Below are 57671 nucleotides of genomic sequence, written 5' to 3'. Positions count from 1 at the left end.
AACACTGGCTTATGGTTTGCACGCCTGGAAACAGGATGGATGCATACATAAAGGAATTGAAGGATTTTTAAAAGAGAAGGAGCCTGTTCGATTGACCCTGCGTACCCTTGGAGAACTGGGTAAAGTTACTGCACAGAAGCGGGAAGTATATGTGGTAGAAAATCCGGCCGTATTTTCCATTTTGACAAGCCGGAATCCATCTTGTGCGGCGGTCTGCATCAATGGACAGCCAAGACTGGCATCCTTCCTGCTGTTAGATTTTCTGAGGGAAACGCATCAATTCTTGTATGCAGGAGATTTTGATCCGGAGGGACTTCTGATTGCCCAGAGATTAAAAGAACGGTATGAAGATTCGCTGTATTTATGGAAATATGAGGCAGAGTGGTATAAAAAGTATCTGTCCGGTGTAAGGTTAAGCGGCAGCCGGATCAAAAAGCTGGATCATGTATACAGACCCGAACTGCTGGAAATAAAAAAATGGATGCAGAAAGAGCAAAAAGCCGCTTATCAGGAGGCTATGATCGAGATTTATCTGGATTAGGAATAAACGGTAAGGCCGAAAATGCGGATATACATTTTCGGCCTTATGTTTTTCCTATGGAAGCTGCATAATATTGATTAAAATAATCCAGGACAATCCATAGTAGGAAATGACGGCCACCAGATCGTTTACCGTTGTGATAAGTGGGCCGGATGCTACTGCCGGATCCACTCCTATTTTCTGGAAGAAAATAGGAATGATTGTACCGGATAAAGAAGAGATAAGCATGGCAAGTACCATAGCTGTGCCAAGGCATCCGGAAACCGCAAAGGCAAAGGAGACGGTATTTCCCTTTAGAACCAGATAACCTCCGATTATGAGAAATGACAGGGCACCAAGGATTAAACCGTTGGTCAGTCCTACCCGTGATTCTTTTATGATCAGCGCCAGTTTCTGTTTTCCTGAAAGCTGCTTATCCATAAGTACACGGATCGCAACAGCAAGAGACTGGGTTCCTACATTACCTGCCATGTCCAGAATCAAGGACTGAAAACACATAATAACAGGAAGCTGTGCGACGATGGATTCAAAGAGGCCTACGGTTGCCGATACGCCAAGCCCCATTCCAAGCAGGATAAAAAGCCAGGGAAGGCGTTTTTTTACGCTGAGAAAAATGGGTTCCTCCAGATCCTCTTCAGCAGAAAGACCGGCAAACTTTGCGTAATCCTCATTTAATTCGTCTCCAACGACTTCTACCAGATCGCTGGCAGTGATAACACCGATTAGTTTGTTGTCATTATCCAGTACCGGGATAGAATCTTCAGAGTAATCTCTAAGCTGAGGGATACAGTCTTCGATGGATGCACGCGCATAAATGTATGGATAGGAACAGGTCATGATACCTTTCAGATCCGTTCCTTCTCTGGCTATGATCAGATCCTTTAAATCAATAGCTCCATAAAATATATTATATTGATCGACAACATAGATGGTGCTGATATTGTCATTTTCCGCTGCCTGACGAACCAGCTCAGACATGGCTTCTTTGACAGAGGCGTGATCGGAAACAACGATGTAATTAGTAGACATAACGCTTCCGATTTCATCCTCATCAAAGGAACTCAGTAATTTTACGTCGGAGCGTACCTCAGGATCCAGTAAGTCGATGAGCGTTTCCCGTTCCCCTTTTTCCAGGTGCCGGAGTACATCCACTACATCAGAGGTTTCCATACGGGAAAATACATCGACTTTTTTTCGGATGCTTAATTCCTGGACGTATTCTGCAATATGGTCGGAATATTCTAATATATCCGCCAGTGCTTCTGAATCCAGGATCTGATATAATTTTGTGCGTTCTGTTTTATTTAAAAGATCCAGAGCCAATGCGATATCATTTTCATGGTAGGAAGATAATTGTTCCTGCATTCTCTTTGGAGTCAGATTGCTGCGGATCAGCTCTGCGATTTCCAGGCTGTATCCTGCTGCTGTTGTGTTTGCTGCCATTTCATTGTCCTCCTTTACAAGCTGATTTGGGCAAAGGCGGGTACAGAAATTCTGTTCGCAGCAAAAAGGGCATAAAAAAACCACTGCCGGCTGCAAACAAAACAGACTGCAATCGCTTTTGCTTATGTAGTGCTGTGTTGGAACAGACAATGGTATTCACTCATATATACAGACGAAATCAGGCCATGGACAGTCGGAAGCTGTCTGTGTATGTAAATGGTTGGAATACCTTATCCGTACTTCGACTATCACTACCGTCCATGATCTCACCTCACTTTTAATTGTTTTATTATATGACTAAAATGACCTGTATATTATAACCTATTTTTCCGGGAAGCACAACCTTTTTTCTGTTAAATCAGAAACGCTGCATGGAATCGTGATCATGGTGATGTAATCTGCCTGATTTTTAAGTGCCATTTCATTTAGCCCCTCTTCATAGGCATAGCCGGTAAGAAGCAGATGATGCTCTTTGGCATAGGAAAGGATTGACCGGTATACCTGAGGAAGCTTATCCCATGTCCCAATACAGAAGGAGCGCAGATAGGTTCCCGCCGGCAGTATTTCGTCGTATGCCTCGGAGGTATGAGGGCAGTAAGCAAAAAAGGAACTGTAGCTGTTAAAATGCTTTCTTCGGATAGAATCCATAGAAATACGGCTTCCGAAGCTGTCATAAAGATGAAATGTCTCTTTCAGCCTGAGAGAAAAATCAGCAGCAACTGAAAAATCCGCCTCATCATATTTTCCCGTAATGGCAGAAGAAATAAGAATTTTTTGCTGAGGAAGCGAGCACAGCTGAATGGAGCCGTGTTTTGCGTTCATAGCAATTTTAAGACGTTCCGCTTTTTGTTCTAAAAATGACTGTTCAGATAAAAGCTGCTGAATGGATTCTTCAATCCATAATTTCCTTTTCTCCATTATCCGGGAAAAGGAATCGTCCGATGGACTGGAAGCATATTCCCGGATTTCTTCAATGGACAGGCCGATTTTTCGCAGTGTCAGGATCATTTCCAGCTGTGCGAACTGAAAGCAGGTGTAATAGTGATAGCCATTTTCTTCAATGAACTCAGGACAGAATAAGCCGATATCGTTGTAGTAATGAAGAGTTCGTTTGTTGACTCCGGCACGTTTGGCAAATTCTCCGGAGGAGTATAGATAGTGTTTTTGCCCCATAAAAACTCCTTGACTGTACACTTACTGTACATTATATGATAGGGCATATAAGAATAATGTCAATAGGAAGAAGGAGATTGTATGGAATTTACATCAGTTAAAAAGCAGCAGTGGTCGGAAATAAAAGAAATTTATATGGAAGCATTTCCAAAATGCGAAAGAAAGCCCTTTTTTTTACTGCGCCAGTCAATTAAGAGAAAAAAAGCCGTGCTGGCGGTGGCAGCAGAGGGAAATCAGCTTCTGGGATTTACAGTTTTTGTTGTATATAAAGATATGGTTATGATAGATTATCTGGCAGTGTCATCGAAAATACGGAGCAGAGGAACGGGAAGCCGGATTCTGGAACATATATGCGGGCAGTTTCCGGATAAAAAAATCGTGCTGTTAATTGAACGTGTGGACGATATGGCAGAGAATTGTCAGCAGCGGACTGCCCGCCGGAGGTTTTATCTGAAAAATGGTTTCACTTCTTCCGGCATTTTTATAACGGGTGCAGGCGGAGACATGGAAGTTTTAAATTACGGAGGAACTGTTTCGCAGGAGGAATATATGGATTTACAAAGATATGCGCTTGGGAAGCTGTTTTTCCGTTTGTCGCGGATTCAGCTGGCAGAGGTGTGAGTATTTATTTATGATGCAGGAAGGGTGCTTTTAACAAATAAAATATATCAAAAATCTGCAATTCAGTGTTATAATAGGGATACTGAACTCATTTGACAGGCCGTACGGTAAAATAAGCGGCAAAGGGCTGCAGACCGGTGATGTCATGTCGGCCTGATTCCCCGGCAGGGGGATGACGTTGGACCATTATAAGAACAGAAAGGCCATATAAAACTCGAAAATGGAACCATATTACTACACAAAACTACCCAAACACCATCAGTCCGTCTACCATGCCATTTTCCAGGGGCTTATGAATCTGGAGGATTCCTTTTTAGTCCCCAGAATTGACGGCAGGGAGCTGACAGACCTGTTTTTCCGTCTGCGTCTGGATCATCCGGAGATATTCTGGGCCAGTGGATTTCATTATAAATATTATCAGGATTCGCCCAATCTGATTTTTGAACCGGAGTATCTGTTTGAAAAGGGAAAGATAAAGGAGCATAAAAAGGCACTGGCGTCCCGGGTGGAGAAGCTGATCCGGCCGGCGGCAAAGCTTTCCGAGTGGGAGAAGGAGAAGTATATTCACGATTTTATCTGTGAAAATGTCCGCTACGATAAGCTGAAAAAGGCCTATTCCCATGAGATCATCGGTCCTTTGGGCCAGGGTGTGGGAGTATGTGAGGGGATTGCAAAGGCAGTGAAGGTGCTCTGCGATGGCCTTGGGATCTGGTGCATGATTGCAATCTGCGGAAATAATCCGGAAAAAGGCATCAAGTACCGTCATACCTGGAATATTGTGCAGATCGGAGGCGTGTATTATCATCTGGACACTACCTTTGACAATACGCTGGGAAAGCATAACTGCGCAGAAGGCGGGATCCGGTATGACTATTTTAATCTGGATGACAAGGCAGTATTTCGAGATCATGAGCCGTTAATCGCTCCGGCGCCGTCCTGTACAGACGGGGATCATTTTTATTATAAAGAAAAGAAGCTGTCATTTACAAAGGCAGAGGATGTCTATAAGAGAGCCTGTCAGGCAGCGAAAAAGGGAAAGCCCCTTACTTTTCACTGGAGAGGCGGTTATCTTACCAGGGCTGTGCTGGAGGAACTTTTAGATTTAATGAAAAAAGCAGGAGAAGAACGGGAAAAGACAGCGCGGATTGCGCTTAACTGGCCTCAGGCGGTGATTCGCCTGACCTATGCGGACGGCAGGGCGGAGAGCAGTGTTTCCGTAGACGAGGCTAATGAGGGAGAGCAGGAAGGTACATAACATAAATGACACAACAGGAAATTTTAAAGCATTATTTTGGCTACGACAGCTTCAGGGAAGGGCAGGAGCGTTTAATTGAAGCAATCTTAGAAGGCAGGGACGTATTGGGAATCATGCCTACGGGGGCCGGAAAGTCTCTTTGCTACCAGATTCCTGCCCTTATGATGGACGGGATTACCCTGGTGATCTCGCCTCTTATTTCTCTGATGAAGGATCAGGTGAGCAACTTAAATCAGGCGGGAATCCTGGCAGCTTACTTAAACAGTTCCTTAACCTACGGCCAGTACAGAAAAGCGCTGGAGTTTGCCAGAGCAGGGCGGTATCCTATTATCTATGTGGCTCCGGAGCGGCTGATGACAGAGGAATTTTTACAGTTTGCACTGGATCCTCAGGTAAAGATTGCCATGGTGGCTGTGGATGAAGCCCACTGCGTATCCCAGTGGGGACAGGATTTCAGGCCAAGCTATTTAAAAATAGTGGATTTTATCCGGCAGCTTCCGGTGCGCCCGGTGGTCAGCGCTTTTACAGCTACGGCTACGGCGGAGGTACGGGATGACATCATGGATATTCTGATGCTTCGCCAGCCGGAGATCCTTACCACAGGCTTTGACCGCGGGAACCTGTATTTTGGCGTGCTGTCCCCTAAGGACAAGTATGCGGCTCTGGTGAATTATCTGGAGCGCCATAAGGGGGAAAGCGGTATTATTTACTGTATTACCCGCAAGGTAGTGGAGGAAGTCTGCGCCAACCTGATCCGGGAGGGCTTTCCTGTGACACGGTATCACGCAGGGCTTGGCGATGAAGAGCGCAGGCACAATCAGGAGGAGTTTATTTACGATCATTCCCCTATTATGGTGGCGACGAATGCCTTTGGAATGGGCATTGATAAGTCCAATGTGCGCTTTGTGGTTCACTATAATATGCCGAAAAATATGGAATCCTATTATCAGGAGGCGGGACGCGCGGGCCGTGACGGAGAACCGGCGGAGTGTATCCTTCTCTATGGAGGTCAGGATGTGATTACCAATCAGTTTTTTATTGACCATAATCAGGAAAATGATGCCTTAGATCCCATGACGCGGCAGATCGTGATGGAGAGAGACCGGGAGCGCCTGCGGAAAATGACATTTTACTGCTTTACAAATGATTGTCTCAGGGATTATATCCTGCGGTATTTTGGAGAATACGGCAGCAATTACTGTGGAAACTGTTCCAACTGCCTGACTCAGTTTGAAACTGTAGATGTGACGGAGATTGCAGAGACGCTCATCCGCTGTGTGCAGACCAGCGGACAGCGCTATGGGACCAATGTGATTATAGATACGGTTCACGGAGCCAACACGGCAAAGATCCGCAATTACCGCATGGATGGAAATATCTGCTACGGAAAGCTGGCAAAAGTTCCCGTATACAGGCTGCGTCAAGTGATGAACCATCTGCAGCTGTCCGGTTTTCTCACCGTTACCAATGATGAATATGCCATTGTGCATCTTACAGAAAGCTCTGGAAGGATTCTTGCAGGAGAAGAGACGGTTATGATGAAGATGGCAAAGGAGCAGGAGCACACAAAGACCGATACGGGAAGCAGAAAGAAGAAGGCAAAAGGTGTTTCGGCAGGTATGGCAGAGGCAGATATGCCCTTATTTGAGCGGCTCAGGGAGCTCCGCGCCCAGACGGCAAGGGAGGAAAAGGTACCGCCCTATATTGTATTTTCCGATAAGACTCTGGCTCATATGTGCGTTTTAAAGCCTGAGGACAGGGAGAAAATGCTGTCTGTTTCCGGCGTGGGCGAATTTAAGTATGAAAAGTATGGAGAGCGTTTTCTGGCCTGCATCAGAGAATGGAAGGAGAAAGAAGCATAAAATGGATCAGGATAAGAGAAAAGAGATCATAAACAGTTCAGAGACACAGGAGGATTTGGGTGTACGGGAGGATGGCGTACAGGTGACAGGTGTACAGGAGTCCGGTATACAGAGTGAATCCGCCGTTCCTCACAAACGCCGTGTCCGCTACAAGGGTACCCACCCGAGGAAATTTGAGGAAAAGTATAAGGAACATCAGCCGGAAAAGTACCGGGATACCATTGAAAAGGTCATCAGTAAGGGCAGCACTCCTGCAGGTATGCACATTTCCATTATGGTAAATGAAATCCTGGATTTCCTTCAGATCCAGCCGGGACAGACCGGTCTGGATGCTACCTTAGGCTACGGAGGCCACACAGGCCATATGCTGGAGCAGTTAAAGGGACAGGGCCATATGTGGGCTCTGGATGTAGATACCATCGAGATGGAAAAAACCAGAAAGCGGCTGGCAGAAAGGGGATTCGGGCCGGATATTTTAACCATAAAGCATTTAAACTTTGCAAATATTGACCAGGTGGCAGAGGAAGCAGGAGGCTTTGATTTTATACTGGCAGATCTGGGAGTTTCTTCCATGCAGATTGACAACCCGGAGCGGGGCTTTTCCTATAAAACAGACGGTCCTCTGGATCTGCGCCTGGATTCTTCCAGAGGGATGACGGCAGCGGAACGGTTAAAGGAGCTGGACGAGGAGGAGCTTGTGGGGATGCTTGTGGAAAACTCGGATGAACCTTATGCGAAAGAAATTGCCAGAAGGGTGATGCGCGAGCTGAGAAATGGAAATGCCGTTGACACAACTACCCGCCTTCGGGAACTGATTGAGGAAGCCCTGGTATTTCTTCCTGTGGCTGATCGGAAGGAGGCTGTGAAAAAGTCCTGCCAGAGATGCTTTCAGGCACTGCGTATTGACATTAACAGCGAATTTGAGGTGCTGTATTCCTTTTTGGATAAACTGCCGGGAGCCTTAAAGCCCGGAGGAAGGGCTGCGATTTTAACCTTCCATTCCGGAGAAGACAGACTGGTAAAAAGGGCATTTAAAGACGGAAAGAAGGCAGGGCTTTACAGTGAGATTTCCGCTGATGTGATCCGTCCCTCGGCAGAGGAGTGCATAAAGAACGGACGTGCCCGTTCTACCAAGCTTCGATGGGCGATCCGGGGATAAGGTTTTATACGGACCAATTGACTGCAGGAGGTTTTTGCAGAAGGAGAAGGGAGGCATGCAAAATGGACATGGAACAGCTGTCGCTGTTTGATACGGAAGCAGTTTACGATCCGCTGGCAAGCCGGATGCGTCCGGAGGATCTGGATGAGTTTGCAGGCCAGACGAATCTTTTGGGAAAGGGGAAGCTTTTGCGCCAGCTCATTGAGCAGGACCGCATCCCGTCTATGATTTTCTGGGGGCCTCCGGGGGTGGGAAAAACCACGCTGGCAGGGATTATTGCAAAGAGAACCCATGCAGAATTTGTGAATTTCAGCGCTGTCACCAGTGGAATCAAGGAAATCCGCGAGGTGATGGCCCAGGCAGAGGGCAGACGGCGCATGGGCGGAAAAACCGTGCTTTTCGTAGACGAGATCCACCGCTTCAACAAGGCACAGCAGGATGCCTTTCTTCCTTTTGTGGAGAAGGGAAGTATTATCCTGATCGGGGCAACCACGGAAAATCCTTCCTTTGAGATCAACAGCGCTCTTTTGTCACGGTGCCGTGTATTTGTCCTTCACAGCCTTTCAAATGAAGAACTGGTGCAGCTGATCCGAAGGGCGCTCACATCCCCAAAGGGGCTTGGGTACCTGAAGGTGGATATAAGCAGTGAGATGATTGAGAAAATTGCTGCCTTTGCAAACGGAGATGCCAGAACTGCCTTAAATGTTCTGGAGATGGCAGTGGCAAATGGGGAAATTACCGGGGAAAAGACCATTGTGACCATGGATACTCTGATGCAGTGTATCGGGAAAAAGAGCCTGCTTTATGATAAAAAGGGAGAAGAGCATTATAATCTGATCTCGGCTCTTCACAAATCCATGCGCAATTCTGACCCGGATGCTGCGGTATACTGGCTGGCTCGGATGCTGGAGGCAGGAGAGGATCCCCTTTACGTGGCAAGAAGGCTGGTTCGGTTTGCCAGCGAGGATATCGGGATGGCAGACAGCAGCGCCCTTCCTCTGGCAGTGGCTGCTTATCAGGCCTGCCATTTTCTGGGAATGCCGGAGTGCAATGTCCATTTAAGTCATGCGGTCATCTACCTGTCCACCGCGCCCAAGAGCAATTCTTCCTATATGGCCTATGAGGCAGCCAAAGAGGATGCAAAGGAGATGCTGGCAGAGCCGGTTCCTCTTGTGATCCGCAATGCGCCTACAGACCTGATGAAGGAGCTGCATTACGGAGACGGCTATGTGTATGCCCATGATACAAAGGAAAAAATCGTGCGGATGCAGTGCCTGCCAGACAGCGTAAAGAACCGTGTCTATTACAGGCCGGGAATTCAGGGGGATGAAAAGGTCATAAAGGACAGAATGGAACGGATCAAACAGTGGAGAAATAAAGGAGTGTCGGAGCATTAAAGCCCCGGACACTCCTTTAAATTTTTCAGGATACGTTCCAGATTTTTTTTAAGAAGCTCTTGTTCTTCCGGATCCATTCCCTCACAGATTACATCATTAAGACGGTCAAAGCCCTGATGGACCTGGGCCGCCTCTTCACGTCCTGCCTTGGTGAGGCAGATGAGAAAGGATCTTCGGCAGTCCGGATCACGTTCCCGTACCAAATATCCGGATTTTTCCAGCTTATCCAGACTTCGGGACATGGTGGTTGTATCCATACGGCAGCGCCCCGCCAGCTCTGTCTGGGTCAGATGGTCTTCCTCCAGAAGGCAGTTTAAAATCCTGGCATGTCCCTGGCCCAGAGTAAGTCCCAGATTCTGTAAAAATGGCTGTACCAGCCGTTTTCGGGCCTTTTCAATCTGTATCATCAGATCTCTTATATCTGTATTTCCATTCATAATAGAGGGTCCTTTCTGTCAATCCAATTCAAATTGTCCGGTATAAAGCTGATAGTACCGTCCCTTCTGTTCCAGCAGCTCGTCGTGATCTCCCCGTTCCATGATTTCCCCGTGCTCTAATACTATGATCGCCTCGCTGCGGCGCACCGTTGAGAGACGATGGGCGATTACAAATACAGTTCTGCCCTCCATCAGGGCGTCCATACCCTGCTCGATGAGCTTTTCTGTACGGGTGTCAATGGAGCTGGTAGCTTCATCCAGAATCAGAACCGGAGGCCGTGAGATGGCGGCCCTGGCAATGGCTAAGAGCTGTCTCTGCCCCTGAGACAGATTGGCACCGTCGCTGTGGAGCACCGTGTCATAGCCCTGGGGCAGACGGCGGATAAAGGAGTGGGCGTTCGCCACCTGGGCAGCGGCCCGTACATCCTCGTCGCTGGCATCCAGACGTCCGTAGCGGATGTTGTCGGCGATGGTGCCTGTAAATAAATGGGTATCCTGAATGACCATGGACATGGAACGGCGCAGATCATCCTTTCGGATTTCCCTTATATCAATGCCGTCATAGGTGATAGAACCGCCATTTACTTCATAAAAACGGTTTACCAGGTTAATAATGGTAGTTTTTCCTGCTCCTGTAGATCCCACAAAGGCGATTTTCTGTCCGGGCTTGGCATACAGGCTGATGCCGTTTAAGATGGTCTTTTCAGGCACATATCCAAAGACAACATCATTGAAACGGACATCTCCTTTCAGGGGAATAAAGGCAAAGCCATCGGAAACAGGAGCATCCAGTCTGGTTCGTTTTACCGTTTCCTCAGGAACCTTCCAGGCAAAGCGGCCGGTAAATTCGCTGCATTCCTTAAGCTGTCCCATCGGATTTTCCCGAACCTGGCATAAGCGTACGTTTCCCTCGTCGATTTCCGGTATTTCATCCATCATGTCAAAAATTCGTTCTGCACCCGAAAGGGCAGACAAAAGAAAGTTAATCTGCTGGGTAAACTGGTTCATGGGCATGGCGCTTTGGCGCACATAGACCAGATAGGAGGCCAGTGTTCCCAGATCCGTCAGGCCGGCCAGTGCAAAGAGGCCTCCCACACAGGCAGAAACGGCGTAGTTAAAATAGGAAAGGGAAACAATGGTGGGGATCGTCATGCCGGAATAGGCTAAAGCTTTTGTTCCGGCATCCCGGAGGGCTTCATTTCTGCGGCAGAATTCTTCAAAATCCTGCGGTTCATGGTTAAAGACCTTTTCCACCTTCTGTCCTGCCACCATTTCCTCTACAAAGCCGTTAATGCTTCCAAGACACTGCTGCTGCCGGATAAAATATTTCCGGTTGCGGCGGCTGTTGTATCGGATGAACAGGGTCATGCAGGCAAGGAAGAAAATGACGATCAAAGAAAGACGCCAGCTTAAAATAAGGAGCATGGTAATGGTACCGGTAATGGTAATAAAGCTCTGGATCATCATGGCAAAGCTGCCGTTTAAGGCCTCTGTCAGAGTGTCCACGTCATTGGTAAAGCGGCTCATGAGCTCGCCGTGGGTATGGGCGTCAAAGTAGGATAGGGGAAGCTTTTGGGTATGCTCAAACAGATCAGAACGGATTTCGCTTACTACCTGCTGGGACATATGGACCATGAGCTGGTTATAGGCCAGACAGGCTGAGGCGCCGAGTGCATACATAAGCCCCATGAGGGCGATCATGCGGATGAGTCCCGGAATATCTCCGGGGAGAATGTAGTTGTTGATCACAGGCTTTAGAAGGTAGGTACCCATGATATTTGCCATGGCGCTTGCAGCTACTAAAAGGGCAATGGCAAACATATACCATTTATGCCGTCCTAGATACCCAAACATCTGCTTGATTGCCCGTCTGGTGTTTTTTGGACGGCTGAAATTTGCTATTCTTGCCATTACAGATTCGCTCCTTCCTGCTGTGAATAATAGATTTCCTGATAAATGGAGTTGTGTTTCAAAAGCTCCTCATGGGTTCCGCACCCGGCCAGCCGGCCGTCCTCCAGGATAAAAATCTGGTCTGCGTGGAGTACCGAGGAGATGCGCTGGGCAATGATGATCTTGGTGGTGTCCGGAAGGCTTTTTGCCAGCCCTTCCCGGATCTTTGCCTCAGTGGCAGTATCCAAAGCGCTGGTGGAATCGTCCAGGATCAGAACTTTGGGGGCTTTTAAAATAGCTCTGGCAATGCACAAGCGCTGTTTCTGTCCGCCGGACACATTGACGCCTCCCTGGCCCAGCTCGGTTTCGTAGCCCTTTGCCAGTCGTCCGATAAATTCATCCGCACAGGCGATCCGGCAGGCGGCATCAATTTCTTCATCTGTGGCTGTTTCCTTTCCCCATCGCAGGTTATCCTTTACGGTGCCGGAAAAAAGCGTGTTTTTCTGCAGCACCACAGCAATGGAGTCACGCAGCTCTCTGAGAGGATATTCCCATACGGGATGGCCGTCTACCAGCACCGTTCCTTTTGTAGCCTCATAAAGCCTTGGGATCAGCTGTACCAGTGTGCTTTTGGCAGCTCCGGTCTGTCCGATGATGCCTACGGTCTGTCCCGCCTTAATATGCAGGGAAATGTCAGAAAGCACATCCTCAGAGCTTTCCTTATTGTATTTAAATGACACATGGTTAAATTCAATTTCTCCCCGTTCTACCCAGATGTCTGTTGCCCGGTCTTCTTTGATATCAATGTCTTCATGCATCACTTCCATGATCCGGTGCCAGGACGCCATGGCTCTCGTAATCATTAAAAACACATTGGAAAACATCATCAGGGAATTTAAAACCTGAAGCACGTAGCTTAAAAACCCGGTCAGTTCGCCAACGCCGATGCCTCCGATGGTAAGGATATTTCCACCGAACCACAGGATGGAAAGAATGGTGCCGTACATTACAAACTGCATGGCAGGCATATTTAAGGCTGCCAGCCGGAAGGCCTGTTCAGAGGCGGTCCGGAGCTCGGTGTTTACCTGCTCGAATTTGGCGGTTTCGTAATCTCCGCGTACATAGGATTTTACTACCCGGATGGCAGTCAGATTTTCCTGGATGATCCGGTTGACCTGATCCATGGCACCCTGCATCCGGGAGTAGAGCGGCCGTACATGGCTGATGATGAAAAACAGCATAATGCCCAAAATAGGGGCAGCCACTAAAAAGACCATAGCCAGCCTGGGATTGATCAGAAAGGAAGCGGTCATGGCTGTGAGCATCATGATAGGGGAGCGCAGTCCCGGCCTCAGTCCTGTAGCGACCGAGTTCTGGATGGCAGTCACATCGCCCGTAAGGCGGGTCACCAGAGAAGAGGTGGTAAAATGGTCGGTGTTTGCAAAGGAAAATTCCTGCAGACGGGCAAACTCCGCCCGGCGCAGTTCGGCTCCCAGCCCATGGCCGAACCGGGCGGAAAAAATGGCAGAACCCTGGCCCAGGATCAGGGCGATCAGAGCAAAAAGGATCATCTGTGCGCCTTTTGCCAGAATATAACGCCGGTCTCCGTTCGCTACGCCTACATCCACGATCGAAGCCATTACAAGAGGGATCACCAGCTCAAAAATGGTTTCTGTGACAATGCAGAACGCAGCCAGAATCCCATCCCGGCGGTAAGGGCGCAGATAAGACATAAATTCTTTCATAAATCGTAAGCCTCCTGTTTATGGGTAATGGCAATAGTTGCATATACAACTATTGTAAGGCTGAGGATGGGAAAGGTCAAGATTATTTGGGAAAGTAAGGAAATATATGAAAGCATAAATGAAATCTAATGTGAAAAAGACCGGGGATATGGTATACTTTTATAAAAGACAGGCGTACAAAGGGCGATAGTGACAGCATAAATTACAGAAGTGGAGAGTTCCAATATGAAAGACAAGATCATTCATCTGATTGCATCAGAAGACAGCAGAAATCCCATGACAGATGAGGAAATAGCGGAGACTTTGGGAATTTTTAGAGAAACAGTTACAAATATAAGAAAAGAGGCAGGACTGGGAGATTCAAGGGAACGAAGAAAAGCGGCAGTGTTTCAGGATATGAAGGAGCTTCTCAATATGGATCCGGATCTTACAGAGCGGGGATTAACACGATGTTTGGCTGAACGGGGGTATGTAATTGGAAAATACGCAGTGGGAAAATTAAAGGAAGAGCTTTTAAAGGAGTGGCAGCCTGAACCGGAATATGGGAAAACAGGAGAAGAAATTCAGGATGGGAGCCGCTTTTTTTCAAAGGTGATCGGTTATGCGGGAAGTATGAAAAGCCAGATCAAGCAGGTACAGGCAGCAATCTTGTATCCGCCTAAAGGTCTTCATTGTCTTCTTTACGGTCCTTCCGGCGTAGGAAAGAGCTATCTGGCAGAAATCATGCATGAATATGCAGTGACAACGGACAATTTTGCTTCGGATGCCCCATATTTTGCATTTAACTGTGCAGATTATGCAGACAATCCCCAGCTTCTTTTGTCACAGCTGTTCGGTTATTCCAAAGGTGCCTTTACAGGTGCATCTGAGAATAAAAAAGGAATCGTGGAACAGTGTGACGGGGGAATCCTCTTTTTGGATGAGGTTCACCGGCTTCCACCAGAAGGACAGGAAATTTTGTTTTATTTGATGGATAAGGGGAAATTCCGCCGCCTGGGAGAGACAGAGGCACAGCGGGAAAGTCATCTGATGATTATTGCAGCAACAACGGAAGATCCAAGAAGCTCCCTGCTTCTTACATTCAGGAGACGTATTCCCATGATGATTGAAATTCCATCCCTGAAAGAACGGCCATTAAAGGAAAAGCTGCAGTTTATCCGTCTGTTTTTCTGGATAGAATCGAGACGTTTGAATGCGCCTGTGCTGGTTCGGGCAGAAGTGATCCGCTATATGGCAGATGAGGAATACCAGGGAAATGTGGGGCAGTTAAAGGCAGATATACAAGTCTGCTGTGCAAGAGCCTTTCTGGACGGTAGAACAAAAAGAAGATCAAAGATGATTGTGGGAATGGAGGCTCTTTCTGGAAACAAAACGGAGCCTATATCTTCTGGAGAACATTCCCGTCTGGCGGAGCTGGTACCGGAAGATGAGATATTTACACCGGATATGCCGGCAGTTACGACAGCTGAAACGGATAATGGCTGGGATATTTACCGTGATCTGGAGGAACGCTACAGTGCTTTGACAAAAGAGGGATTAAAAGAAAATGAAATTGAAGAAAAGCTTTTGAGAGAAATTGAGAGCAGTTTTCAGCTCCATATCCGCCAGGTGGAGGAAGCGAGCTTAAGCCTGGAAGAACTTTCTCACATTACAGGAAGCGACGTAATGGAGATGGCAAAAGAAGTGTATGAACTGGCCAGTCAAAGGCTTCCGTATCTGAAGCGGGAGATGATTATTCCGCTGGCAATCCATCTGAAAATGGCCTGTGAACGGTTAAAACAGCAGGAGCGGATCGTAGAGAAGGGAATTAAGAATCTGGGAGAACTTTACAGGGATGAATATGAGGCTGCAAAAGAAATCCTGAATTATATCTGCAAAAAATACTATGTTTGTTTTTACAAAGAAGAAGCCGGATTTTTAGCAATGTATTTTCACCGCTTTCAGGAAAAGCACAGGAAGGAAGGCTGTGTGGGTGTTGCGGTAGTTTCCCATGGGCCTGTAGCCAGCGCCATGGCAGAGGTAGCCAACTCTATTATGGGAGTCAGTCATGCGGTAGGAGTGGATATGGGGATCAAAGATACGCCGGTTCAGATGGCGGAACGAACAATGGAAGCCGTGCGCCGGATCGACCAGGGAAAAGGCGTTTTGATTCTGGCGGATATGGGTTCCCTTTTAGATATGGAAGAAAAGGTGAAAAAGGAAACAGGAATTACTGTAAAAATTGTAGGAAGAACGGATACAATGATGGTTATTGAAGCAATCCGAAGAACCTACTGGACAGATGAAAGCCTGGAAACAATTGCAAAGGTACTTGACTGGAAGCAGTTCTCACCTGCAAAGCGTCAGACGCGTAAACCCAGAGAAAAAGCAGTTCTCTGTTTGTGTATTACGGGCGAGGGAGCTGCCAGAATGTTAAAGAGCTATCTGGAAGAGCGTTTAAAAAGCACTCTGGGGAACGTGAGGATCATTACAAAAGGATATATTGAAAATACGGATATTACAGAGCTGATCCGCGCATCCGAAGAAGAATATGAAATTTTAGCTATTGCGGGAACCATTGACCCAAAGCAGACGCAGTACCCGTTTTTATCGGTTTCAGAAATTTATGCAAAAGAGGGAATCAGGACACTGCGTCAGATTTTGAAACGCCATTTCTTCAAAGAGCAGAATTGCCTTCAGGATGTGATTTTTAGAGATCTCATTTTTATACAGGAAGATTTTGCTTACAAGGAGCAGATTTTAGATCAGTGTGTGGAAGCAATGGCTGAAAAGGGATTGGTTCAGTCGGAGTTTCTTTTAAGCGTTTATAAAAGAGAGGGCATGATGCCTACATTTTTGAAGGGAGGGATCGCAATTCCCCACGGTGCGGAAAATCTGGTTACAAAACCAGTCATATGCATTACAAAATTGGACAAACCCATTGTCTGGGATGGATTTAATACGGTAGATCTTGTATGTGTTCTGGCTTTAAATGAAAAATCGACAAAATATTTTGAGCAGTTTTATCAGGTTATTTCTGATGAAATCATGGTTTCCAGAATACGCTCATGCCATACCCCAGATGAGATATATGGAATTTTGTGTAATTATACAAAAACAGTCAAATAAGTTGGCATCATTCTTGCTCATATATAAGGTATAACGAGCAGGAAAGGAGCTGATTAAATGAAAGTAAATGATTTTCCCAAAGTAACTGTTATCTTAAGAGGCTATACCTACGATCAAATACATACCGTTGTAAAAAATCTGATAGGGACAGAGCTTAAGGCGGTTGAAATTACCATGAACACGCCTGGAGCTTTGGAAACGATTCGGAAAATCCGTGAGGAATTTGGAGATTCCATTCTGGTAGGAGCTGGAACGGTTCTTACATACACGGAAGCGCAGCAGGCAATTGATGCAGGTGCAGCCTTTTTACTTTCTCCAACTGTATTTGATAAGGAAATACTGGATTTGTGCAGAGAAAGAGGTGTTATATCAGTTCCGGGAGCATTCTCACCATCGGAAATATGGAAAAGCATTCAGGATGGAGCAGATATCGTAAAGGTATTCCCGGCAGGACGACTGGGAAGCAGGTTCTTTTCAGATATCCAGGCGCCTCTTGGCAGACTGCCTCTGATGGCAGTAGGAGGAGTAAATGTGGAAAATCTGGAAGAATTTTTTAATGCAGGAGCATTATTTGCGGGAATCGCTTCCGGTATTTTTAACCGTCAGGATATCATTGAGCAGAGAGAAGAACACTTAAGAACATCAATCAGGGAAGCAGAAAAGAAAATCAGGCAGTTAAGGGAAGCACAGGAGGAATGAAATGAGTGCAATTATATTTGATGAATCGTTTATTTTAAGATTCGACACCCATTTAACGAATACAGAGGTATTATCGGCTATGGCCGATAATCTCTGCAAAAGGGGAATTGTAAAAGAAACATATAAAAAGGCAATTTTAGACCGGGAACAGGAGTTTCCAACAGGGCTTAATACAGGGGGAATTAACGTGGCAATTCCTCATGCAGATATCAGCCATGTAAATAAAGCGGCAATCTGCGTCGGTATTTTAAAGGAGCCCGCAGCCTTTCATGCAATGGATGAGCCGGATTATGATGTTCCGGTAAAGCTGGTTATTATGCTGGCTCTTACAGAAGCTCACGGACATATTGAAATGCTTCAGAAGATCGTTGGCCTGATTCAGGATCAGGCAGCAGTAAAAGAGATTACAGAAACAGATGATTCAGAAAAAGCAGGAGAGTTGATCAGCAGATTTTTATTAGAGGAAAAGGAGAATTAAGAGATGAAGAGAATATTAGTGGCATGTGGAAATGGGATCGCAACATCAACCGTAGTAGCAACAAAGATCCGTGAGAAATGTGAGGAAAACGGCATTGCTGTTACAGTCACACAGTGTAAGCTTTTAGAGGTAAATGCCAAGGCAGATAATTTTGACCTTTTAGTAACAACAGGAAAGTTCACAGGAGGAAATGTAAATATTCCCGTTGTAGGCGCTATTTCTTTATTAACGGGAATCGGAGAAGAGGAAACTCTGGATCAAATTCTTGACTATGTTCGATAAAAAACATACTGGGGAGTATTACAGATAGAAAAAGAGGAATGCAGTTATGCAGATTATTTACAATATATTTAATGTGATTCTGGATGCAGGGGCGGTTGTAATGCTGCCGATTATCATCACAATCGTAGGACTGATTTTTCAGGTAAAATTATCAAAAGCGTTCCGTTCCGGTCTGACAATCGGAATTGGTTTTGCAGGCATCAATCTGGTTATCAATATGCTAAAAAGCAATCTGGGCCCTGCTGCTCAGGCAATGGTAGAAAATTTCGGCATTAAGCTGGATATCCTGGATGTGGGATGGGGAGCGATCGCGGCAGTTACATGGTCTTCTCCGATTATTGCAATTTTAATTTTCTGTATTCTGGCTACCAATATCATTATGCTGGCATTAAAGGCTACAGATACGTTGGATGTAGATATCTGGAACTACCACCACATGGCGATTGTGGGAATCATGGTTTATTTTGTGACAAAAAATGTGGCTTTGGGAATTGCTGCTACCGTTGTAATGGCTATCGTCACATTTAAAATGTCCGACTGGACTGCACCTTTAGTAGAAGAATATTTCGGGATTCCCGGAGTGTCCCTTCCAACTATGTCTGCATTGTCATCCATCGTAATTGCAGCACCGTTAAACTGGATTTTAGACCGGATTCCCGGAATCAATAAAATTGATTTTGAGATTAAGGACGCCCAGAAATACCTTGGCTTTTTCGGTGAGCCAACCATGATGGGCCTGATTTTAGGCTGTATCATCGGTGTACTTGCAAAATATAATCTTGCCTCCATCCTTTCTCTGGGCGTAAATATGGCGGCTGTTATGGTTCTCATTCCAAAGATGACTTCTCTGTTTATGGAAGGACTTATGCCGATTTCAGCGGCAGCCAAAAACTTTACGCAGAAGAAATTTAAGGGAAGAAAGTTCCTCATTGGTCTGGATGCTGCTGTTGTAGTAGGAAATCCGGATGTAATTACAACTTCCTTAATCGTGATTCCGATGACTATTTTAATGGCAGCCGTTCTTCCGGGCAACCGTGTTCTTCCTTTTGCGGATCTGGCTGTGGTGACATTCCGTGTAGCCCTTGTTGTAGCTGTCACAAGAGGAAATCTTTTCAAAAATATCATTATGGGCCTTGTCTGTACGGGAGCTATCCTGCTTGCAGGAACAGCAACTGCACCGGTTTTAACTGAGCTGGCTCTCAGCGTGGGACTTGATCTTGGAGAAGGACTGATTACGTCCTTTGCTGCAACCAGCCTGACTGTAAGCTTTCTTGTCTACAAAGCATTTATCAGCAATTTGTATATCAGTGTTCCTCTTCTTGTGCTTGTTGTGGGAGGTACCTGGATGGTTATGAGCCGTATCAATAAAAAGAAAGCAGAGATGGCAGCACAGGGAGAACAGGCCTGAATATCACAATAAAAACAGGGAGGAAATAAGTAATGCAGAGAGCCATTGACCGATTAGAGCCATTTCAGCGGGCCATATCAAAAGCACATTTAGCAGCAGCCGGTGTTTCTGTTGATGCGCTGGAAAAGAAACCGCTGATTGCCATTGCAAACAGCTGGAATGAGATCTGTCCGGGACATGAACCATTAAAGAAGCTGGCAGAAGAGGTAAAAAAAGGGATTTTAGAGGCTGGGGGAGAGCCTGTAGAATTTAATACAATTGCGATGTGCGACGGGATTGCGCAGGGACATTCAGGGATGCGTTACTGTCTGCCCCACAGAGAGATTGTTACAGATTCCATTGAAGCAATGGTAGTAGGAGAAGGAGTGTTTGACGGTGTTGTTTACATGGCGTCCTGTGACAAAATCATACCAGCCATGCTGAATGCAGCGGCACGTATTGATCTTCCGTCCGTGATCGTTACCGCAGGCCCCTGTTTTGCTCAAATAAAACCCAATGAGTCAAAGGAATTAAGACAGCGCTTCTTAAGGGGAGAGATTACGGAACGCCAGCTCATCGAGGGAACGCTGAAATATTATACAGGGCCGGGAGTCTGCCCATTCCTGGGAACTGCCAATACAATGGGGGCTCTGTGTGAATCTCTGGGAATGATGCTTCCCGGAAGCAGCCTGATTCCATCCAGTACCAGCATGAGAAGATTTTCAGCCAGAGAATCAGGAAGTACGGTTATGAAGCTGGTAGAACAGCAGATACGTCCTTCACAGATTATAACAAAAGAAGCTCTGGAAAACACCGTGACGCTTTTAAGCGCAATCGGCGGATCCTTAAATGCCATGATTCATCTTCCGGCTCTGGCAGCAGAACTGGGGCTGGAGCTGGATTGGGATGATATAGCAAAGATCACTTCCAAAACACCGGTGCTTTGCGGAATCGTCCCAAATGGGAATCTGACAGCTGTAGATCTTCACTATGCAGGAGGAATACCAGCTGTTATGAAGGAACTGCGGGACAAACTTCACGGGGAGTGCCTGAATGTGTGCGGCCTGTCCTTAGGAGAGATTCTGGAGCAGACCAAGGACGGAGACAGAACCGTGATCCATACGGCCGGAGAACCCTTGGAAAAGGCAAATGGAATCCAGGTTTTATATGGAAATCTGGCGCCTCAGGGAGCTTTGGTAAAAACATCGGCTGTGCCTGAAAATGTAAGGGTATTTGAAGGCACTGCGAAGGTCTTTGATGGAGAGGATGCCTGTTATGCTGCATTCAGAGATCATGCTATCCATGAGGGAGATGCGGTGATCGTGCGTTATGAGGGCCCCAAGGGAGGCCCTGGAATGAAGGAACTGCATCGAATTACGGAGATTATAAAGGGAATCCCCCGGACAGCTGTGATCACGGACGGACGTTTTTCCGGAGCGAGCGGAGGCTTAAGCATCGGCTATCTCTGTCCGGAGGCAGAGGAAGGAGGTCCAATCGCTCTTGTAAAGAATGGTGACAGGATTCAGGTGGATTTATATAAGGGAATGATTCATTTGGATGTTTCTGACGAAGAGCTGATTTCGCGCCGCAATGCATGGGAGCATGGCGAAAAGAAAAAAGAAAAGGGCCTTCTTGGAAGATATGCAGCAATGGTGGGAAATGCAAGGCAGGGAGCCACATTTCATATTTAAAAACTAGCTGTTTCGAGCAGAGACTTATAAAAAATGCCGCAGCCTGTAAGCGATTCCGATGGGAATCCTACAGGCTGCGGCTCTTTTGTATCTCACCTTTCCCCTCTGCCATCCCCGTGGCCCCGCAGGGCCTGTATGTGTGATGGAGTGTAATGCAATCAGGGAATTTCATACTTTGTTTTGTGATTTCTCTGCCGGGTAACGCAGCAGGGGAATGGTTTTTCTTCTGTTTCATCCGTTCATAAGGTTAATGCACAGGCAGCCTGTTTTATTGCAAAAAAAATTTGCCTCTTATTGCCAGTCCTATGTTTCTGTGCTAATATATAGGTTGCTTTATTGCAGGAAAAGAGGAATAAAAACGTGATGCAGTATTTAATTGTCTGCCCCCTGGTATTTTTAGCAGGTCTGGTAGACTCCATTGCAGGGGGAGGCGGACTGATCTCCCTGCCCGGCTATATGATCGCAGGGGTGCCGGCCCACATGGCTCTGGGAACGAATAAGATGAGCTCTACCATTGGTACTCTGGTTTCCACAGCCCGTCTTTTAAAGCACGGATATCTGAAAGGAAAGATTGCTGTTGCCGCTGTTTCGGCTGTGTTTGCCATGACAGGCTCTGTGCTGGGAGCGCAGATTGCCCTCCGGGTACCGGATTCGGTGATCCGGAGCATGATGATCGTGATCCTTCCCATTGTAGCCTACTATGTGCTTCGCAATAAAAATATGGGAGACAGTGAACGGACGGGAACCATTTCCAAAAGACGCGTCTGTGTGATCTCACTGGCAGCCTCCTTTGTGATCGGAACCTATGACGGCTTTTACGGCCCAGGTACGGGAACCTTTCTGATCCTGGTGCTTACGGGAGCAGCCCGGATGGATATGCGCACAGCCGCAGCCCAGACCAAGGTGATCAATCTGTCGTCCAATATCTCCGCACTTGTCACATTTATCCTTACGGGAAATGTGTATTATACATTGGGAGCAGCCGCTTCCGTCTGTTCGGTAGCAGGCCATTATCTGGGAGCAGGACTGGTGGTCCATGACGGCCAGAAGATTGTCCGCCCCATGGTACTTGTTGTGTTAGGAATTTTGTTCCTTAAGATCATTGCCGGAGCATAAAGAGGAAGGCCGGAAAACTGTAACTGAAAACCTTATTTGAATCAGGAGAAATGCTTATGAAATGGAAGAAATTTACACTTACAACTACCACAGAGGCCGTAGATCTGGTCAGCAGTATGTTTGATGACATCGGGATCGAAGGAATTGAGATCGAGGATAATATTCCGCTTACAGAAAAAGAGACAAAGGGAATGTTCATCGATATCCTTCCGGAGCTTCCGCCGGACGAGGGCATTGCCAAAGTAAGCTTCTATCTGGATGATGATGCGGATGTGGCGGAAATGCTGAAAAAGGTCAATGAGGGACTGGACGAGCTGGCTTTATTTACCGATCTGGGAGCACGCACCATTGAGGCTTCTGAAACAGAGGACAAGGACTGGATCAATAACTGGAAGCAGTATTTTAAGCCCTTTACCGTAGACCATATCCTGATCAAACCCACCTGGGAGCCTATCCCTGAGGAGCATAAGGACAAGCTTCTGGTTCAGATCGATCCCGGCACTGCTTTTGGAACAGGAATGCACGAAACCACCCAGCTTTGTATCCGCCAGCTGGAAAAGCACGTTCACGGACAGGCTGAGATTCTGGACGTGGGAACAGGCAGCGGCATTTTAGGTATTACAGCCTTAAAGCTGGGAGCAAAGGAGGTCTGGGGAACAGATCTGGATGAAAATGCCATTACGGCAGTGGGAGAGAATTTGGAGGCTAACTCCATTTCCAGCGACAGCTTCCATGTGCTTCAGGGAAATATCATTGACGATCAGGCGGTAAAGGACTGGGCCGGATATGAGAAATACGATATCGTGGTTGCAAATATCCTTGCAGATGTAATTATTCTCCTTGTAGATGAGATTCCGGCTCATCTGAAAAAAGGCGGCTATTTTATCACCTCCGGAATTATCAATATGAAGGAAGAGGCAGTAAAGGCGGCCTTTGCGGCAAATCAGGAGCTGGAAGTAACCGAGATCACATATCAGGGCGAGTGGGTGTCTGTCACAGCCAGAAAGAAGTAAGAGATGCATCATTTTTTTGCCGATCCGACCCAGGTGGCAGAGGATACCATCTTCATTACCGGGCCGGATGTAAACCATATGAAACATGTGCTCCGCATGAAGCCGGGGGAAGAAGTTTTGATCAGCGACGGCACAGGTCGCGACTATACCTGTGAGGTAGAGGCCTTTGAGCCGGACCGGGCTGTGGTGAGAATCCATTCTGTCTGTGACAGCCGGATGGAGCTTCCTGCCGAGATTTGGCTCTTTCAGGGCCTTCCAAAAGCAGATAAGATGGAACTTATCATCCAGAAGGCAGTGGAGCTGGGAGCTTCTGCCGTGGTTCCTGTTGCCACGAAAAATGCGGTGGTGCGGCTGGATGAAAAGAAGGCGCAGGCCAAGAAAAAGCGCTGGCAGGCCATTGCGGAAAGTGCAGCCAAGCAGTCAAAGCGCAGCCGGATCCCCCAGGTGGAGCTGGTGATGACCTTAAAAGAGGCATTTTCCTTTGTTCATGACAGGGAATTTGGCCTGTGCCTGATCCCCTATGAGCAGGAAAAGGGGATGGACGCTATGAAACAGGCTTTGGAGAAGACAGCTCCCGGCCAGAAAATTGCAGTATTTATCGGTCCGGAGGGGGGATTTGACGAAGGGGAGATCCGTCAGGCTCTTGAAATGGGCGTCTGTCCGGTGAGCCTTGGAAGCAGGATTTTGAGGACAGAGACAGCAGGGCTTGCCATCCTTTCGGTGCTTATGATGAAGCTGGAAGGGGCATTTTGAGAAAGGATCAGCAGTATGGAAGTATATTTTGACAATTCAGCCACCACCAGGGTTTTAGATGAAGTAAAGGACCTGACGGTGAAGCTTATGACAGAGGATTACGGAAATCCCTCTGCCCGCCACAGAAAGGGAATGGAGGCAGAGCAGTATGTAAAAAATGCCGCTTCCCAGATCGCAAAGACCCTGAAGGTAAAGGAAAAGGAAATCCTCTTTACCTCCGGCGGTACGGAGTCCAACAATATGGCTCTGATCGGCACAGCCCTTGCCAACCAGAGGGCGGGAAAACACATCATCAGTACACGGATCGAGCATGCTTCCGTGTATCAGCCCCTGGCATTTTTAGAGTCTCTTGGCTTTGAGGTGACTTATCTTTCCGTGGACAGTGAGGGACACATTTCCTTAGAGGAACTGGAGCAGTCCATCCGTCCCGATACAATTCTTGTATCTGTGATGTATGTAAACAATGAAATCGGGGCCATTGAGCCCGTAGAAGAGATCGCATCTCTGGTACACGGAAAGGGAAAAAACATTATTTTCCATGTGGACGCTATCCAGGCTTATGGTAAAATAGTAATCCGGCCCAAGAAGCAGGGAATTGACCTTTTAAGCGTCAGCGGCCACAAGATCCACGGGCCAAAGGGCGTAGGTTTTCTCTATATAGATGAAAAGGTAAAGATTAAGCCCCTTCTTTACGGCGGCGGCCAGCAGAGGGATCTGCGCTCCGGCACGGAAAATGTTCCGGGCATTGCGGGTCTGGGGCTTGCTGCTCAGGAGATCTACCGGGATCATGAGGCTAAAATTGGGAAAATCACCGGTTTAAAAGATTATTTCATTGACCGTGCGTTGGAGCTTGAGGATGTAACCGTAAACAGCCAGAAGGGCGGTTTAAGCGCTCCCCAGATCGTCAGCCTAAGCTTTAAGGGCGTCCGCAGTGAGGTGCTTCTCCACGCCCTGGAGGATAAGGAAATCTATGTATCCTCAGGCTCTGCCTGCTCCTCCAATCACCCCGCTATCAGCGGCACCTTAAAGGCTGTGGGAGTAAAAAAGGAGCTTTTGGATTCTACTCTCCGGTTCAGCTTCGGCCTTTTTAACACAAAGGAAGAGATCGACTATTGCATGGATGTGTTAAAGGAGCTGCTTCCGGTTTTGAGACGCTATTACAGAGCGTAGCTGTCAGTTTGTTCGTTGTTTAGAAAGAGGTATATATGCAGTATCAGTCATTTTTAATTAAATATGCGGAGATCGGCACCAAGGGCAAGAACCGCTTTATGTTTGAAGACGCCCTGATCAAGCAGATCCGTTTCGCCCTCCGGGAGGTAGACGGAAGCTTTGAGGTGACAAAGGAATCAGGACGCATCTATGTAACCGCTGAGGGCGATTATGACTATGATGACACCATTGAGGCCTTAAAGCGGGTATTCGGTATCGCAGATATCTGCCCCATGGTGCAGATTGACGACAGGGATTATGAGAACCTGAAAAAACATGTGGTAGAGTATATGGATAAGGTCTACCCTGATAAGAACCTTACCTTTAAGGTGGTGGCAAGAAGAGGCGACAAGCGTTATCCTGTGTCCTCCGACCAGATTAACCGTGATATGGGAGAGGCCATTCTTGAGGCGTTTCCTCAGATGCGCGTGGACGTGCACAACCCGGATGTGCTCCTGAGAGTGGAGATCCGCCAGAAGGTAAATATCTTTTCCCTGATGATCCCGGGGCCGGGTGGTATGCCTGTCGGCACCAACGGAAAGGCCATGCTTCTTCTTTCCGGCGGCATCGACAGCCCGGTGGCAGGCTATATGATCGCAAAGAGAGGCGTAAAGATCGATGCGGTTTATTTCCATGCACCGCCTTACACCAGCGACCGTGCAAAGCAGAAGGTAGTAGATCTGGCCAAGCTGGTAGCCCGCTATTCAGGCCCCATGGATCTTCATGTGGTGAATTTTACGGATATTCAGCTGTATATTTATGAGAAATGCCCCCATGAGGAGCTTACCATCATCATGCGCCGCTATATGATGCGGATTGCTCAGGCTATTGCGGAAAAGAACGGAGCCATCGGCCTGATCACGGGAGAGAGCATCGGGCAGGTAGCTTCTCAGACCCTACAGTCACTGGCAGCTACCAATGAGGTCTGCACTATGCCCGTATACCGTCCGGTGATCGGCTTTGACAAGCAGGAGATCGTGGACGTGTCAGAAAAGATCGGAACATATGAAACATCCATCCAGCCCTTTGAGGACTGCTGCACCATCTTTGTGGCAAAGCATCCGGTGACAAAGCCAAATATCAACGTGATCCGTAATTCCGAGCGCCATCTGGAGGAGAAGATAGACGAGCTTGTAAAAACAGCGTTGGAGACAACAGAGGTAATCCGCTGTCAGTAAAAAAGGACGAAAAAACGCCGCCTGCCAAAGCAGACGGCGTATCCTGTTAAAAGCGCTGTTTCATCAGTCGATGATGTAGGGAGCCAGTGTAGATAAGATGTCCTCAACACCATTTTCAGCGTGGATATTTAAGTCGATGGGCTTGGAAAGATCCAGGCTGAAGATGCCCATGATGGACTTTGCATCGATCACATATCTTCCGGATACAAGATCAAAGTCAACATCAAATTTTGCCAGGTCATTTACAAAGGATTTGACCTTGTCAATGGAATTTAAGGAAATACGAACAGTTTTCATATTGAAGAACCCTCCTTGCGGTATGTATAATCTGATTTTATACTAAAGGAGAGACTCATAAAAGTCAATAGTGAGTTTGTATGAAAAAAACCGGAACAAACTGTAAAAAGTTTAAACGGCAGGAAAGGAGATTAAGTTATGCCGAAAGCGGCGTTTCACAATTTGGGCTGCAAGGTAAATGCCTATGAGACAGAGGCCATGCAGCAGCAGCTGGCACAGAGGGGCTATGAAATTGTCCCCTTTGATGAGAAGGCAGATGTATATATTATCAATACCTGCTCTGTCACCAATATCGCGGACCGGAAATCACGCCAGATGCTCCACCGGGCAAAAAAGCTCAATCCTCAGGCACTTGTGGTGGCAGCGGGATGTTATGTCCAGGTGGCCTCAGAGGAGCTTAAAAAGGATGCCAGTGTGGATCTGATCATTGGAAACAACAGAAAAGCAGAGCTGGCAGATATTCTGGATGCCCGTCTGGCAGAAAAAAATGAGGAAAACAGGGTGTATGTGCTGGATATTGCCCATACCCACGAGTATGAGCGCCTTCATCTGGATCGTCTGGGAGGCCATACCAGGGCTTTTATCAAGGTACAGGACGGCTGCAACCAGTTCTGCAGCTACTGCATCATCCCCTACGCCAGAGGAAGAGTCCGCAGCCGCAGCCATGAGGATGTGGCAGAGGAGGTAAAAGGACTGGTAGCAGGAGGGTATAAGGAAGTGGTCCTCACGGGAATCCACTTAAGTTCCTACGGCATTGAGCGCATGGAGGAAAATCCGGTGAGCCATGGCGACTGGAACCACAGGGAGCTGCTGGCGCTGATAAAGGAAGTTCACGCCATCGAGGGGCTGGAGCGCATCCGTCTGGGATCTTTGGAGCCAAGGATCATTACCAGAGAATTTGCAGAGGAGCTGGCAAAGCTTCCAAAGTTCTGCCCTCATTTCCATCTGTCTCTCCAGAGCGGCTGTGATGAGACCTTAAAACGCATGAACCGCCATTATACCACAGAGGATTATGAGGCCAGATGCCGTCTGTTAAGAGAGGTCTTTGACCATCCGGCCATTACAACCGATGTAATCGTGGGCTTTCCGGGGGAAACGGAGGAAGAATTTGCTCTCACAAAAGAGTATCTGGAACGGATCCATTTCTATGAGATGCATATTTTCAAATATTCCAGAAGAGAGGGTACAAAGGCAGCTGTGATGAAGGATCAGATCCCTGAATCTGTGAAGGCAGAGCGCAGCGACGTGCTCCTTTCTCTGGAAACGAAGATGTCTGAGGAATACAGAAAGCATTACGGGGATTCTGTACTTTCCGTACTGTTTGAGGAGATTACAGTCATAGACGGAAAGGAATATCTGACCGGCTATACGCCTCAGTATGTGAAGGCTGCCCTGCCTGTAACGGACAGGGAAATCTGCAGCCGCATGGCAGGAAATATCTTTGAAGTACAGGCGGAAGGCTTTGTAACAGATGAGGTTCTGCGGGTAAAATTGCAGGAAATAACTGTATAAATTAAACAAAAAACAGGGCAAATCAAAAATACTCTATTGCCGAATGGGGAAATATAGGGTAGAATATAGAAGAATACTTAAAGGACGTGATAATATGGGCAATATAAGAGAAACACAATATTTTCAGGCTGTTCAGGACAAAAAGATGGAAGTGAGCGATGTGCTGGAGCAGGTGTATATTGCCTTGACGGAAAAGGGCTATAACCCTGTAAATCAGATCGTGGGTTATATTATGTCCGGAGATCCCACTTATATCACCAGTCATAAGGGCGCCAGAAGCCTGATCATGAAGGTGGAAAGAGATGAGATCCTGGAAGAGCTGATGGCTGTTTACATTGATGCCCGTCTGAAATAACAGTGCCGGTCAGACTGTGGCTGCAGGCGGATACAGGCAGCACTTTGCTGCTTCGGATAAAATACCGTCAGGAGACTGGGAACGGTCTCTTTGTTTGATGACGGTACAGTATAATACAGGAATATGAAACGGTCATTTTCCTGCTGCAACGTCCATTGAGGTCTTCTAAAATGGGGAGCCTGATGGACGTTGTATTGTATATGGAAATAAAGCAGAGGAGGACGCTTTTTAAGTCCGCTCCTGCTTAAAAATGGCGGCTGCCAAAGCCGGAATCCGGCAGCTGCCGTATAGATGTGGAGGAATTGAATATGAGAATCATGGGTCTTGATTACGGCTCTAAGACTGTGGGAGTAGCAGTCTGCGATCCTTTAGGTATCACAGCCCAGACCGTGGAAACGATCACCCGCAAGGATGAGAATAAGCTGCGCCAGACCCTGGCCAGAATTGAAGCTCTGGCTTTAGAGTACGGGGTAGAACGGATCGTTCTTGGTTATCCTAAGAATATGAACAATACGCTGGGAGACCGGGCTAAAAAATCCGAGGAATTAAAAGAAGCCTTAGAGCGCAGGACAGGCCTTCCTGTGGTGCTTTGGGATGAACGTCTTACCACAGTGGCTGCAGAGCGCGTGCTGATGGAAAGCGGCGTGCGCAGAGAGCACAGAAAGGAATCTGTGGATCAGATCGCAGCTGCCATGATCTTACAGGGATATTTAGACCGCATGGCGATGGAACAGAAAAAGGAAGAAACAGCCGGTGATATGCCGGAGAGCGGAGAATAAGATGGAAGAAAGAACAGACTGCATTACCATGGTGACAGAGGATGGAGACGAGGTGGTGTTTTCCGTACTGGAGGAGACCAGGATCCATGGGAAGGATTACCTTCTTGTCACAGACGCCCCTGAGGATGAGGATGGAGAATGTTATATTTTAAAGGATGTATCCGGAGAACAGGAGCCGGATGCGGTTTATGAGTTTGTGGAAGACGACAGAGAACTTGACAGTGTAATGGGGATTTTTGAAGCCCTTTTGTCTGATGCAGATGTGGAAATTGAAAAGTAAAAATAAGGAAGAAAGATTGGAGGAATCAGTTTGAGTTTAGAAGAAAAAGAAAATGGAATCGAGCAGGAAAATAATACGCCTGAACCAGCAGGGCATACAGGAGAAGCCGGTTCAGAAAACAGTGCGCCGGTAAAAAGACGCCCTCAGAACCGCCGGCCGGTTCAGAGAAGAACGGCGAGACCGAAAAATACATCTGAAGAAGGAAGGAAGGATGAGGGAGCGGAAAGTACGGTACAGACAGAAGGCGCACCGGAGGCCGCAGAAAAGAAGGAACAGAACAGACGGGCTCCCAGACGCCGCACTACGGCTCCCAGACAGGGACAGGGTACCGGCAGAAGACAGGTTCCGGCTCCTTTAAGAAATACAGATGAGACAGCGGCAGCTCTTCCTGCAAAGCGCAGCACACGGGGAACAAAAAAGGACGGAAAAGGCAAGTTAAAGGTGATCCCCTTAGGCGGCTTAGAGCAGATTGGCATGAATATCACAGCCTTTGAATATGAGGATTCTATTATCGTAGTAGACTGCGGACTTGCCTTCCCGGGGGACGATATGCTGGGAATCGATCTGGTGATTCCGGATGTGACCTATTTAAAACAGAATATTGACCGTGTAAAGGGCTTTGTGATCACCCATGGACATGAGGACCATATCGGTGCGCTTCCTTATATTTTACAGCAGGTAAACGTGCCGGTTTACGGAACCAAGCTGACCATTGCGCTCATTGAACACAAGTTAAAAGAGCACAATCTGTTAAAGACCACCAGGCGCCGTGTGATGAAGCATGGCCAGTCTGTGAATCTGGGCTGCTTCCGGGTGGAATTTATAAAGACAAACCACAGTATTCAGGATGCGTCTGCTCTGGCGATTTTCTCACCGGTCGGCATTGTGCTCCACACTGGCGACTTTAAGATTGATTATACACCTGTATTCGGTGATCCCATCGACCTGCAGCGCTTTGCAGAGCTGGGAAAGAAGGGCGTCCTTGCCATGATGGCAGACAGTACCAATGCCACCCGTCCCGGCTTTACCATGTCCGAGCGCAGCGTGGGAAAGACCTTTGATGCGATTTTTGCAGAGCATACGAATCACCGCATTATCGTGGCTACCTTTGCTTCCAATGTAGACCGTGTGCAGCAGGTAGTAAATACGGCTTATAAATATGGCAGAAAGGTAGTAGTGGAAGGCCGCAGCATGGTAACGATCATTGATATTGCCAGTGAGCTGGGATATATCAATATTCCCGACGGAACGCTCATTGACATTGACCAGCTGAAAAACTATCCGCCTGAGTCCACCGTGCTGATCACCACAGGAAGCCAGGGCGAGTCCATGGCCGCTCTGTCCCGCATGGCAGCCAGCATCCATAAGAAGGTGTCCATTATGCCGGGAGATGTGGTTGTATTAAGTTCCAGCCCTATTCCGGGAAATGAAAAGGCAGTGGCAAACGTGATCAATGAGCTTTCTACCAAGGGAGCCAAGGTGATCTGCCAGGATACTCATGTATCCGGTCATGCATGCCAGGAGGATTTAAAGCTGATCTACTCCCTGGTACATCCCAAGTTTGCCATTCCCGTACATGGCGAGTTCCGTCACAGGGTTGCACAGAAGGAACTGGCAGAGTATATGGGCGTTGCCAAGGATAACGCGATCCTGGTTAATTCAGGCGATGTAGTGGCCCTGGATGAGGACAGCTGCCAGGTGATCGACCATGTGACAGCAGGCGGTATTCTGGTAGACGGTCTGGGTGTAGGCGATGTGGGAAATATTGTCCTGCGTGACCGTCAGAATCTGGCTCAGAATGGTATTATCGTGGTAGTGCTTACGCTGGAGAAGCATTCCAACCAGCTGCTTTCGGGCCCGGATATTGTATCCAGAGGCTTTGTCTATGTGCGGGAGTCTGAGGATCTTTTGGAGGAAGCTCATAATATCGTGGCAAATGCAGTAGAGGACTGCTTAGACCGCCGCGTAAGCGACTGGGGCAAGATTAAAAATATCATCAAGGACAGCTTAAGCGAGTTTTTATGGAAGCGCATGAAGCGCAATCCTATGATCCTTCCAATTATTATGGAAGTATAAGCCTTTGATATACAGCAGGAGGAGCGACAGGCCATGAGCAGACGGACAAGGGAGATCAATCGAATAACCACAGCCATTATCACCATTTCCATTAAGCTTATGGTGCTGGCTCTTCTTATCCTGCTTTTATACGAGGCCGTAGTCCGGGGATTTGCCTTTGGCCATGAGATTTTTTATGCAGAAGCGGCAGAGGCGGCTCCGGGGAGAGAAATCACGGTCGAGATAAAAGAGGGAGAGACAGCAAAAGAGGCCGCGGGAGAACTAAAGAAAAAGGGACTGATCACGAATGATTTCGCATTCTGGTTTCAGAGTATTTTCTATGATTACCAGGACATTTATCCCGGGATCTATACGCTTAACACCTCCATGACTTCTAAGGAGATTTTAAGAGAGCTGAATGTAAAACCTGAGGAGGAAAGCGAAGCGTCCCCCGAAGCCCGCACGGTGAGCGGGGAGGCGGATCTCTCAAAAGATGCAGATTCCTCAGAGAACAGGAAGACCAGAGCGGTTCAGGCAGAGCTGGACGGAGAGGATATCTATATGGAGGAAGAGGAATCCGGCGGCTGGATCGAAGAGGCAGAGGAATAAGACATGATTGTAAATGACAGAATCACAGACTATATCCAGTCCCTGGAAACCAGTCAGGGACCGGTTTTGGATGAAATAGAAAAAGAGGCTCTGGATCAGTTTGTGCCTATCATCAGAAAGGAGACGGCAGCTTTTTTAAGAACCATGACGGCAGCCCTTAAGCCGTCGGCCATACTGGAGATCGGCACGGCCGTCGGGTATTCTGCTTTGCAGATGTGCCGGGTGATGCCGGAGCACTGCCGCATTACTACCATTGAAAAGTATGAGAAACGCCTTCCCATCGCCAGAGAGAATTTTCATCGGGCAGGAGAAAGCGGACGGATCACACTTTTAGAGGGCGATGCAGACGTGCATCTGAAGGAGCTGGCAAAAAAAGGCTGTCAGTTTGATCTTGTGTTTATGGATGCAGCCAAGGGGCAGTATCTAAACTGGCTTCCCATGGTGCTTGATCTTATGCCCAAAGGCGCGGTGCTCATTTCCGACAATGTGCTTCAGGACGGCGATATCATCCAGTCACGGTTTGCCGTGGAGCGCAGAAACCGCACCATCCACAGCCGCATGAGAGAGTACCTGTATGAGTTAAAGCACACAGAGGAACTGGAAACCTCCGTGATCCCCATTGGAGACGGAGTGACAGTCAGTACAAAGGTTAGATAGGAGAACGATATGAGAGAAACAGAGCTGCTGATACCGGCAGGCAGTCTGGACGTATTAAAGACTGCTGTGGTTTACGGAGCAGATGCCGTATACATCGGCGGAGAGGTCTTTGGCCTCAGAGCTAAAGCGCACAATTTTTCCAAAGAAGAAATGAAAGAGGGAATTGCCTTTGCCCATGAGCGCGGGGTCAAAGTCTATGTGACTGCCAATATTCTGGCGCACAATGACGATCTGCCGGGGGTAGAGGCTTATTTTGAAGAATTAAAAGAAGTGGGGCCGGATGCCCTGATCATTTCAGATCCCGGCATCTTTGCCATTGCAAAGAGAGTTCTTCCCCAGATGGAGCTCCATGTGAGCACTCAGGCGAATAATACCAATTACGGCACCTATTTATTCTGGCATCAGCTGGGAGCGAAACGGGTAGTTTCTGCAAGAGAGCTGTCCTTAGAGGAGATTAAGGAGATCCGGGCCCATATTCCGGAGGATATGGAGATCGAGAGCTTTATCCACGGAGCTATGTGCATTTCTTATTCCGGAAGATGCCTTTTGAGCAATTTCTTTACCGGACGGGACGCCAACCAGGGGGCCTGCACCCATCCATGCCGTTGGAAATATTCGATCGTAGAGGAGACCAGACCGGGAGAATATATGCCTGTTTATGAAAATGAGCGCGGCACCTATATCTTTAATTCCAGAGATCTGTGCATGATCGAGCATATTCCGGAGCTGATCGATGCGGGAGTTGACAGCTTTAAGATCGAAGGCCGTATGAAGACAGCTCTTTATGTGGCAACGGTGGCAAGAACCTATCGAAAAGCCATTGATGATTATAAAAAGGATCCTGCCCTCTATGAGCAGAATATGGAGTGGTATAAGGAAGAAATTGGAAAATGTACCTACAGAGAGTTTACCACAGGCTTTTATTTTGGAAAGCCGGGAGCAGATGCGCAGATTTACGACAGCAATACCTATGTAAAAAATTACACCTATCTGGGAACGGTAGAGGAGTCCGAAGGCTGCCGGTTCAGAATCGAGCAGAAGAATAAGTTCTCTGTGGGAGAAACCATTGAGATCATGAAGCCCGATGGACGAAACGTACAGGCCCTTGTAAAGAGTATCTGCGATGAAGAGGGCAATGCTCAGGAGAGCGCTCCCCATCCCAAGCAGATCTTGTGGGTGGAGCTGGATGCGCCGGCAGATGTGTATGATATACTGAGAAAGAAAGCGGAGCAGTAAAAGACAGGAGGCGGTAAGTTTGGTGGATGGTATCCTGCTGATCCTGGCAGCATTGTGTGCGGTTTACTTTGTGATCATTGTGATCTATGGGGGAATCGGCACTTCTTTTGCCTTTATATGGCTGTTTTTTGCGGCTCTTTGCGTATTTCTTGTTTATGGAAAATGGTATTACAGCCGTCATATGTTTGACATTCCCAAGTGGGTGCCTGTGAGTATCGTTACCACCTGTGTGATGGGAGTGACCGTCATGGCAATGATATGTACTCTGGTGTTTTTGGGCGTCGCTTCCGAGGAAGAACCCGGACTTGATTATGTGATCGTTCTGGGAGCTAAGGTAAAGGAACATACGGTGAGCAATTCACTGAAAAAACGGCTGGATAAGGCCATTGACTATGCCCAGAAAAATCCGGAAACCTATCTGGTGCTTTCAGGGGGAAAGGGAGCGGATGAACCCATAAGCGAGGCTCAGGCCATGTACAAATATCTGGTCTATAACGGTGTCCGTCCAGAGCAGCTGCTCCTTGAGGATCGGTCTGCCAGTACGGTGGAAAATATTGCCTACAGCAGACTTGTGATCGAAGGCCATCGGGAACGGCTGCGTCTGGAACGGGAGCAGCAGGAGAAAAAACGCAGGGAACCTTACCTTATGGTAGATGACAAGCCTGTGGAAATCGGTGTTCTCACCAGCAATTTCCATGTATTCAGAGCCAGGATGATTGCCCGCAAATGGGGCTTTGAGCATGTTTATGGCATCAGCGCCCAGTCGGATCCTGTGCTTTTTATCCATCTGTGCGTTAGGGAATGTGCGTCGATTATAAAAGACCGGCTTATGGGAAATATGTAGGATAGAATGACTGCTTAAAGGAGGACTGAAATGATTGACAAAAAAATGTTAGACCGCGTAAAAGAGCTTTCACAGTACCGTCTTGTAGATGAAAGACCTGTTGAGGAGATGAACTCATATGGAATGGTGCTGGAGCATAAAAAGAGCGGAGCCAGGATTTTTTTAATGAGCTGTGAGGATGACAATAAAGTATTTTCCATTGGATTCCGCACTCCGCCCCAGGACAGCACAGGACTTCCCCATATTCTGGAACACAGTGTTTTGGAGGGGTCTGAGAAGTTTCCCGTAAAAGATCCCTTTGTAGAGCTGGTAAAGGGTTCTTTAAACACATTTTTAAATGCAATGACCTATCCGGATAAGACGGTTTATCCGGTCGCCAGCTGCAATGACAGGGATTTCCAGAACCTGATGGATGTGTATTTAGACGGCGTGCTCCATCCTTCCATTTACCGTGAACCGAAGATTTTTTTACAGGAGGGCTGGCACTATGAGATGGAGGAGACAGACAGCCCCTTAATCATCAACGGCGTGGTTTACAATGAAATGAAGGGCGCTTTTTCCTCACCGGAAAGCGTGCTGGACAGGTATACAAAGGCGGTTCTCTTTCCGGATACCCCATACCGCCATGAATCCGGCGGCGATCCCGCCTGTATTCCGGATCTGACCTATGAGCAGTTTATTGCCTTCCATAAAAATTACTATCATCCGGCCAACAGCTTTATCTACCTTTATGGAGATATGGATATGGCTGAAAAATTAGAGTGGCTGGACAGAGCGTATTTATCCCAATATGACAGGACAGATTTTACCCTGGATTCCCGGATTCCCATGCAGGAGCCCTTTAAGGAGCCCATTGAGAGGGAAACTACCTACTCTGTAACAGCGGAAGAAGGGACAAAGGGGCGAACCTATCTGTCTTTAAATACCGTAGTGGGAACGGATCTGGATCCGGAGCTTTATGTGGCTTTCCAGATTTTGGAATATGCGCTGATCGATGCTCCGGGAGCACCCTTAAAGCAGGCGCTTATTGACGCCCATATTGGTCAGGATATTCTGGGAGGCTACGACAACGGGATCCTTCAGCCCTGCTTTTCCGTAATCGCCAAAAATGCAGAGCGGGAGCAGAAGGGGGAATTTCTTGCTGTGGTTAAGGGAACCCTGCGCCGTCTGGCAGATCAGGGCATTGACAGAAAGAGCCTTCTTGCAGGCTTAAACTACTACGAATTCCGCTACAGGGAAGCAGATTACGGCTCTGCGCCCAAGGGACTTATGTACGGTCTCTGGTCTATGGACAGCTGGCTTTATGACGGAGATCCTATGCTCCATCTCCAGTATCAGAAGACCTTTGACTTTTTAAAGAAGGCAGTATCCGAAGGATATTTTGAGAATCTGATCCGCGGATATCTTCTGGACAATCCCCATGAGGCTTTTGTGATCGTAAGCCCCTGTACAGATCAGACCGCCAGAGAGGATGAGGCTCTGGCAGAGCGGCTTAAGGCTTACAGGAATTCCCTTTCAGAAGAAGAGAGGAGCGAGATTGTCCGAAAGACAAAGGAATTAAAGGCATATCAGGAGGAGCCGTCCTCTCAGGAGGATCTGGAAAAGATTCCCATGCTCCAGAGATCCGATATTGAGAAAAAGGCAGAAGGCTTTTCTTATGAGGTAAAGGAGGAGAGCGGGATTCCTGTCATCCACAGCCCGTTATTTACCTCTGGGATCGGCTACCTGAAGGTGCTCTTTGACTTTTCTGTCCTGCCGGATGAGGATATTCCCTACGGAGCTCTTTTAAAGTCCGTGCTGGGCTATGTGGATACGGAGCATTACAGTTACAGCGATCTTACCAGCGAGATTTATTTAAACAGCGGCGGCCTGGATTTTTCCGTAGGCGGCAGCCAGAAAATGGGAGAGCCTGGAAACTTTACCGGTACCTTTACAGCCAGCGTAAAGGTGCTCTATGAAAAGCTGGATTTTGCTTTTGAGATGCTGGAAGAGATCCTCCTGCGCTCTAAGCTTACAGACGAAAAACGTCTGGGAGAGATTTTGGATGAGACTATGTCCAGAGCCAGAATGCGTCTGGAGAACAGTTCTCACAGCTCCGCTGCCATGAGAGCTGCTTCCTATTATTCGCCCCTGTCTTCTTTCTATGACCGCACCGGCGGTATTGGCTTTTATCAGTTTTTGGAGAAAATTACAGAGCGCTGCAGCAAGGAAGAGGGATATCGTCTCAAACTGGGGAAAAAGCTTATGGAAGTTGCAAAAACGCTCTTTACTGCTTCCAATATGACCGTAAGCTACACGGCGGATGAAGAGGGCTATGGCAGGCTTCCGGCTGCTCTGGCTGCCTTTAAGGCGGTTCTTCCGGAAGGGAATGGGATCCGTTACCCCTATGAATTTAAGCCAGAGCTTAAAAATGAAGGCTTTCGGACTGCATCGCAGGTCAACTATGTGGCCTGCTGCGGCACCTTCGGAGAGAGTGCTTATACAGGCGCATTAAAGGTATTAAAGGTGATTTTAAATTACGAATATCTCTGGGTAAACCTGCGTGTAAAAGGCGGAGCCTACGGCTGTATGAGCAGCTTTGGGCGAAATGGGGAAACAATGTTAGTATCTTACCGGGATCCCAAGCTGGGCGAGACAAACCGGGTTTATGAGGGAATCCCGGAGTATTTGAGAACCTTTTCCATTGACGACAGAGATATGACAAAATACGTTATCGGCGCCTTCAGTGAGCTGGATGCTCCCTTAAATCCTGCGGCAAAAGGAGCCAGAAACCTGGGAGCATGGCTTTCCGGCGTTACGGACGAGATGATCCAGAGAGAGCGGGATCAGGTTCTGAATGTGACCCAGGAGGATATCCGGGCACTGGCCGGACTGTTAGAGTCTGTGTTAAACACAGGCGCTCTCTGTGCCATTGGAAATGACCAGCAGATTGTGAATGAACAGGAACTCTTTAACGAAATAAAGCATCTTTACCACTAAATGAGCAGGAGCAGAAATGATGGAAGAAAATGTACAGAAGAAATCAGGCTTTGTCACACTGATCGGCCGTCCCAACGTAGGAAAATCTACGCTGATGAATCATCTGATCGGCCAGAAGATCGCCATTACCTCTGATAAGCCCCAGACCACCAGAAACAGGATCCAGACGGTGTATACAGATGAAAGAGGCCAGATCATTTTCCTGGATACTCCGGGAATCCACAAGGCGAAAAACAAGCTGGGCGAATATATGGTAGATGTGGCAGAGCACACCTTAAAGGAAGTGGATGTGATCCTCTGGCTGGTGGAACCCACCACCTTTATCGGGGCCGGGGAACGCCACATTGCAGAGCAGCTTTCCAATGTGAAAACACCGGTGATTCTGGTGATCAACAAAATTGATACCTTAAAAAAGCAGGAAGAAATTTTAACATTTATAGATGCCTACAAGGATGTGTGCAAGTTTGCAGAAATTGTGCCTCTTTCCGCACTGAAGGAAAAAAATACCGATCTTTTGCTGGAGCTTCTTTTTAAATATCTGCCCTGCGGCCCCATGTTTTATGATGAGGACACAGTTACGGATCAGCCCATGCGCCAGATTGCGGCAGAGCTTATCAGAGAAAAAGCGCTTCGCCTTCTGGATGATGAGATTCCCCACGGGATAGCAGTTACTATCGAAAAGATGCGCGAAAGGAAAAACGGCATCATGGACATTGAAGCCAGCATTGTCTGCGAACGCGAGTCCCACAAGGGAATCATTATCGGAAAGGGCGGCTCTATGTTAAAGCGCATCGGCACCAATGCCCGCAGGGAAATTGAAAATATGCTGGAGATGCAGGTCAATCTGCAGCTGTGGGTAAAGGTACGCAAGGAATGGAGAGACAGTGAGCTGTATATGAAAAATTACGGCTATGACAAAAAAGACGTATAAGGGGAGCGAGCAGGGTGAGAGAAGCAGTTAGCCTCACGGGCATGGTGCTTTTGGCTGCATCCTTTGGGGAAGCAGACCGGAGAGTGGTGCTTTTGACCAGAGAACGGGGGAAGATCACAGCCTTTGCTCACGGAGCAAGAAGGCCGGGAAGCGCCCTGATGGCAGTTACCAGACCCTTTGTGTTCGGCACTTTTAACGTCTTTGAGGGCCGCAGCGCCTATACCCTTCAGAGCGCCCAGCCGGTATGCTATTTTGACGAGCTTTCTGCAGATATGGAGGGGGCCTGTTACGGAGCTTATTTTCTGGAAATGGCCTCCTATCTGGCTCAGGAAAACATGGACGGAACCGAACTTTTAACACTGGTTTACCAGACATTAAAGGCCCTTTTAAATCCGTCCCTTCCAAACCGCCTGATCCGGCGGATCTTTGAGCTGAAAGTCATGGTTATAAACGGAGAATACACAGAAAATCCCCAGGGAAAGGTATCCGAGTCCTGTACCTACGCCTGGCAATATGTCATTTATTCCCCTGTAGGAAGCCTCTATACCTTCGTACTAAAACCCGAAGTCCAGGCCGAATTCGAGCACCAGGTAGAAAACGCCAGAACCACCTTCATCCGCCACAACTTCCGTTCTCTGGAAATTCTGGAACTGATGACCAGGTAGAACAGATGGAAATGTTTTGGTTTTACCTATAGAAACAACCTATGGCCATTGGCGACCACAACAAATACTTGCCGATAAGGCTTGAAATTATACGCATCAGAAGATATAATAAGCGGTATATTGCTCCCGCGGATGCAGGAGAAGCCTGGAAGAAAGGAAGAAATATGAAGAAAAGCATAAGAGGAATCCTGCTTCTTGCAGCCTGCACCGTCTTTTTTGCCGGCTGTGCCAGATCCAAAGGGAGCTGGGAAGCCTTTACGGAAAATACCCTTTATGTAGCCGGCGATGGAAGCGTTTCCTGGGCTTCTGTCGAAAGCTTCGGGGAAGGCGATTACAAAGAAGAGGAGTTAAAAGCCTTTGCCGGAGAGAGAATCAGCCAGTTTAACCAGTCTCAGGGCGAAGAGCCAGCCTTTGAAAATGAGAAGGGGGCAGAAAAGCTTCCGGTTGCTCTTGATACAGTGAGTATGAAGGATGGAAGGGCAGTTCTGGTGACGGAATACGATACCCCTTCCCGGCTGGTGGAGTTTTCACAGGACATAGGAGATGAGGGGATGCCCTTTGATTCGATTGATATAGGCAGTCCTGCGTCCCTGGCTTTGAAAGAACAGACTTCTTATCTGGATACAGAGGGAAAAGCGGCAGATCAGCAGGAAATTTTAAAGGAAACAGGTCTTGCGGTTCGTGTTTCGGGCCAGGGGGTCATTTCCGCGGAAAAAAAGATCCGCTATATAAGTGAGGGCTGTACCCTTCGGGATGTTCATACAGTGGAAACCGCGTCTGAGGGAGTAAGCTGCATTATATTGGAGTGATGCCCTGAAAGGGGCTTGCTGACAGTAAGTATATAAAAAGAGAGGACATGGATCATGGAAAAGACAATGGAAAAAATCGTAGCTCTTGCCAAGAACAGAGGTTTTGTATACCCTGGTTCTGAGATCTACGGCGGTCTTGCAAATACCTGGGATTACGGCAATCTGGGTGTTGAGCTTAAAAACAATGTAAAGAAAGCCTGGTGGCAGAAGTTTGTTCAGGAAAGCCCATACAACGTAGGAGTGGACTGTGCGATTCTGATGAATTCCCAGACATGGGTAGCCAGCGGCCATCTGGGCGGATTTTCTGATCCATTGATGGACTGTAAACAGTGTAAGGAGCGTTTCCGCGCAGACAAGCTGATTGAGGATTATAATGATGAGCACGGTATCGAGATCGAAGGCTCTGTAGACGGCTGGTCTCAGGAAGAGATGAAGCAGTATATTGAGGATAAGCACATCTGCTGTCCAAGCTGCGGCGCTCACGATTTTACAGATATCCGTCAGTTCAACCTGATGTTTAAGACCTTCCAGGGCGTAACTGAGGATGCTAAGAATACCGTATACTTAAGACCCGAGACTGCACAGGGTATTTTCGTAAACTTTAAGAATGTTCAGAGAACCTCCAGAAAGAAAGTTCCCTTCGGTATCGGACAGGTTGGAAAGTCCTTCAGAAATGAGATCACTCCCGGAAACTTTACCTTCCGTACCAGAGAGTTTGAGCAGATGGAGCTTGAATTTTTCTGCAAGCCGGGCACCGATCTGGAGTGGTTTGCATACTGGAAGCAGTTCTGTATTGACTGGCTTCAGACCCTTGGCATCAAGCCGGAGGAGATGCGTGCAAGAGATCACTCACCGGAGGAACTGTGCTTCTACAGCAAGGCTACCACAGACCTTGAGTTCTTATTCCCCTTTGGCTGGGGTGAGCTGTGGGGTATTGCAGACAGAACCGATTATGACCTGACCCAGCATCAGAATGTATCCGGACAGGATATGGCATACTTTGATGACGAGAGCAAGGAAAAATACATTCCTTATGTAATCGAGCCTTCACTGGGTGCAGACCGTGTTACACTGGCATTCTTATGTGCTGCTTATGATGAGGAAGAGATCGGAGAGGGCGATGTGAGAACTGTTCTTCATTTCCATCCGGCGCTGGCTCCTGTAAAGATTGGTGTTCTGCCTCTTTCCAAGAAGCTTAACGAGGGCGCTGAGAAGGTATTTGCAGAGCTTTCAAAATACTATAACTGTGAGTTTGATGACAGAGGAAATATTGGAAAGCGCTACAGAAGACAGGATGAGATCGGTACTCCGTTCTGTGTAACATATGATTTTGATTCTGAGAACGATCAGGCAGTTACTGTCCGCGACCGCGACACCATGGAGCAGGTACGCGTACCGATTGCTGAGTTGAAGGCTTACTTTGAGGATAAGTTCCGTTTCTAGGGAATATGTAAAATGAAAGAAAACAGCATCTGGGAAACCGTTAAAAGCGGTATTTCCGGGTGCTTTTTTCATATGCCTTTTCCAAGCGGCGCGTAGAAAAGTTTAGAATGATTTTATAAACGCCCCGCCATAAGTATGGTATACTTAAACTATATGTAAATTGCCTGTCTGCGTGCTGCGCCGAGGGCAGTGGAAGGAGGATGAAAAGGTGAAGATAAGGACACGGCTTGCGGTAGCATTTATTATCATAACCGTTTTTCCGATGCTTATGATCTACCTTTCTGTGATCGCCCTCAGCGATTATCAGGAAAAGTCCTTTAAAGAAGCATATGGTCTTACAGAGCAGATTGAACTGTTAAACGGCAATTCCCTTCAGGTATTTAACCGTTTGACCAGACAGTCGCAGAAAGATATCCGAAAGGTGTTGGATGAAAACCCGGATAATTACAAGGATCCGGCATATCTGGATAAAGTGAATGCAAAATTAAATGAACAGTATGCCTATCTGATTGTCCGCCGTGAGGATACGATCATTTATTACGGGGCGAACGGAGAACCGCAGGATGCGTCTCTCTGCGCTCAGCTTCCGGATTTTGATGTGATGAAGGGACGCATGGAAGGTGGGATCTATCTGGACGGCGAGAGTCAGCATCTGATCAAGCAGATGGATTTTCAGTTTTCGGACGGTGCCGAGGGAAGTGTGTTTATTGTTTCCAATGTAGACGATCTGCTTCCTGAAGTAAAGTCCATGTTTCGGGAAATGTTGTTTTTGGGCGTGGCGATTCTGGTGGTAGCGGGGTTTGCCCTTACGGTCTGGGTATACCATTCGATTTTAAGTCCATTAAACAAGCTTCAGGAGGCTACCAAGCAGATCCGGGACGGCAATCTGGAGTTTACCCTGGATGTAGATGCAGATGATGAGATAGGCCAGCTTTGCCAGGATTTTGAAGAAATGCGGATCCGTTTAAAGGAAAATGCAGAGGAAAAGCTTCAGTATGATAAGGAAAGCAAGGAGCTGATCAGTAATATTTCCCATGATCTTAAGACTCCCATTACAGCCATTAAGGGGTATGTAGAAGGGATTCTGGACGGGGTTGCTTCCTCACCTGAGAAGCTGGACAGATATATCCGCACGATTTATAATAAAGCCAATGATATGGACCGACTGATCGATGAGCTGACCTTTTACTCCAAGATTGACACAAATAAGATTCCTTATACCTTTGCAAAGATCAATGTATCCCAGTATTTTAAGGACTGTCTGGAAGAGATGGGTCTGGATATGGAAGCAAGGGGCATTGAGCTGGGATATTTCAATTATGCGGATGAGGATGTGATGGTCATTGCAGATGCAGAGCAGATGAAGCGTGTGATCAATAACATTATCAGCAATTCCGTCAAATATCTGGACAAGAAAAAAGGGATCATCAATATTAGGATCAAGGATGTGGGAGACTTTATCCAGATTGAGATTGAGGACAATGGAAAAGGCATTGCGGCAAAGGATCTTCCCAACATATTTGACCGTTTTTACCGTACAGATTCCTCACGAAACTCTTCTCAGGGCGGCAGCGGGATCGGACTGTCCATTGTACGCAAGATCATTGAGGATCACGGAGGACGCATCTGGGCCACCAGCAAGGAAGGCATCGGAACGGAGATCCATTTTGTATTAAGAAAATATCAGGAGGTTATGCAGGAATGAGCAAAATACTGATTGTAGAGGATGAAGAAAGCATCGCAGAGCTGGAAAAGGATTATCTGGAGCTGTCCGGCTTTGAGGTTGAGATCGAAAATAACGGAACCGATGGTCTGGACCGTGCTTTAAAGGAAGACTACGATCTCCTGATCCTGGATCTGATGCTTCCGGGAACGGACGGATTTGAGATCTGCCGCAGGGTAAGGGAGATTAAAAATACCCCTATTATTATGGTTTCTGCCAAAAAGGAGGACATTGACAAAATCCGCGGTCTGGGCCTTGGAGCAGATGATTATATTACAAAGCCGTTCAGTCCCAGCGAGATGGTTGCCAGAGTGAAAGCCCACATGGCCCGCTATGAGCGTCTGATCGGAAGCGGCCAGCCCGCCAATGAGATTATTGAAATCCGCGGTTTAAAGATCGACAAAACAGCCCGCAGAGTATGGGTGGCAGGAGAGGAAAAGACCTTTACAACCAAGGAATTTGATCTGTTAACCTTTTTAGCCCAGAATCCCAACCATGTATTTACAAAGGAGGAACTGTTCAGCAAAATCTGGGATATGGAATCCATCGGCGATATTGCCACCGTTACAGTGCATATTAAGAAGATCCGGGAAAAAATTGAATTTAATACAGCCAAGCCTCAGTACATTGAGACCATCTGGGGAGTTGGGTATCGGTTTAAGGTATAGGGAAAATCCTCCGCTTGTGCGGGGGATTTTTCATATGCAGAAAGGAATGGCACATTTTTTTGTTAATAGTTACTATAAAATATTTGTTCGCATATACGAACAATAAATGAATATACGAAAATGACAGAAAATGAAAACGCTTACAGTAAATTTTGCTGTAAAATAACCAAATTTTTTCAAAATTTTGTCGGTAAAGGACTTTACTCCCCCAATCTTTGTGATATAATAAACGAGGTGGACGGATAAGGAGAACCATTGATTCCGTCTGATAGGCGGGCACAGGAAATTTCCCGGTATGTCCGGTTAAAGAGCGGCAGAGTCCTGAGGGAATCTGCCAGAATGAGGAGGAAGAAACTTATGGCTACAAAGTGGGTTTATTTATTCAGCGAAGGCAATGCGACCATGAGAAACCTGTTAGGTGGTAAGGGCGCTAACCTTGCGGAGATGACAAATCTGGGATTACCTGTACCACAGGGATTTACGATTACAACAGAGGCCTGCACCCAGTATTATGAAGATGGCAGAAAGATCAATGACGAGATCATGGGCCAGATCATGGAGCATATTGGAAAGATGGAGGAGATCACCGGCAAGAAGTTCGGCGATAAGGAGAATCCTCTGTTGGTTTCCGTTCGTTCCGGTGCAAGAGCTTCCATGCCGGGTATGATGGATACCATCTTAAACCTGGGTCTGAATGAGGAAGTAGTAGAGGTTCTGGCTGCAAAGTCCGGTAATCCGCGCTGGGCATGGGACTGCTACAGAAGATTCATCCAGATGTTTTCCGACGTTGTTATGGAAGTTGGAAAGAAGTATTTTGAAGAGTTGATCGATAAGATGAAGGCTGAGAAGGGAGTAACCCAGGACGTGGAGCTGACCGCTGAGGATCTTCACGAGCTGGCAAATCAGTTCAAGGCTGAATATAAAGAAAAGATCGGAAAGGATTTCCCAACCGATCCTAAGGAGCAGCTGATGGAGGCCATCAAGGCTGTATTCCGTTCCTGGGATAACCCAAGAGCAAACGTATACCGCCGCGATAATGATATCCCTTATTCCTGGGGTACTGCTGTAAACGTACAGATGATGGCATTCGGAAACATGGGCGAGACTTCTGGTACAGGCGTTGCATTTACCCGTGACCCAGCTACCGGCGAGAAGCACCTGATGGGCGAGTTCTTAATGAATGCTCAGGGTGAGGACGTAGTTGCAGGTGTCCGTACCCCTCAGAAGATTGACCAGTTAAAGGAAGTTATGCCGGAGGTTTATGAGCAGTTCGTAGGCATCTGCCATACTCTGGAGGATCATTACAGAGATATGCAGGATATGGAGTTCACCATTGAGGATAAGAAGCTTTATATGCTGCAGACCAGAAACGGAAAGAGAACAGCTAAGGCTGCTTTAAAGATTGCCTGTGATCTGGTAGATGAGGGCATGATCGATGAGAAGAAGGCAGTTCAGATGATCGATCCCCGTAATCTGGATACCCTGCTTCACCCACAGTTTGATGCAGAGGCATTAAAGAAGGCTGAGCCGGTTGCAAAGGCTCTGGCTGCATCCCCAGGCGCTGCCTGCGGCAAGATTGTATTTACTGCTGAGGATGCAAAAGAGTGGAAGGAAAGAGGCGAAAAGGTCGTATTAGTACGTCTTGAGACATCTCCTGAAGATATCGAAGGAATGAAGGCTTCTCAGGGTATCCTGACAGTCCGCGGCGGTATGACCAGCCACGCAGCTGTAGTTGCCCGCGGTATGGGTACCTGCTGTGTATCCGGCTGTTCCGAGATTATCATGGACGAGGCAAACAAGAAGTTCGTTCTGGCCGGAAAAGAGTACCATGAGGGCGACTGGCTGTCTATCGACGGTTCTACCGGTAAGATCTATGACGGCATTATTCCTACGGTAGATGCTACCATCGCAGGCGAGTTCGGCCGCATCATGGCATGGGCTGACAAATATAGAAGACTGAGAGTCCGCACCAATGCAGATACTCCAAGAGACGCTGCAAAGGCAAGAGAACTGGGCGCAGAGGGTATCGGCCTTTGCCGTACGGAGCATATGTTCTTCGAGGGCAACCGTATCGACGCATTCCGCGAGATGATCTGCTCCGAGACAGTAGAAGAGAGAGAAGCAGCCTTAGAGAAGATCCTTCCTGAGCAGCAGGGAGACTTTGAGAAGCTTTACGAGGCTTTAGAGGGCAATCCTGTTACCATCCGTTTCCTGGATCCGCCTCTGCATGAGTTTGTTCCTACCGAGGAAGAGGATATCAAGAAGCTGGCAGAAGCACAGGGCAAGAGCGTTGAGACCATCAAGGCAATCTGTGATTCTCTCCATGAGTTCAACCCGATGATGGGACATCGCGGCTGTCGTCTGGCTGTTACCTATCCTGAAATCGCAAAGATGCAGACAAAGGCTGTCATCCGTGCAGCAATCAACGTAAAGAAGGCTCACGCTGACTGGAACGTTTGCCCGGAGATCATGATCCCTCTGATCTGCGATATCAAAGAGTTAAAGTTTGTTAAGAAGGTAGTTGTTGAGACAGCTGATGCTGAGATCGCAGCATCCGACATTGACTTAAAGTATGAAGTAGGTACCATGATCGAGATCCCAAGAGCAGCTCTGACAGCTGACGAGATCGCAAAGGAAGCTGAGTTCTTCTGCTTTGGTACCAATGACCTGACACAGATGACCTACGGCTTCTCCCGTGATGATGCAGGCAAGTTCTTAAATGCTTACTATGATACAAAGATCTTTGAGAACGACCCATTCGCAAGACTGGATCAGACCGGCGTAGGAAAACTGATGGAAATGGCGATCAAGTTAGGCAAGAGCACCCGTCCTGATATGCATGTAGGTATCTGCGGCGAGCATGGCGGCGATCCTACTTCTGTAGAATTCTGCCACAAGATTGGTCTGGATTATGTATCCTGCTCACCATTCCGCGTTCCAATCGCAAGACTGGCAGCAGCTCAGGCAGCGATTGCCAATGCAGGAAAGTAGAAGAGCGTAAATATTTTTACTTCACAACGCTGATTGTTACAAGGGATGATGTGAATGAGTACATGAAATATCATGCTGAGTACACGAAAGCGAACCGATTTAAAGATATTGTTTGCAAAATCTATATATAACTCGAAAGGGAAGCGCAATGCTTCCCTTTCTTATATCTCTCGATTAGGACTAAATCCTTAAAGCTATGGCTTAAAAAGGACTTAGTCCTTTTTTATATGCAAAATAAAAATTTTTTAAAGGAGGTTCACTATGAACAACACAGCGTTAGGAGCAGAAAACAATAAGAAACAGACAATCAATTTTATCAGCGAAGCACATGAAAAATTCTACTATGAAAAATTAAAAGAGGTACGCTATCAGGATGTGTACCACAAGGCACTTTGCTATTGTCTTGGTATCAGTGATGATACGAGAAGAAATATCAATAGCATCTATGATTTTAAAACAGGATGTGTAAAAACAGAGTGTCTGCATGAAGGCTGGCAGACCAGTGGCAGTATGAAGGTGGTGCGAATGGCATTTAATCTGTATTGCAACGGCACACCGAGTGTAGATGATTACACAAAAACAGAGGAACAGGTAAACGAGTGCAGGCAGTATACAGTGGAGGACTTGTTCTGCTGTGCCTATGCACCTTTCTTTTGGCAGGCGATACAGATCCGCTATCCGGAGTATGCGACTTATAACCGGGAACTGTATGCCTTATTTGGAGGAGCAGACTAATGTTAAAAGTCAGACTGATGGGAACAAAGAATGACATTGTATGGTTTCAGAAAATTTTACAGCGTCATCCCAAAATTGAGGTATTGGAAATATCAGAGCTTTATAGCAACAAAGGAACAAACAAATATTACAGAGCTTATGCGGAAGTACAGAAAAGCAATGTGAAAAATCAATAGTAGAGAATAAGGAGAATTTTATCATGTGTAAAGTTATAGCAATCGCAAATCAGAAGGGTGGAGTTGGAAAGACCACCACAACAAGCAATTTAGGAATCGGACTGGCAAAACAGGGAAAGAGAGTTTTGCTGATAGATGCAGATGCACAGGGTAGCCTTACGGCAAGTCTTGGTATTCAGGAGCCGGATAGACTGGAAATTACACTTGCAACCATTATGGCATCCATTATCAATGATGAGGAAATAAAACCGGAGTACGGCATTTTAAGACATGAGGAAGGTGTGGATTTCATGCCGGGAAATATTGAGCTTTCCGGTTTGGAAACCTCGCTTGTGAATGTTATGAGCAGGGAGACGGTGCTTCGTACCTACATAGAACAGCAGAAAGACCGCTATGATTACATTCTAATTGACTGTATGCCATCACTCGGCATGATTACGATAAATGCTTTTACCAGTGCGGACAGTATCTTGATTCCGGTACAGGCAGCGTATCTGCCGGTAAAAGGTCTGGAACAGCTGATTAAAACTATTGGAAAAGTAAAGAGACAGATCAATCCGAAACTGGAGATTGAGGGAATTTTGCTTACAATGGTTGATAATCGTACCAATTATGCCAGAGACATCAGCAATCTGCTGATTGAAAATTATGGAAGTAGAGTGCGGATATTTGAAAACAGTATTCCAATGTCGGTAAGAGCTGCGGAGATTTCTGCGGAAGGTGTGAGCATTTATAAGCACGATCCGAATGGCAAGGTAGCAAGTGCCTACCAATCACTGACGGAGGAGGTGCTTGGCAATGAGTAAGACAGGAAGTGCCGCAAAGGTAAAGTTGAACAGTTTTGATGATTTATTTGGAACGGAGCAGCCACAGACAGGAACAGAGCAGGTACAGGAAATCGCATTGTCAGAACTGCATGAGTTCAAAGGACACCCGTTTAAGGTACTGGATGATGAAAAGATGCAGGAAACGGTAGAAAGCGTCAGGGAGCATGGAGTGTTGATGCCAGGCATTGCCAGACCAATGAAAGATGGCGGTTATGAGATTATTGCCGGACATCGCAGGAGACACGCCTGTGAGCTTGTCGGACTTACTACAATGCCGATGTTCATCCGTGATTATACGGATGACGAAGCTACGATTATCATGGTAGATTCCAATATTCAGCGGGAGGATATTCTTCCGAGTGAGAAAGCAAAGGCATACAGAATGAAATACGATGCAATGAAGCATCAGGGAAGTAAGGAAGGCGGACTTACGCTTGGAGAACTGGGAGAAGCGGCAGGAGAGAGTGCAAAGACGGTTCAGAGATATATATGGATTTCACGCCTGTCGGATTCGCTACTCGATATGGTGGATGCAAAGAAAATCGGTATCATGCAGGCGGTTGACTTATCATTTTTATCAGAGGATGCACAGCAATGGGTTTTGGTTGCAATACAGGAAACAAATGTTGTTATCACAACTCAGCAGAGTGCCATGCTCAAGGAAAGTGACAAAAAAGGGGAACTTACCTTTCCGATGGTTCGCATGATGTTGGAAAAAGAGAAAACCGTGGAGCGAAAGGTTGTCATAAAAACAGAGCGCATTAACAATTATTTTCCTGCGACATACAGCAGGGAGCAAATAGAGAATATTATTTATCAGTTATTGGAGAATTGGAAGAGCACACAGTAGAAAGGAGGAGCCGGGAATGAGTGAAATATTACAACTGGATTATTATTATGGAATAGAAGCAGAACAGTTCTCATTCTATCGTGTTCCCCGCCTGCTGATCAAGGATGAAAGATTTAAGAAATTATCCAGTGATGCAAAACTTTTATACGGTCTGATGCTTGATCGTATGTCCTTATCTATAAAAAATGAGTGGTTTGATGAGGACAATCGGGCATATATCATATACACCATAGACAGTATTATGGAAGATTTGGGGTGTGGAAAGGAAAAGGCGGTTAAGGTTCTTGCAGAGCTGGATTCTGTTAAGGGAATTGGGCTGGTAGAGAAAGTGCGTAGAGGATTGGGCAAACCGGACATCATATATGTGAAGAACTTTGCTTCACTGGCAGAAAATGTAGATGAAAAAAAGTCTAGAAACACTGATAAAATCACAGAAGTCGGAAAATCAGACTTCAAGAAGTCGGAAAATCGAACTCCAAGAAGTCCGGAAATCGAACTTCAAGAAGTCGGAAAATCGAACTTCAAGAAGTCGGAAAAACAGACCTCTGGAAGTCCGGAAATCGAACCTCAAGAAGTCGGAGAATCGAACCCTAATTATACTAACTATAATCAGACTGATTTAAACTATACTGAGGAGAGTTATATCAATCCTATCATTCAATCTGATTCAAGGAAAAAGGATACGATGGATGTGATGGATGATGTCCAGACATACATAGAGCTAATCAAAGAAAATATCAGTTACGATCACCATATGCAGTATGATGGTTATGGAAAGAGAGAGCTTTACGATGAACTGTTCCAGGTAATCTGTGAGGTAGTCTGCGTGAAGCATCCAACAATCAGGGTAGCAGGAGAAGAATATCCGTATGAGCTTGTGAAATCAAGGTTTTTGAAACTGGAAAGCAGCCATTTGGAATATGTGATTGGCTGTATGCAAAATACCACCACTAAAATCACAAATATCAAGGCATATATGGTTACGGCACTTTATAATGCACCCACTACGATAAATCATTTTTATCAACAGGAAGTGCAGCATGATATGTATGGGGGAGGCTGGCATGAAAAGGGTATTGTTTAAGGTGATACTGCCATTGCTTGTGATTGCAGCGTGGATGAATATGTGTTATTGGATTTGCATAAGGGCAGATGGCTTTGATTTTTTCCTTTACTGGATTATGATTGGATGCCCCTATGGTATCCGAAAAATGTGTATGTTTATTGTGCCGAAGAACTTTGGTATTGCTGGGAATATAGGAATTCTGGCATTAAATTGTGTCATTGGAGGTGTGATAGGCGGAGGAATTATTATTATTAAGATTACAAGTATATTTATCGAAATACTAAATTTTGTAAGATGTAAAAAATAGCCCGTTTATGCTATAATTGGTCTTATCTTAAAAGACTGGGAGAATATTTCATGAGTAATAATAGTTTTGATATAAGTGGTGATCTGGTTAGAATACACACTGCAGATGGTATGTTTCATGCGGTTGCATCTATACGGGATGATTATCGTGATGAATTGATGTCTGTCACATGGGGAAAGAACGGAAAATACTTTTACAATGCAAAATTGGGATACTTGCATAGATATATTATGGAAAAGTGGTATACAAAGGAAATTCTTGATACTATGACAGCAGATAATTTTGTTGTTGACCACATGGATGGAGATGGTTTTAACTGTAATATAAATAATCTATGTTTTCTCTCAAGAAATGAGAATGTAGCCAAAGGAAACACATTAGATATAGAGTGTAAGAATACAGAGCATATTGCATTAAAAATGTTTAAGGATTTTCAAACGGAATTGATACAGATTACCATTTTCTTTAATTACCCTGCAAAGTTAATATTGGAGGGACTTGAAAGAGATGCAGTGGTGGAACTGGCATTTTTATTATATGATGCTGATTACAGAATTGTTATAAATGATGCTCGTTCAATTATGTTAGATTATCGGAACAATTATGAATTTATTCCTAATAAACTTAGATTTATTGATTATCAAATAGAGGGAAGTTATGGTGTGGCACCAGGTATAAAATGGTTTGAAGAATATATTTCTGGGAAACATGGACATGGGGTTGCATTACTAAATCGGGTGGCACCAATTAAAAATTGGACGAAAGAGAAGAAAAGGGAATATATAAGTATTAGGTAAAAATAGCAATAGGGCAGTTATGAGTCGAGAGATTTGTAACTGCCTTTTTATAACTTCTGGTCACAACGTCCAGAAGTGGAAAGGAAATAAAATGGAATCAATGCGTGATACGAAACGGATTATGGAGCGGGAGATTAAGAAAGGCAGTACACCGCTTCAATTTGAAAGGATTGAACTGGACGCAACCTGTTATCAGGAGATCGCATCAAAAGAGAAATTGACAGAGGTATTGAAGTATCTCCATAGAGTGGGGGAATATAAGGCATTGGCGGGCAAGACCATAATCAATAATGTCTATACGTTTATGAGAGGAAAAACACCGGATTTTACAAGGGCAAGAAGTGTTTTTGACAGGGAGAAAATCTATCATCAGATGCTGCGGCAGGAGAAAAAGTTACAGCCGACTTATCAGGGAGACTGCTATGTCGAGACGGCAAGGTGTTACTTTTCTTTGCCGGAGGAAGAATGGAATACACACAAGATGACGTATCAGAAGAATGAAGCGTTTGGATTTATTATGTCAAACAAGTATATTTTGGGGTTATATAAGTATTGCAGGGAAGCTAGGCGGGATTTTGCTGTATGTTCAGCCAAAGTACCGGACAAAGGGAATGAGGTGGTTAATCGGCTTATGGATATGGAGGATGTAGAGGTATTGGCACATTGTCTGTTATTGGATGATGTGGTGCTGCGGGACGGAGAGATTGAAGCTAAGCTCTATACAATTTTTATAGGATAGTGAAAAAGTAACAGCGTTAAGGCAGGTATGAGATCGAAAGATTTTGTAGCTGCCTTTTTTTATTGCAACAACTTCTGGTCACAACGTCCAGAAGTGGAAAGGAACAAAAATGAGTAAAAAAAATGGAAAGAAGTTATTGATTGCGGTTGCAGTAGGGGCAGTTGTGGTAAAGGCAGTGAGGGATGTCATAAAGGCAAAAAAGCAGGAAGAAGAACTCAGGTCTGCATTGGATGATTTTTATGAGGAAGAACTGAACTGGTGGGACAGGGAGTTTGAGGAAGGAGAGGAATTGTAAATATGGGAATGAAAATACAGCTCCACAGGCTGTTGGTTCCACCCTGAATCCAATCGGTGCAGATAAGGAAGGAGGTACACCGTGCAGGAGGAAACAACACAGAAAACGATTGCTCTTGCAATCAAGACTTCCAAGCTGACCGCAAGCGTTTTACAGAAGGCAATGAAGATGTATCTGGAGCATCAGAAGCATAAGGAGCCTTCGCATGGGAAAATTCCGGTAAAAAAGCTGGTCGGTCAGGGAGAGGGTGCAAAGTCCATTGAGGTTACGGATAGCAATATAAAATCCTTTGAGCGTGTCGCAAGGAAATACAATGTCGATTTCGCAGTAAAAAGGGATAAGACCACGGAACCACCCAGGTATCTTGTATTTTTCAAGGGCAAAGATGCCGATGTGATTGCACAGGCATTCAAGGAATTTGTAAAAGTTAATGAGAAAAAACAGCAGCGTCCGTCACTCAGACAGAAACTGAAAGGACTTCAGAAGATTGTTGCACAGAATAAAAATAAGGAGCGCAGCAGAGAGAAAAATAAGGACAGGGGACAGAGCTTATAAGCAAGGTCATTGACGGGATTGTGAAAGATTTGCAGTCAATTCCGAAAAATCTCAAAGAAAAAACAAAAGGGGTAAATAAAAAGCAGCTTGCCCTGAAATGCGCTCCCTATGTGATCTTCGGGTATGTTCTGAATAAGGTTTCATGGCTGTATGGACAGCAGGCAGGTGATAACACCTTACAGAAGGTGTTGGACACGATCAATGGGATGGGAGGTGCGTTTGTAAACCCGTTTCCCAGTTTTATGCCAAGGGATTTACTGGTTGGCGTGGGATGCGGGATAGGATTTCGTATGGTAGTATATTATAAAGCGAAAAATGCAAAGAAATTCCGGCAGGGAGTAGAATACGGTTCGGCAAGGTGGGGAACTGCCAAAGACATAGAGCCTTATGTCGATCCGGTATTTGAAAACAACGTGCTTTTAACGGCAACGGAGCGTCTTATGATGTCCGGCAGACCAAAGCAGCCGAAGTATGCGAGAAATAAAAACATACTTGTAATCGGTGGTTCCGGTTCCGGAAAGACCAGATTTTTTGTAAAGCCGAACCTCATGCAGATGCACAGTTCCTACGTTGTGACTGATCCCAAAGGCACAGTCCTCGTGGAATGTGGCAAAATGTTGTCCAAGAATGATTACCGGATCAAGGTGCTGAATACCATTAACTTTGCAAAATCAATGCATTATAATCCTTTCGCTTACATCCGGAGCGAAAAGGACATTCTGAAACTCGTAAACACAATCATTGTAAATACCAAAGGGGAAGGACAGCAAGCCTCTGAGGATTTCTGGGTGAAAGCCGAAAAGCTCTATTACACGGCACTGATCGCATATATCTGGTACGAAGCACCGGAGGAAGAACAGAATTTTTCCATGCTGATTGATCTGGTGGATGCCAGCGAAGCTAGGGAGGATGATGAAAATTTCAAAAATGCGGTTGACCTGCTGTTTGAGGAGCTGGAGCAGAAGAACCCAAACCATTTTGCGGTAAGGCAGTATAAGAAGTATAAACTTGCCGCAGGAAAGACAGCAAAATCTATTCTGATTAGCTGTGGTGCAAGGTTGGCACCATTTGACATCAAGGAGCTGCGTGACCTGACTGCTTATGATGAACTGGAGCTTGATACATTGGGGGAGAAAAAGACAGCACTGTTTGTCATTATCTCCGATACCGATGCGACATTCAATTTCATTGTAAGTATCATGTATTCGCAGTTATTCAATCTGCTTTGTGACAAGGCAGATGATGTATATAACGGAAGACTGCCGATTCACGTCCGGTGCTTACTGGACGAGTTTGCAAACATCGGGCAGATTCCACAGTTTGAGAAGCTGATTGCTACCATTCGTAGCCGGGAAATATCAGCTTCTATTATTTTGCAGTCAAAGTCACAGCTCAAGGCTCTGTACCGGGACAACGCTTCCACGATTGAAGGAAACTGCGACACTACCCTGTTTCTGGGAGGAAAAGAGAAAGATACTCTGAAAGATCTGGCAGAAATCCTTGGAAAAGAAACGATTGACCTTTATAATACCTCGGATACGAGAGGTACGAGCCAGTCCTACGGTCTGAATTATCAAAAGACCGGAAAGGAGTTAATGAGTCAGGACGAGATTGCGGTCATGGATGGCAGCAAGTGTATCATGCAGCTTAGAGGTGTAAGACCATTTTTCTCAGATAAATTTGATATAACGAAGCATAAGCAGTACCCGCTGTTATCCGATTATGACAAAAAGAATGAATTTGACATTGAAAAATACGTGAAGAACCGCAACAGACTTCGTTTTAAGAGGAATGATGTGGTGGATGAGGTATGCGATGTCGGAGAAATCACAGCTTAACTTCTGGTCACAGCGTCCAGAAGTGACTTTACAACTAAATATTGGAACTATTGTTATGGGAGTTTTTCTGAAAAATCACAAATCAGAACAGCTCCCTTTTTTCATTTAATTTTCAAGCAAAAGGAGACGATCAAATGGGCTTTTTTACAACATCAGTAACAGGACTTAAAACAGTAGTAACCGCAATCGGCGCAGGTGTAGGTGTGTGGGGAGTAATCAATCTTCTCGAAGGATATGGAAATGATAATCCAGGTGCAAAATCGCAGGGCATCAAGCAGTTCATGGCTAATTAAAGGGAACAAAAAGAAAGGAAAAGCACAATCCAGACGGTATCAGCGGCAGGCTACAAGAATAAATTGTGATTTCACAAGATTGGTGCTATAATAAGAGAAAAGTTCCTGCCGGGGCAGCCGCCCCGGTGGTATGGATAGAAAGGCAGGAAAACAATATGCACATCAGCTATAAACCACTCTGGCACACATTGTTAGAGCGTGATATGAGAAAAGAGGATTTAAGGCTTGCCGCTGGTATGACAACAAATATGATTGCCAACATGAGCAAAGAGGGAAAGCACATCAGCATGGATACATTAGCCCGTATCTGCGAAACGCTGAATTGTGAGATTACCGATGTGATTGAGTTAGTACCAGACGAGCCTGCTTCCACAGGAGGTAAGGAACATGAGCGAATTGAAACCAAGAATAACGGAAAACGGAATTGATTATATCCTTGTCGGAGATTACTACATCCCGGACTTGAAACTGCCGGAGGAACACCGCCCTATCGGAAAGTACGGACGGATGCACCGAGAATATTTAAGGGAAGTCCACCCAGCCAGATTGAATACATTGATACTGACCGGAGAATTGTGGACATATCTTGCAGACCTGAATGAACAGGCACAGGAACGGTTAGACACCATCATGGAGCAGATGAAAGCCGCCGAGGGTGTGACAGAGGAATTGAAGCGAATCCAAGAAATAGAATGGGTACAACGATGTAATAATATCCACAACCGGGCAGAAGAAATTGTTTTGTATGAGATGATTTATTCATAACGGTATGGTAGAATGATTATGACAAATTAGAATTTTAGGAGATAAATATGATACTTGAAACTGAACGGTTATATCTGCGTGAGATGGAGCAGACTGATTTTGAAGTTTTGTGTAAAATTCTGCAAGATGAGGATACAATGTACGCATATGAGGGAGCATTTAGCAACGATGAAGTCCACGAATGGCTTGACAGGCAAATTGCACGCTATCAAAAATGGGGCTTTGGTTTATGGGCTGTTGTCTTGAAAGAAACCGATGAAATGATTGGGCAATGTGGACTTACTATGCAGCCATGGAAAGAAAACAAGGTGCTTGAAATAGGCTATCTTTTTGAGAGGTCATACTGGCATAATGGATATGCTATTGAGTCGGCAAAAGCGTGTAAAAAATACGCATTTGAAGTATTAGATGCAACGGAAGTGTGTTCAATTATCAGAGATACAAATATAGCATCTCAAAATGTAGCCATAAGAAATGGAATGATAATAAAAGATACATGGATGAAGCATTACAGAGGTATAGATATGCCACATTATCGTTATGTGGTTTATAGATAACTCCCAGTTTATCTGTCCGATAAACTTATCCATGAAAGAGATTCAGCCAGCCGATTCCGGCTGGCTGTTCTGTTACTCATTATGCTCCAACACTGCTTTTATCATGGCAAATGCAAGCTCCTGTTTGCTGGGAGAAGTATCTTTCCAAAGTGCTTCTATCTCCCGGATGGTACTGATTTCGTTTTCTTCCAGTTCGTCTTGTAGAAGATAATCAGGCGAGATTTTCAGAGCCTTACAAATGTCTATGAATACCGACAGGCTGGGCATTTTTACGCCACCCTCAATCTGTCGGAGATAAGTAGCGTTGACATTGCACATTTCCGAAAGACGGTCAGCAGTTAAGCCCCTGTCTTTCCTTACTGCGTTGATACGCTTTCCTAATCCGTTCTTTTCCATAGTCCACACCTATTTATTAGATATTAGCTATCAGTTATCATTTTATACTCTTTAAGACTATAATATGATTGCCGTTTTCAATAGCTTCTGTTAGACTATAAGATATTAGCTTGTAGCTTATCGGAGGGTACGGATATGAAGAATATATGGAGAAAAATGCGGGACTGTTGGCTGGATTTCTGGGAAGATGATGAACTGGACATGG

The 57671-nt window shown here is 46.3% G+C and carries 56 protein-coding genes (1 of these 56 running past the window's edge); 49 read left to right on the top strand and 7 right to left on the bottom strand.

Going from position 1 to position 57671, the window contains the following annotated elements; all coding sequences use genetic code 11:
• A protein-coding gene (locus WKT10_RS12845) for a TIGR02679 domain-containing protein (protein ID WP_337434619.1) crosses the window boundary here: on the top strand, window positions 1-541 show its 3' end. It extends 743 nt beyond the left edge of the window; only the last 541 of its 1284 coding nucleotides appear in the window; the start codon falls outside the window, past its left edge; its stop codon occupies window positions 539-541.
• A gap of 54 nt (window positions 542-595) precedes the next feature.
• On the opposite strand, the gene mgtE is transcribed toward WKT10_RS12845, so the two are convergent.
• On the bottom strand, window positions 596-1984 hold the full coding sequence (gene mgtE, locus WKT10_RS12840; protein ID WP_337434618.1) for a magnesium transporter: 1389 nt from the start codon (window positions 1982-1984) through the stop codon (window positions 596-598).
• 321 nt (window positions 1985-2305) lie between these two features.
• Window positions 2306-3157 (bottom strand): MerR family transcriptional regulator, encoded by an 852-nt coding sequence (locus WKT10_RS12835; protein WP_340277618.1) that lies wholly within the window; start codon window positions 3155-3157, stop codon window positions 2306-2308.
• Window positions 3158-3238: 81 nt separating this feature from the next.
• Here WKT10_RS12835 and WKT10_RS12830 point away from each other — a divergent pair, with 81 nt between their 5' ends.
• The 5 genes from WKT10_RS12830 to WKT10_RS12810 all read left to right on the top strand — a co-directional run bounded on the left by WKT10_RS12830 (window position 3239) and on the right by WKT10_RS12810 (window position 9451).
• Window positions 3239-3778: a GNAT family N-acetyltransferase gene (locus tag WKT10_RS12830; protein ID WP_066546209.1), complete on the top strand. Its 540-nt coding sequence runs from the start codon at window positions 3239-3241 to the stop codon at window positions 3776-3778.
• A gap of 220 nt (window positions 3779-3998) precedes the next feature.
• Window positions 3999-5033: a transglutaminase domain-containing protein gene (locus WKT10_RS12825; RefSeq protein WP_337434615.1), complete on the top strand. Its 1035-nt coding sequence runs from the start codon at window positions 3999-4001 to the stop codon at window positions 5031-5033.
• A 5-nt stretch (window positions 5034-5038) separates the two neighbouring features.
• Entirely contained in the window at window positions 5039-6895 is a 1857-nt protein-coding gene (gene recQ / locus WKT10_RS12820; RefSeq protein ID WP_340277615.1) for a DNA helicase RecQ, read from the top strand.
• A gap of 1 nt (window position 6896) precedes the next feature.
• On the top strand, window positions 6897-8054 hold the full coding sequence (gene rsmH, locus WKT10_RS12815; protein WP_178276068.1) for a 16S rRNA (cytosine(1402)-N(4))-methyltransferase RsmH: 1158 nt from the start codon (window positions 6897-6899) through the stop codon (window positions 8052-8054).
• A 68-nt stretch (window positions 8055-8122) separates the two neighbouring features.
• Window positions 8123-9451 carry an AAA family ATPase gene (locus WKT10_RS12810; RefSeq protein ID WP_178276082.1) on the top strand — a complete coding sequence of 443 codons (1329 nt, stop codon included), beginning with the start codon at window positions 8123-8125 and terminating at the stop codon, window positions 9449-9451.
• Here WKT10_RS12810 and WKT10_RS12805 read toward each other — a convergent pair.
• From WKT10_RS12805 to WKT10_RS12795, 3 genes are read right to left on the bottom strand one after another with little or no spacing between them, the layout of a single operon-like run.
• Window positions 9448-9888 (bottom strand): MarR family winged helix-turn-helix transcriptional regulator, encoded by a 441-nt coding sequence (locus WKT10_RS12805; protein ID WP_066546218.1) that lies wholly within the window; start codon window positions 9886-9888, stop codon window positions 9448-9450. The genes WKT10_RS12810 and WKT10_RS12805 overlap by 4 nt on opposite strands.
• An 18-nt stretch (window positions 9889-9906) precedes the next feature.
• Window positions 9907-11799: an ABC transporter ATP-binding protein gene (locus WKT10_RS12800; protein ID WP_340277612.1), complete on the bottom strand. Its 1893-nt coding sequence runs from the start codon at window positions 11797-11799 to the stop codon at window positions 9907-9909.
• Window positions 11799-13523: an ABC transporter ATP-binding protein gene (locus tag WKT10_RS12795; protein WP_340277610.1), complete on the bottom strand. Its 1725-nt coding sequence runs from the start codon at window positions 13521-13523 to the stop codon at window positions 11799-11801. Before WKT10_RS12795 ends, WKT10_RS12800 begins: the two co-directional genes overlap by 1 nt.
• A 225-nt stretch (window positions 13524-13748) precedes the next feature.
• Between WKT10_RS12795 and WKT10_RS12790 the strand changes: the two genes are divergently transcribed.
• The 11 genes from WKT10_RS12790 to thiI all read left to right on the top strand — a co-directional run bounded on the left by WKT10_RS12790 (window position 13749) and on the right by thiI (window position 26437).
• Window positions 13749-16631, top strand: coding sequence for a sigma 54-interacting transcriptional regulator (locus tag WKT10_RS12790; RefSeq protein WP_340277608.1), 2883 nt, complete (start codon window positions 13749-13751; stop codon window positions 16629-16631).
• 57 nt (window positions 16632-16688) lie between these two features.
• On the top strand, window positions 16689-17330 hold the full coding sequence (locus tag WKT10_RS12785; protein WP_340277606.1) for a bifunctional 4-hydroxy-2-oxoglutarate aldolase/2-dehydro-3-deoxy-phosphogluconate aldolase: 642 nt from the start codon (window positions 16689-16691) through the stop codon (window positions 17328-17330).
• Window position 17331: 1 nt separating this feature from the next.
• Window positions 17332-17808 (top strand): PTS sugar transporter subunit IIA, encoded by a 477-nt coding sequence (locus WKT10_RS12780; protein ID WP_066546246.1) that lies wholly within the window; start codon window positions 17332-17334, stop codon window positions 17806-17808.
• A 3-nt stretch (window positions 17809-17811) separates the two neighbouring features.
• The gene (locus WKT10_RS12775) at window positions 17812-18090 is read left to right on the top strand and encodes a PTS sugar transporter subunit IIB (RefSeq protein WP_066546250.1); all 279 of its coding nucleotides are present in this window, start codon (window positions 17812-17814) and stop codon (window positions 18088-18090) included.
• Window positions 18091-18136: 46 nt separating this feature from the next.
• On the top strand, window positions 18137-19498 hold the full coding sequence (locus WKT10_RS12770) for a PTS galactitol transporter subunit IIC (RefSeq protein WP_066546251.1): 1362 nt from the start codon (window positions 18137-18139) through the stop codon (window positions 19496-19498).
• A gap of 32 nt (window positions 19499-19530) precedes the next feature.
• On the top strand, window positions 19531-21168 hold the full coding sequence (gene ilvD / locus WKT10_RS12765; protein WP_066546255.1) for a dihydroxy-acid dehydratase: 1638 nt from the start codon (window positions 19531-19533) through the stop codon (window positions 21166-21168).
• 360 nt (window positions 21169-21528) lie between these two features.
• Entirely contained in the window at window positions 21529-22284 is a 756-nt protein-coding gene (locus WKT10_RS12760; protein ID WP_081422903.1) for a sulfite exporter TauE/SafE family protein, read from the top strand.
• A 56-nt stretch (window positions 22285-22340) separates the two neighbouring features.
• The gene (gene prmA / locus WKT10_RS12755; RefSeq protein ID WP_296035004.1) at window positions 22341-23297 is read left to right on the top strand and encodes a 50S ribosomal protein L11 methyltransferase; all 957 of its coding nucleotides are present in this window, start codon (window positions 22341-22343) and stop codon (window positions 23295-23297) included.
• A gap of 3 nt (window positions 23298-23300) precedes the next feature.
• Window positions 23301-24050 (top strand): 16S rRNA (uracil(1498)-N(3))-methyltransferase, encoded by a 750-nt coding sequence (locus WKT10_RS12750; RefSeq protein ID WP_296035007.1) that lies wholly within the window; start codon window positions 23301-23303, stop codon window positions 24048-24050.
• 15 nt (window positions 24051-24065) lie between these two features.
• The gene (locus WKT10_RS12745; protein WP_296035010.1) at window positions 24066-25220 is read left to right on the top strand and encodes a cysteine desulfurase family protein; all 1155 of its coding nucleotides are present in this window, start codon (window positions 24066-24068) and stop codon (window positions 25218-25220) included.
• Window positions 25221-25255: 35 nt separating this feature from the next.
• Window positions 25256-26437 carry a tRNA uracil 4-sulfurtransferase ThiI gene (gene thiI, locus WKT10_RS12740; protein WP_066546274.1) on the top strand — a complete coding sequence of 394 codons (1182 nt, stop codon included), beginning with the start codon at window positions 25256-25258 and terminating at the stop codon, window positions 26435-26437.
• Window positions 26438-26500: 63 nt separating this feature from the next.
• On the opposite strand, the gene WKT10_RS12735 is transcribed toward thiI, so the two are convergent.
• Complete coding sequence (locus tag WKT10_RS12735; RefSeq protein WP_296035015.1) at window positions 26501-26734, bottom strand: HPr family phosphocarrier protein; 234 nt, start codon at window positions 26732-26734, stop codon at window positions 26501-26503.
• 138 nt (window positions 26735-26872) lie between these two features.
• On the opposite strand from WKT10_RS12735, the gene mtaB reads away from it, so the two are divergent.
• The 32 genes from mtaB (at window position 26873) to WKT10_RS12575 (ending at window position 57070) form a co-directional block, all read left to right on the top strand.
• Window positions 26873-28246, top strand: coding sequence for a tRNA (N(6)-L-threonylcarbamoyladenosine(37)-C(2))-methylthiotransferase MtaB (gene mtaB / locus WKT10_RS12730; RefSeq protein WP_340277597.1), 1374 nt, complete (start codon window positions 26873-26875; stop codon window positions 28244-28246).
• A 94-nt stretch (window positions 28247-28340) separates the two neighbouring features.
• Complete coding sequence (locus WKT10_RS12725) at window positions 28341-28601, top strand: IreB family regulatory phosphoprotein (RefSeq protein ID WP_066546281.1); 261 nt, start codon at window positions 28341-28343, stop codon at window positions 28599-28601.
• Between the two features lie 308 nt (window positions 28602-28909).
• Entirely contained in the window at window positions 28910-29380 is a 471-nt protein-coding gene (gene ruvX / locus WKT10_RS12720) for a Holliday junction resolvase RuvX (RefSeq protein ID WP_066546287.1), read from the top strand.
• A 1-nt stretch (window position 29381) separates the two neighbouring features.
• Window positions 29382-29660 (top strand): DUF1292 domain-containing protein, encoded by a 279-nt coding sequence (locus tag WKT10_RS12715; protein WP_066546290.1) that lies wholly within the window; start codon window positions 29382-29384, stop codon window positions 29658-29660.
• Window positions 29661-30101: 441 nt separating this feature from the next.
• Entirely contained in the window at window positions 30102-31736 is a 1635-nt protein-coding gene (locus WKT10_RS12710; RefSeq protein WP_296035441.1) for a ribonuclease J, read from the top strand.
• A 33-nt stretch (window positions 31737-31769) separates the two neighbouring features.
• Window positions 31770-32324 (top strand): endolytic transglycosylase MltG, encoded by a 555-nt coding sequence (locus WKT10_RS12705; protein ID WP_337433684.1) that lies wholly within the window; start codon window positions 31770-31772, stop codon window positions 32322-32324.
• A 3-nt stretch (window positions 32325-32327) separates the two neighbouring features.
• Window positions 32328-32981, top strand: coding sequence for an O-methyltransferase (locus WKT10_RS12700; protein WP_337433685.1), 654 nt, complete (start codon window positions 32328-32330; stop codon window positions 32979-32981).
• A gap of 9 nt (window positions 32982-32990) precedes the next feature.
• The gene (locus WKT10_RS12695; protein ID WP_066546297.1) at window positions 32991-34217 is read left to right on the top strand and encodes a peptidase U32 family protein; all 1227 of its coding nucleotides are present in this window, start codon (window positions 32991-32993) and stop codon (window positions 34215-34217) included.
• Window positions 34218-34236: 19 nt separating this feature from the next.
• On the top strand, window positions 34237-35061 hold the full coding sequence (locus WKT10_RS12690; RefSeq protein WP_066546300.1) for a YdcF family protein: 825 nt from the start codon (window positions 34237-34239) through the stop codon (window positions 35059-35061).
• A gap of 30 nt (window positions 35062-35091) precedes the next feature.
• Window positions 35092-38040, top strand: a complete 2949-nt coding sequence (locus tag WKT10_RS12685; RefSeq protein ID WP_066546304.1) for an insulinase family protein — start codon at window positions 35092-35094, stop codon at window positions 38038-38040.
• Between the two features lie 19 nt (window positions 38041-38059).
• Entirely contained in the window at window positions 38060-38971 is a 912-nt protein-coding gene (era, locus tag WKT10_RS12680) for a GTPase Era (RefSeq protein WP_066546306.1), read from the top strand.
• 14 nt (window positions 38972-38985) lie between these two features.
• Window positions 38986-39636 carry a DNA repair protein RecO gene (gene recO / locus WKT10_RS12675; protein ID WP_066546309.1) on the top strand — a complete coding sequence of 217 codons (651 nt, stop codon included), beginning with the start codon at window positions 38986-38988 and terminating at the stop codon, window positions 39634-39636.
• A gap of 164 nt (window positions 39637-39800) precedes the next feature.
• On the top strand, window positions 39801-40445 hold the full coding sequence (locus WKT10_RS12670) for a hypothetical protein (RefSeq protein ID WP_143331338.1): 645 nt from the start codon (window positions 39801-39803) through the stop codon (window positions 40443-40445).
• Between the two features lie 54 nt (window positions 40446-40499).
• Window positions 40500-41888, top strand: a complete 1389-nt coding sequence (locus tag WKT10_RS12665; RefSeq protein ID WP_066546315.1) for a glycine--tRNA ligase — start codon at window positions 40500-40502, stop codon at window positions 41886-41888.
• A 208-nt stretch (window positions 41889-42096) separates the two neighbouring features.
• Window positions 42097-43593: a sensor histidine kinase gene (locus WKT10_RS12660; RefSeq protein WP_340277591.1), complete on the top strand. Its 1497-nt coding sequence runs from the start codon at window positions 42097-42099 to the stop codon at window positions 43591-43593.
• Window positions 43590-44279 (top strand): response regulator transcription factor, encoded by a 690-nt coding sequence (locus WKT10_RS12655; RefSeq protein WP_066546324.1) that lies wholly within the window; start codon window positions 43590-43592, stop codon window positions 44277-44279. The genes WKT10_RS12660 and WKT10_RS12655 overlap by 4 nt, the downstream gene beginning before the upstream one ends.
• A gap of 357 nt (window positions 44280-44636) precedes the next feature.
• Window positions 44637-47270 carry a pyruvate, phosphate dikinase gene (gene ppdK, locus WKT10_RS12650; protein WP_066546328.1) on the top strand — a complete coding sequence of 878 codons (2634 nt, stop codon included), beginning with the start codon at window positions 44637-44639 and terminating at the stop codon, window positions 47268-47270.
• Window positions 47271-47531: 261 nt separating this feature from the next.
• The gene (locus tag WKT10_RS12645; RefSeq protein ID WP_002593292.1) at window positions 47532-48005 is read left to right on the top strand and encodes a DUF6075 family protein; all 474 of its coding nucleotides are present in this window, start codon (window positions 47532-47534) and stop codon (window positions 48003-48005) included.
• A complete protein-coding gene (locus WKT10_RS12640) occupies window positions 48005-48181 on the top strand; it encodes a hypothetical protein (protein ID WP_002593293.1) in 177 nt (58 codons plus the stop codon). Before WKT10_RS12645 ends, WKT10_RS12640 begins: the two co-directional genes overlap by 1 nt.
• Window positions 48182-48204: 23 nt before the next feature.
• Window positions 48205-48987, top strand: a complete 783-nt coding sequence (locus tag WKT10_RS12635; RefSeq protein ID WP_022036315.1) for a ParA family protein — start codon at window positions 48205-48207, stop codon at window positions 48985-48987.
• Complete coding sequence (locus WKT10_RS12630) at window positions 48980-49858, top strand: ParB/RepB/Spo0J family partition protein (RefSeq protein ID WP_002593298.1); 879 nt, start codon at window positions 48980-48982, stop codon at window positions 49856-49858. The genes WKT10_RS12635 and WKT10_RS12630 overlap by 8 nt, the downstream gene beginning before the upstream one ends.
• A gap of 16 nt (window positions 49859-49874) precedes the next feature.
• Window positions 49875-50942, top strand: a complete 1068-nt coding sequence (locus WKT10_RS12625) for a DUF6017 domain-containing protein (RefSeq protein ID WP_002593299.1) — start codon at window positions 49875-49877, stop codon at window positions 50940-50942.
• Entirely contained in the window at window positions 50923-51231 is a 309-nt protein-coding gene (locus tag WKT10_RS12620; protein ID WP_002593300.1) for a DUF6050 family protein, read from the top strand. The genes WKT10_RS12625 and WKT10_RS12620 overlap by 20 nt, the downstream gene beginning before the upstream one ends.
• Before the next feature lie 50 nt (window positions 51232-51281).
• Entirely contained in the window at window positions 51282-52028 is a 747-nt protein-coding gene (locus tag WKT10_RS12615; RefSeq protein ID WP_002593301.1) for an HNH endonuclease, read from the top strand.
• Window positions 52029-52119: 91 nt separating this feature from the next.
• Entirely contained in the window at window positions 52120-52767 is a 648-nt protein-coding gene (locus tag WKT10_RS12610) for a hypothetical protein (protein WP_038292237.1), read from the top strand.
• A 109-nt stretch (window positions 52768-52876) separates the two neighbouring features.
• Complete coding sequence (locus tag WKT10_RS12605) at window positions 52877-53062, top strand: hypothetical protein (protein ID WP_002593303.1); 186 nt, start codon at window positions 52877-52879, stop codon at window positions 53060-53062.
• Between the two features lie 81 nt (window positions 53063-53143).
• Window positions 53144-53617, top strand: a complete 474-nt coding sequence (locus WKT10_RS12600; protein ID WP_002593304.1) for a PcfB family protein — start codon at window positions 53144-53146, stop codon at window positions 53615-53617.
• Window positions 53614-55455: a VirD4-like conjugal transfer protein, CD1115 family gene (locus WKT10_RS12595; protein WP_118300899.1), complete on the top strand. Its 1842-nt coding sequence runs from the start codon at window positions 53614-53616 to the stop codon at window positions 55453-55455. The genes WKT10_RS12600 and WKT10_RS12595 overlap by 4 nt, the downstream gene beginning before the upstream one ends.
• 134 nt (window positions 55456-55589) lie before the next feature.
• Window positions 55590-55748 carry a Maff2 family mobile element protein gene (locus WKT10_RS12590; RefSeq protein ID WP_117831475.1) on the top strand — a complete coding sequence of 53 codons (159 nt, stop codon included), beginning with the start codon at window positions 55590-55592 and terminating at the stop codon, window positions 55746-55748.
• 155 nt (window positions 55749-55903) lie between these two features.
• Window positions 55904-56176 (top strand): helix-turn-helix domain-containing protein, encoded by a 273-nt coding sequence (locus WKT10_RS12585; RefSeq protein ID WP_002593556.1) that lies wholly within the window; start codon window positions 55904-55906, stop codon window positions 56174-56176.
• Window positions 56136-56513, top strand: coding sequence for a TnpV protein (locus WKT10_RS12580; protein WP_340277574.1), 378 nt, complete (start codon window positions 56136-56138; stop codon window positions 56511-56513). The genes WKT10_RS12585 and WKT10_RS12580 overlap by 41 nt, the downstream gene beginning before the upstream one ends.
• 47 nt (window positions 56514-56560) lie before the next feature.
• Window positions 56561-57070: a GNAT family N-acetyltransferase gene (locus WKT10_RS12575; protein WP_054754202.1), complete on the top strand. Its 510-nt coding sequence runs from the start codon at window positions 56561-56563 to the stop codon at window positions 57068-57070.
• A 72-nt stretch (window positions 57071-57142) separates the two neighbouring features.
• On the opposite strand, the gene WKT10_RS12570 is transcribed toward WKT10_RS12575, so the two are convergent.
• Complete coding sequence (locus WKT10_RS12570; protein WP_054754200.1) at window positions 57143-57466, bottom strand: helix-turn-helix domain-containing protein; 324 nt, start codon at window positions 57464-57466, stop codon at window positions 57143-57145.
• Between the last annotated feature and the right edge of the window lie 205 nt (window positions 57467-57671).

This window comes from Enterocloster sp. HCN-30185 (assembly GCF_037890305.1).
GTDB lineage: Bacteria > Bacillota > Clostridia > Lachnospirales > Lachnospiraceae > Enterocloster.
The sequence above is the reverse complement of the archived record's forward strand: the minus strand, read 5'-3'. Positions and strand labels throughout refer to the sequence as shown.

Coding starts and splice junctions, on each gene's coding strand:
- WKT10_RS12780 (WP_066546246.1), top strand. CDS start 17,332: ATGAGTGCAATTATATTTGATGAATCGTTTATTTTAAGATTCGACACC.
- WKT10_RS12570 (WP_054754200.1), bottom strand. CDS start 57,466: ATGGAAAAGAACGGATTAGGAAAGCGTATCAACGCAGTAAGGAAAGAC.
- WKT10_RS12695 (WP_066546297.1), top strand. CDS start 32,991: ATGAGAGAAACAGAGCTGCTGATACCGGCAGGCAGTCTGGACGTATTA.
- WKT10_RS12700 (WP_337433685.1), top strand. CDS start 32,328: ATGATTGTAAATGACAGAATCACAGACTATATCCAGTCCCTGGAAACC.
- WKT10_RS12775 (WP_066546250.1), top strand. CDS start 17,812: ATGAAGAGAATATTAGTGGCATGTGGAAATGGGATCGCAACATCAACC.
- mgtE (WP_337434618.1), bottom strand. CDS start 1,984: ATGGCAGCAAACACAACAGCAGCAGGATACAGCCTGGAAATCGCAGAG.
- mtaB (WP_340277597.1), top strand. CDS start 26,873: ATGCCGAAAGCGGCGTTTCACAATTTGGGCTGCAAGGTAAATGCCTAT.
- WKT10_RS12620 (WP_002593300.1), top strand. CDS start 50,923: ATGAAAAGGGTATTGTTTAAGGTGATACTGCCATTGCTTGTGATTGCA.
- WKT10_RS12835 (WP_340277618.1), bottom strand. CDS start 3,157: ATGGGGCAAAAACACTATCTATACTCCTCCGGAGAATTTGCCAAACGT.
- WKT10_RS12715 (WP_066546290.1), top strand. CDS start 29,382: ATGGAAGAAAGAACAGACTGCATTACCATGGTGACAGAGGATGGAGAC.
- WKT10_RS12630 (WP_002593298.1), top strand. CDS start 48,980: ATGAGTAAGACAGGAAGTGCCGCAAAGGTAAAGTTGAACAGTTTTGAT.
- recQ (WP_340277615.1), top strand. CDS start 5,039: ATGACACAACAGGAAATTTTAAAGCATTATTTTGGCTACGACAGCTTC.
- WKT10_RS12805 (WP_066546218.1), bottom strand. CDS start 9,888: ATGAATGGAAATACAGATATAAGAGATCTGATGATACAGATTGAAAAG.
- WKT10_RS12825 (WP_337434615.1), top strand. CDS start 3,999: ATGGAACCATATTACTACACAAAACTACCCAAACACCATCAGTCCGTC.
- WKT10_RS12750 (WP_296035007.1), top strand. CDS start 23,301: ATGCATCATTTTTTTGCCGATCCGACCCAGGTGGCAGAGGATACCATC.
- WKT10_RS12725 (WP_066546281.1), top strand. CDS start 28,341: ATGGGCAATATAAGAGAAACACAATATTTTCAGGCTGTTCAGGACAAA.
- WKT10_RS12580 (WP_340277574.1), top strand. CDS start 56,136: ATGAGCGAATTGAAACCAAGAATAACGGAAAACGGAATTGATTATATC.
- WKT10_RS12655 (WP_066546324.1), top strand. CDS start 43,590: ATGAGCAAAATACTGATTGTAGAGGATGAAGAAAGCATCGCAGAGCTG.
- WKT10_RS12785 (WP_340277606.1), top strand. CDS start 16,689: ATGAAAGTAAATGATTTTCCCAAAGTAACTGTTATCTTAAGAGGCTAT.
- WKT10_RS12810 (WP_178276082.1), top strand. CDS start 8,123: ATGGAACAGCTGTCGCTGTTTGATACGGAAGCAGTTTACGATCCGCTG.
- WKT10_RS12645 (WP_002593292.1), top strand. CDS start 47,532: ATGAACAACACAGCGTTAGGAGCAGAAAACAATAAGAAACAGACAATC.
- WKT10_RS12830 (WP_066546209.1), top strand. CDS start 3,239: ATGGAATTTACATCAGTTAAAAAGCAGCAGTGGTCGGAAATAAAAGAA.
- WKT10_RS12795 (WP_340277610.1), bottom strand. CDS start 13,523: ATGAAAGAATTTATGTCTTATCTGCGCCCTTACCGCCGGGATGGGATT.
- thiI (WP_066546274.1), top strand. CDS start 25,256: ATGCAGTATCAGTCATTTTTAATTAAATATGCGGAGATCGGCACCAAG.
- ppdK (WP_066546328.1), top strand. CDS start 44,637: ATGGCTACAAAGTGGGTTTATTTATTCAGCGAAGGCAATGCGACCATG.
- WKT10_RS12625 (WP_002593299.1), top strand. CDS start 49,875: ATGAGTGAAATATTACAACTGGATTATTATTATGGAATAGAAGCAGAA.
- WKT10_RS12745 (WP_296035010.1), top strand. CDS start 24,066: ATGGAAGTATATTTTGACAATTCAGCCACCACCAGGGTTTTAGATGAA.
- WKT10_RS12615 (WP_002593301.1), top strand. CDS start 51,282: ATGAGTAATAATAGTTTTGATATAAGTGGTGATCTGGTTAGAATACAC.
- era (WP_066546306.1), top strand. CDS start 38,060: ATGGAAGAAAATGTACAGAAGAAATCAGGCTTTGTCACACTGATCGGC.
- WKT10_RS12605 (WP_002593303.1), top strand. CDS start 52,877: ATGAGTAAAAAAAATGGAAAGAAGTTATTGATTGCGGTTGCAGTAGGG.
- WKT10_RS12590 (WP_117831475.1), top strand. CDS start 55,590: ATGGGCTTTTTTACAACATCAGTAACAGGACTTAAAACAGTAGTAACC.
- rsmH (WP_178276068.1), top strand. CDS start 6,897: ATGGATCAGGATAAGAGAAAAGAGATCATAAACAGTTCAGAGACACAG.
- ruvX (WP_066546287.1), top strand. CDS start 28,910: ATGAGAATCATGGGTCTTGATTACGGCTCTAAGACTGTGGGAGTAGCA.
- WKT10_RS12665 (WP_066546315.1), top strand. CDS start 40,500: ATGGAAAAGACAATGGAAAAAATCGTAGCTCTTGCCAAGAACAGAGGT.
- WKT10_RS12735 (WP_296035015.1), bottom strand. CDS start 26,734: ATGAAAACTGTTCGTATTTCCTTAAATTCCATTGACAAGGTCAAATCC.
- WKT10_RS12575 (WP_054754202.1), top strand. CDS start 56,561: ATGATACTTGAAACTGAACGGTTATATCTGCGTGAGATGGAGCAGACT.
- WKT10_RS12635 (WP_022036315.1), top strand. CDS start 48,205: ATGTGTAAAGTTATAGCAATCGCAAATCAGAAGGGTGGAGTTGGAAAG.
- WKT10_RS12640 (WP_002593293.1), top strand. CDS start 48,005: ATGTTAAAAGTCAGACTGATGGGAACAAAGAATGACATTGTATGGTTT.
- ilvD (WP_066546255.1), top strand. CDS start 19,531: ATGCAGAGAGCCATTGACCGATTAGAGCCATTTCAGCGGGCCATATCA.
- WKT10_RS12610 (WP_038292237.1), top strand. CDS start 52,120: ATGGAATCAATGCGTGATACGAAACGGATTATGGAGCGGGAGATTAAG.
- WKT10_RS12770 (WP_066546251.1), top strand. CDS start 18,137: ATGCAGATTATTTACAATATATTTAATGTGATTCTGGATGCAGGGGCG.
- WKT10_RS12685 (WP_066546304.1), top strand. CDS start 35,092: ATGATTGACAAAAAAATGTTAGACCGCGTAAAAGAGCTTTCACAGTAC.
- WKT10_RS12670 (WP_143331338.1), top strand. CDS start 39,801: ATGAAGAAAAGCATAAGAGGAATCCTGCTTCTTGCAGCCTGCACCGTC.
- WKT10_RS12705 (WP_337433684.1), top strand. CDS start 31,770: ATGAGCAGACGGACAAGGGAGATCAATCGAATAACCACAGCCATTATC.
- prmA (WP_296035004.1), top strand. CDS start 22,341: ATGAAATGGAAGAAATTTACACTTACAACTACCACAGAGGCCGTAGAT.
- WKT10_RS12585 (WP_002593556.1), top strand. CDS start 55,904: ATGCACATCAGCTATAAACCACTCTGGCACACATTGTTAGAGCGTGAT.
- WKT10_RS12790 (WP_340277608.1), top strand. CDS start 13,749: ATGAAAGACAAGATCATTCATCTGATTGCATCAGAAGACAGCAGAAAT.
- WKT10_RS12800 (WP_340277612.1), bottom strand. CDS start 11,799: ATGGCAAGAATAGCAAATTTCAGCCGTCCAAAAAACACCAGACGGGCA.